Origin of the sequence: Burkholderia sp. GbtcB21, assembly GCF_019091065.1 — a bacterium.
Lineage (GTDB): Bacteria > Pseudomonadota > Gammaproteobacteria > Burkholderiales > Burkholderiaceae > Burkholderia > Burkholderia pyrrocinia_C.
Map to the genome: position 1 here is coordinate 228,699 of NZ_JAGXKA010000005.1, position 56,768 is coordinate 285,466.

Genomic DNA, 56,768 nt, shown 5'->3' on the forward strand with positions numbered 1-56,768 from the left:
TGCCCTGGCCGTTCGCGCCGAGCAGGCCGATGCGCTGCCCGTTCTGGATCGACAGCGCCACGCGTTCGACGATCGGGATGTCCGCGCCGTTGTCGGCATGGTAGCCGCAGCGGACGTCTTCCATCACCATCATCGGGTTCGGCGCGGCGTCGGGCGTGCGGAATTCGAACGTGAACGGCGACGCGATGTGCGCGGGCGCGATCAGCTCCATCTTCTCGAGCGCCTTCATCCGGCTTTGCGCCTGCTTGGCCTTGGTGGCCTTGGCCTTGAAGCGGTCGACGAAGCTCTGCAGGTGCTCGATCGTCTTCTGCTGCTTTTCGTATGCGCTTTGCTGCAGCGCCAGTTGCTGCGCGCGCAGCACTTCGAATTGCGAGTAGTTGCCGCCGTAGCGCTTCACCTGGCGGTTTTCCAGGTGCAGCGTGACGTTGCAGATCGAATCGAGGAATTCGCGGTCGTGCGAGATCACGACGAGCGTGCCGGGGTAGCGGTGCAGCCAGTCTTCGAGCCAGACGATCGCGTCGAGGTCGAGGTGGTTGGTCGGTTCGTCGAGCAGCAGCAGGTCGGAGCGGCACATCAGCGCCTGCGCGAGGTTCAGGCGCATGCGCCAGCCGCCGGAGAAACTGGCGACGGGCTCGCGTGTCTGGGCGAGCGTGAAGCCGAGGCCGAGCAGCAGCGCTTCGGCGCGGGCGGGCGCGGTGTAGCCGTCGGCATCGGCGAAGGCAGCATGCGCGTCGGCTTCGGCGGCGCCGTCATGCGCGGCGGAGGCGGCGGCGATGCGTGCCTCGATCTCGCGCAGCGCGGCGTCGCCGTCGAGCGTGTAGTCGAGCGCCGAGCGGTCGACCGCGGGCGTTTCCTGCGACACATGGGCGATCCGCCACGACGGCGGCATCGAGAAATCGCCGGCGTCCGAGTGCAGCTCGCCGCGCAGGACCGCGAACAGCGTCGACTTGCCGGCGCCGTTCGCGCCGATCAGGCCGGCTTTCTCGCCGGGATTGAGCACGAACGAGGTCGACTCGAACAGCGGCTTGGTGCCTCGCGCAAGGCTGAACTGATTGAAACGGATCACGGCGGAAATGACTGGCCAAAACCGCTATTCTAGACTGCGCGCCGCTCTTGCCGGGCATCGGCCGCTCGGCGGATGCCGCAACGGCGCGATTTCGCCTAGACTCCAGGTCGATCCGGTTTCGTAAAAGGAGTGCCCGATGTCCACCCTGTATTCGTTCAGCGCAGAGACGCTCGCCGGCGCGCCGGTTTCGCTCGACGCGTATCGCGGCAAGGTGCTGCTGATCGTCAACACCGCGAGCGAGTGCGGTTTCACGCCGCAATACGCGGGCCTGCAGAAACTGTACGACCAGTACGCGGCGCGCGGCTTCTTCGTGCTCGGCTTCCCGTGCAACCAGTTCGGCAAGCAGGAGCCCGGCGATGCCGCGCAGATCGGCGCGTTCTGCGAGCGCAATTACGGCGTCACGTTCCCGATGTTCGCGAAGATCGACGTGAAGGGCGACCATGCGCATCCGCTGTACCGCTACCTGACCGACGAGGCACCCGGCATTCTCGGCCTCAAGGCGATCAAGTGGAATTTCACGAAATTCCTGATCGACCGCGAAGGGCGCATCGTCAAGCGCTACGCGCCGTCGACCAAGCCCGACGAAATCGCCGCGGATATCGACAAGCTGCTGTGACGGCGTGGGGCGACGTGCGCCGTGCCGGTGCGGATCGCGCCGGCGCTGCCGTCCTTCCTGCGGCTACAGGATCGGCGCGAACAGCCGCGCGACGTGCATCGCGATCCGCCGCCATGCGGGCGACTGGCGGTATTCGTTCGCATCGACGCCGTACGCCTGCGCGAAGTCGGCATCTAGCATCGTCTCGACCTCGTCGGCGAATGCGCGGTCGACGGTCAGCACCATGATCTCGAAGTTGAGTCGGAACGAGCGGTTGTCGAGATTCGCGCTGCCGATCGCCGCCGCGATGCGGTCGATCAGCACCACCTTCTGGTGCAGGAAGCCGGGCCGGTAGCGGAACACCTTGACGCCCGCGTCGATCAGGTCGCGCGCGTACAGCTTCGACGCCTCGAACACCACGTAGTGATCGCGCCGGCTCGGGATCAGGATGCGCACGTCGACGCCGCGCATCACCGCGAGCTTCAGCGCTGAGAGCACGGCTTCGTCGGGGACGAGGTACGGCGAGGTGATCCAGATCCGCTCGCGCGCGGCATTGATCGCCTCGACGAAGAACAGCGAGCCGGTTTCCTGCTTGTCGGCCGGCCCCATCGGCACCACGAGGCAATGCATGCCGTCGCCGGGCTGTGCGGGCGGCGGCAGCGCGAGCGGCGGCAGCTTCTGCGTCGCCCAGTGCCAGTCTTCGGCGAACACGTACTGGATGCTTGCGACCACGGGGCCGCGGATCTCGATGTGCGTATCGCGCCACGGCGACAGGCGCGGCTTCGCGCCGAGATATTCGACGCCGACGTTGTGGCCGCCGACGAACGCGCGATTGCCGTCGACCACGACGATCTTGCGATGGTTGCGGAAGTTGAGCTGGAAGCGGTTGACGAACTTGCGATTGGTCGCGAACGGATGGACCTCGACGCCGCCACGGCGCAAGGTGTCGACGTAGCTGTGCGGCAGGTCGAAGCTGCCGATGCTGTCGTACAGCAGGCAGCAGCGCACGCCGGCCGCCGCACGCGCCAGCAGCGAGTCGCGCAGCATCTGGCCGAGCGCATCGTCGCGCACGATGAAGAACTGGACGACCACGTAGTCGCGCGCGCCGTCGATCGCCGACAGGATCGCCGAGAACGTCGCGTCGCCGTTCACGAGCGTGCGCACCGAATTGCCGCCGAGGAACGGCATGCCGCCGAGCCGCGTGAGCGCGAGCACGGCGGCCGGCCCGAGCGCGGCGGCGGCCGGCCCGTCGGTTGCGTCGGTCACATCGGTGCTGAGCCACGGCGAGCGCGGTGTGTGCGTGCGCAACAGTTCCAGCTCGTGGCGCCGTGCGTCGACGTAGCCGGAGAACTTGCTGCGGCCGAGGAACAGGTATGGAACGAGCGTCAGGTACGGCATCGCGGCGAGCGACACGGCCCAAGCGATCGCGCCTTGCGACGTGCGCGTGTTCATGATCGCGTGGCACGCCGCGACGATCCCGAGCACGTGGATGGTCAGGATCAGGGTGCCGAGATGTAGCCAGTCGAGGGTCATGGGCGCGTGACGGACTCCTGAGGTCGTGCGGCGCGGCGGCCGCTTACGCGCATCTTACCCAACCGTGCGGCGCAGTGGTGCGCCGCACGGTCGGGGAGCCGGGCGGCTCAGCCCTTGCGCGGCAGGTCCGACGCCTGGATCAGGAATACGGTGTCGTCGCCCGCGCTGGTGGGCAGCCACGTGAGTTCGAGGCCGCCGAACGCGGCTTCGACGTGCTCGCGCTCGTTGCCGATCTCGACGACGAGCACGCCGTCGTCGTGCAGCCAGCGGTGTGCTTCGGCGACGATGCGTCGCACGATGTCCATTCCATCGTCGCCGCCCGCGAGCGCCATCTCCGGCTCGTGCCGGTATTCGGGCGGCAGCGCGGCCATCGACGCCGCGTTCACGTACGGCGGGTTCGTCAGGATCACGTCGTAGCGTGCGCCGGGGTCGGTGCGGAACGCGGGCAGCGGCGCGTAGAGGTCGCCGCGGTGCAGCGCGATGCGGTCTTCGAGGCCGTAGTCGCGCACGTTGATCTCCGCGACTTCGAGTGCCTTGTCGGACAGGTCGACCGCATCGATCTCGGCGTTCGGGAACGCGCTCGCCGCGAGGATCGCAAGGCAGCCGGAGCCCGTGCACAGTTCGAGCACCGCGCCGACCTGCTCGGGATCGGCGACGTATGGCTGCAGCCCGTCGTCGAGCAGCTCGCCGATGAACGAGCGCGGCACGATCACGCGTTCGTCGACGTAGAAGCGGTGGCCATGCATCCAGGCTTCATGCGTGAGATACGCGGCCGGCACGCGGTCAGTCGCGCGCCGTTCGATCACGGCGAGCACGGCCGCGATTTCATCGGGCAGCAGCCGCGCGTCAAGGAACGGCTCGAGCGTGTCGAGCGGCAGGTCGAGCGTATGCAGCACGAGGTAGGCCGCTTCGTCGTACGCATTGTCGGAGCCGTGGCCGAAGGCGAGCTTCGCCTTCGAGAAGCGCGTGACCGCGTAGCGCAGCAGGTCGCGGACAGTGGCAAAAGGTGTCGTCATGCGAGGCTCCATCAGGCGATCAGTTGTTCGAGCACGCGGCGGTACACGTTCTTCAGCGGGTCGACGAAGCGCACTTCGATGTGCTCGTCGATCTTGTGGATGCTGCCGTTCGGCGGGCCGAACTCGATCACCTGCGGGCAGATGCGCGCGATGAAGCGGCCGTCCGACGTGCCGCCCGTGGTCGACAGCTCGGTCGTGATGCCGGTCTCGGTGCGGATCGCGTTTTCCAGCGCATTCGACAGCTCGCCGCGCGGCGTCAGGAACGGCAGGCCGCTTACCGACCACTTCAGCGTGTATTCGAGGCCGTGCTTGTCGAGGATCGCGTGCACGCGTGCCTGCAGGCCCTCGACGGTGCTCGCGGTCGAGAACCGGAAGTTGAACAGCAGGTCGGCGTGGCCGGGGATCACGTTGGTCGCGCCGGTGCCCGCATGCAGGTTCGACACCTGCCAGGTGGTCGGCGGGAAATATTCGTTGCCTTCGTCCCACTGCTCGGCGGCGAGCTCGGCGAGCGCCGGCGCGAGCAGGTGGATCGGGTTCTTCGCGAGGTGCGGATACGCGATATGGCCCTGCACGCCCTTGACGACCAGCTCGCCCGACATCGACCCGCGGCGGCCGTTCTTGACGACGTCGCCGAGCTCGGCGGTCGACGTCGGCTCGCCGACGATGCAGTAGTCGAGACGTTCGCCGCGCGCCTGCAGCAGCTCGACGACCTTCACGGTGCCGTCGGTGGCGGGGCCTTCCTCGTCGCTCGTGATCAGGAACGCGATCGCGCCGCGGTGGCCGGGATGGGCCGCGACGAATTCCTCGGACGCGACGACGAACGCGGCGAGCGACGTCTTCATGTCGGCCGCGCCGCGGCCGTACAGCTTGCCGTCGCGATGGGCGGGGATGAACGGCGGCGAGGTCCACTGCTCGAGCGGGCCGGTCGGCACGACGTCGGTGTGGCCCGCGAACGCGAGCAGCTTGCCGTCGCGGCCGTCGGTGCCGCGCTTGACGGCCCACAGGTTGGTCACGCCGTGCGACGCGATGGTCTCGCATTCGAAGCCGAGCGCGGCGAGGCGCTCGGTCATGATCTGCTGGCAATGCTGATCGTCGGGCGTCACGGACGCGCGGGCGATCAACTGTTCGGTAAGGGCTAGGGTGGCGGACATGGTTCGGACCACTTTCGATAAAAAATGCCGGCACGGTGGCCGGCAGCGACATGACGTCGGGCTAGGGCGCAGCGCGGGCGGCCCTATGCGGCAAACAGCGCCGCGTATTGATCGGCCGCGAAGCCGAGCGATTTCACGCGGCCGTTGACGACGAGCACGGGGCGCTTGATGACCGACGGCTTGTGGATCATCAGCGCAACCGCGCCGGTCTTCGTTTCGGCGGCCGCCTTCATCGCGTCGTCCAGGCCGCGCCACGTGGTGCCGCGCTTGTTCACGAGCGCGTCGAGCGACACGTCCTTCAGCCAGTCTTCAACCAGCGGCGCGCTGACGCCGAGCTTCTTGAAATCGTGGAACTCGAATTCGACGCCGTGATCGTCGAGCCACACGCGGGCCTTCTTCACGGTGTCGCAGTTCGGAATGCCGTAGACGACCACGGTGTGCGGCTTTGCCATCAGTCGCCTCGCAGCAGCTCGTTCAGGCCGACCTTCGCGCGGGTCTTCGCGTCGACCTTCTTGACGATCACCGCGCAGTACAGGCTGTGCGAACCGTCCTTCGACGGCAGGTTGCCGGCGACCACGACAGAGCCGGCCGGGATGCGGCCGTAGCTGACTTCGCCCGTTTCGCGGTCGTAGATCTTCGTGCTCTGGCCGAGGTACACGCCCATCGAGATCACCGAGTTTTCCTCGACGATCACGCCTTCGACGACTTCCGAGCGCGCGCCGATGAAGCAGTTGTCTTCGATGATGACGGGGTTCGCCTGCAGCGGCTCGAGCACGCCGCCGATGCCGACGCCGCCCGACAGGTGCACGTTCTTGCCGATCTGCGCGCACGAACCGACCGTTGCCCACGTGTCGACCATCGTGCCTTCGTCGACGTACGCGCCGATGTTCGTGTACGACGGCATCAGCACGACGTTCTTCGCGATGAACGAGCCGCGGCGCGCGATGGCCGGCGGGACGACGCGGAAGCCGCCCGCGGCGAAGTCTTCGGCCGTGTAGTTCGCGAACTTCGACGGTACCTTGTCGTAGAACTGCGAGTAGCCGCCGGCCGCCATCGGTGCGTTGTCCTCCAGACGGAACGACAGCAGCACGGCCTTCTTCAGCCACTGATGCACGGTCCAGTTGCCGTCGATTTTCTCGGCGACGCGCAGCGCACCCTTGTCGAGTTGCTCGATCGCGTGCGCGACGGCCTCGCGGACGTCGGCGGGCGCGGCCTTCGGCGACAGCTCGGCGCGGTTTTCCCAGGCGGTATCGATGATTTGCTGAAGTTGTTGCGACATGTTCGTTTTCGCAGGAGATGGATGGAATTGATCGGGATGGACGATTACCGCGCGAGAGAACGGCAGAAATCGACGATGCGTTGCGCGCCCTCGACGCATTCGGGGGTGCCCGCGACGAGCGCGATCCGGATGAAATCGCGGCCCGGATTCGACCCGTGCGCATCGCGCGCCAGGTACGAGCCGGGCAGAACCGTAACATTATAGTCGGCGTACAGGCGGCGGGCGAACTCGGTGTCCGACAGCCCGGTGCGCGATACGTCGGCCCACAGGTAGAACGCGGCGTCGGGCAGTTTCACGTCGATCACGTCGGCGAGCATCGGCGTGACCGTATTGAACTTCTGCAGGTACAGCGCGCGGTTCTCGCGCACGTGCGCCTCGTCGTTCCACGCGGCGATGCTGGCGTGCTGCCAGACCGGCGACAGCGCCGCGCCGTGGTACGTGCGGTACAGCAGGAATTTCTTCAGCAGCGCCGCGTCGCCGGCGACGAAGCCCGAGCGCATGCCCGGCACGTTCGAGCGCTTCGACAGGCTCGACAGCATCACGAGCCGCTCGAAGCCGCGGCCGAGGCGGTGCGCGGCCTCGAGACCGCCGAGCGGCGGCGCCGCTTCGTCGAAATAGATTTCCGAATAGCATTCGTCGGACGCGATCACGAAACCGTGGCGGTCGGACAGCGCGAACAGCTCGCGCCAGTCGTCGAGCGTCAGCACGGCGCCCGTCGGGTTGCCCGGCGAGCACACGTACAGCAGCTGCGTGCGCGCCCAGACGTCGTCGGGCACGGCCGCGTAGTCGCACGCGAAGTTGCGGGCCGGGTCGCTGTTCGCGAAATAGGGTTCGGCACCGGCCAGCAGCGCCGCGCCTTCGTAAATTTGATAGAAGGGATTCGGACAGAGTACGATCGCCTTCTCGCCGTGCCCGGACGGGCGCGCGTCGATCACGGTCTGCGCGAGCGAGAACAGCGCCTCGCGCGACCCCGACACGGGCAGCACCTGCGTGGCCGGATCGATCGCCGGCAGCCCGTAGCGGCGCTCGAGCCAGTGCGCGATCGACGTGCGCAGCGCGTCCGAGCCGGCCGTGGCCGGGTACGACGCGAGGCCGTCGAGCGCGGCCACCACGGCGTCGCGGATCAGCGCCGGGGTCGGGTGCTTGGGCTCGCCGATGCCGAAGCTGATCGGTTTGAGGGCGCCGGAGGGCGTCACGTCCTTGAACAGGGCGCGCAGCTTTTCGAAGGGATAGGGCTGGAGCGAGTCGAGTCGAGGGTTCACGGGCGAAGCGGCCATCGCGGCCGGTTGGAGCGAAAGAAGCGGCGGGCGTGCCGCGCGGCTGCGAACGGGCGCCGACGGCGCGCGGGTCGCAACGGACGATTATAGCGTGACGGAATGCGGTCACGGCCCGCCGGAACGGCGGCCGGGCCGGTCGAATAAAGGGTATCGAACCAAATGAATAACGCGGTACGCGGCAGCCTGCCGACGCTGGCCATCCTGATCGGCGCGTCGGTATGGGGCCTGATCTGGTATCCGTTGCGGATCCTCGCATCGCTCGGCGTGACGGGCACGCTGGCGAGCGCGCTGACGAGCGTCGTCGCGTTCCTGTTCGTGATCGTCACGCGGCACCGTACGATCGCGACACTGCGCTGGCACTGGGTGCTGCCGGGCATCGCGGTCACGGCCGGCGTGACGAACCTCGGTTTCGTGTGGGGCACGATCCACGGCGAGGTGCTCCGCGTGATGCTGCTGTTCTACCTGACCCCCGCATGGACCGCGATTTACGCGCACTTCCTGCTGCGCGAGCGGCTGACCTGGGCAGGAGCGGGGCTGGCGGCGCTGTCGATCGGCGGCGCGATGCTGATGCTGTGGTCGCCGAAGCTCGGCTTGCCGCTGCCGGCCAACCCGGCCGAATGGGCCGGTCTCGCGGCCGGGCTGAGTTTCGCGATGAGCAACGTGCTCGTGATCAAGGCGAGCCGCGAGCTGCCCGGGATGCGCGCGGAGATGCGCACCGCGACGCTGTTCGGCGGCGCGGCGGTATTCGGCGCGATCGCGTCGCTGTTCGAAGGGTTGCCGGCCGTGCCGGCGGGCGGCCAGCTCGGCGTCGCCGCGCTGATCGTCGCCGCGATCGGCGTGACGATGGCGGCGAACAACCTGCTCGTGCAATACGGCCTCGCGCGCGTGCCGGCGAACCGTGCGTCGATCATCATGCTGTTCGAGATCGTGATCACCGCGCTGTCGGCGTGGGTGTTCGCGAACGAGCTGCCGAGCGCGCGCGAGTGGGCGGGCGGCGTGTGCATCGTGCTGGCGACGCTGCTGTCGAGCAGGGTCCATCGTGCCGCGCCGGCACCGGGCAAACCCGGCGACGGTCGGGACGGCGCACGCGCGATGGTATGATGGAAGCCGTTTGCGGGGCCCAACGCTGTATGCGCGCGGCCCCGCTTTTGAATTCCGGGGCGCGTCGCGCGCATGGGCCGTCCGGCCCCGCGCAGCACGGCCCCGTCCGTTTCACACCTTCTTCACATCCGATACCGCCGTGCGTCTGAGCTCGATCAAACTCGCTGGCTTCAAATCCTTCGTCGATCCCACGCATTTCCAGGTTCCGGGCCAGCTTGTCGGCGTGGTGGGCCCGAACGGGTGCGGCAAGTCCAACATCATCGACGCCGTGCGCTGGGTGCTCGGCGAGTCGCGCGCCTCCGAGCTGCGCGGCGAATCGATGCAGGACGTGATCTTCAACGGCTCGACCGCCCGCAAGCCCGGCAGCCGGGCAAGCGTCGAGCTGATCTTCGACAACTCCGACGGCCGCGCGGCCGGGCAGTGGGGCCAGTACGGCGAAATCGCCGTGAAGCGCGTGCTGACGCGCGACGGCACGTCGAGCTACTACATCAACAACCTGCCGGCCCGCCGCCGCGACATCCAGGACATCTTCCTCGGCACCGGCCTCGGGCCGCGCGCGTACGCGATCATCGGGCAGGGCATGATCGCGCGGATCATCGAGGCGAAGCCGGAAGAGCTGCGCGTGTTCCTCGAGGAAGCCGCGGGCGTGTCGAAGTACAAGGAACGCCGCCGCGAAACCGAGAACCGCCTGCACGACACGCGCGAGAACCTGACGCGCGTCGAGGACATCGTCCGCGAACTCGGCGCGAACCTCGAGAAGCTCGAGGCGCAGGCGGTCGTTGCGACCAAGTACAAGGAACTCGTCGCCGACGGCGAGGAGAAGCAGCGCCTGTTGTGGCTGCTGCGCAAGAACGAGGCCGCCGGCGAGCAGCAGAAGCAGCAGCGTGCGATCGAACAGGCGCAGATCGACCTCGAGGCGCAGACGGCGAAGCTGCGCGAGGTCGAGTCGCAGCTCGAGACGCTGCGCGTCGCGCATTACTCGGCGAGCGACGCGATGCAGGGCGCGCAGGGCGCGCTTTACGAAGCGAATGCCGAGGTGAGCCGCCTCGAAGCCGAGATCAAGTTCATCGTCGAATCGCGCAATCGCGTGCAGGCGCAGATCGCCGCGCTGAACGCGCAGCGCGAGCAATGGCGCGCGCAGGCCGAGAAGTCGCAGGACGAGCTCGAGGAAGCCGAAGAAGCGCGTGCGATGGCCGACGAGAAGGCCGCGCTCGCCGAGGACAACGCAGCCGCGAAGCACGACGCGCTGCCGGCGCTCGAGGCGAAGTGGCGCGACGCGCAGGCGCAGCTCAACGACGAGCGCGCGCGGATCGCGCAGACCGAACAGTCGCTGAAGCTCGAAGCCGCGCACCAGCGCAACGCCGACCAGCAGCTCCAGCAGCTTCAGCAGCGTCATGAGCGCCTGAAGAGCGAAGCGGGCGGGCTCGATGCGCCGGACGAGGCGCAGCTCGAAGAGCTGCGCATGCAGCTCGCCGAGCAGGAGGAAATCCTCGCCGAAGCGCAGGCGCGTCTCGCCGACGCGCAGGAAACGGTGCCGCGCCTCGACGGCGAACGCCGTGCCGCGCAGGAGCGCGTGCAGGCCGAAGGCGCGCAGATCCACCAGCTCGAGGCACGCCTCGCCGCGCTGAAGCAGCTTCAGGAAAACGTGCAGACCGAAGGCAAGGTGCAGCCGTGGCTCGACAAGCACGAGCTCGGCGCGCTGCCGCGCCTGTGGAAGAAGCTGCACGTCGAGGCTGGCTGGGAAGCGGCGCTCGAAGCCGTGCTGCGCGAGCGCCTCGCCGCGCTCGAAGTGTCGAATCTCGACTGGGTGAAGGCGTTCGCGACCGATGCGCCGCCTGCGAAGCTCGCGTTCTACGCGCCGCCCGCGGCCGGTGAGCCGCCCGCGGCGGTGGCCGGGCTGCGTCCGGTGCTGTCGCTCGTGCGCATCGACGACGCGGGCATTCGCGCGGTGCTGAACGACTGGCTCGGCAACGTCTATGTCGCCGACGATGTCGCGCAGGCGCTGGCGACGCGCACGCAGCTGCCGGCAGGCGGTGCATTCGTCGTCAAGGCCGGCCATATCGTCACGCGCGTCGGCGTGCAGTTGTATGCGGCCGATTCGGAGCAGGCCGGGATGCTGGCCCGCCAGCAGGAAATCGAGAACCTGACGCGCCAGGTGCGTGCGCAGGCACTGCTCGCCGACGAGGCGCGCACGGCCGCCGTGCGCGCGGAAGCCGCGCATACGCAGGCCACGCAGGCGCTCGGCGACGTGCGCGCGCAGGCCGAGCGTGCGACGCAGCGTGTGCATGCGCTGCAGATGGACGTACTGAAGCTCGCGCAGGCACACGAGCGCTATACGCAGCGCAGCACGCAGATCCGCGAGGAACTCGAGGAAATCGGTGCGCAGATCGAAGAACAGCGCGCGCTGCGCGCGGAGTCGGAAGCGAATTTCGAACGCTTCGACGGCGAACTCGCGGAGCTGCAGGCACGCTTCGAAGATAACCAGCTCGCGTTCGAATCGCTCGACGAGTCGCTGACGCAGGCGCGTCAGGAAGCGCGTGACCTGGAGCGCGGCGCGAACGACGCGCGCTTCGCCGCACGTAACGCGGTGACCCGGATCGACGAGCTCAAGCGCAGCATCCAGGTTGCGCACGAGCAGAGCGAGCGCGTCGCCGCATCGCTGGAAGACGCGCGCGCCGAGCTCGAGACGATCAACGAGCAGACCGCGCACACGGGCCTGCAGGACGCACTCGAGATTCGTGCGGTGAAGGAGGAAGCGCTGCAGGCCGCGCGGATCGAGCTCGACGACCTGACCGCGAAGCTGCGCGCGTCGGACGAGCAGCGCCTCGTCGCCGAGCGTTCGCTGCAGCCGCTGCGCGACCGCATCACCGAGCTGCAGCTGAAGGAGCAGGCCGCGCGCCTGTCCGTCGAGCAGTTCGCCGAGCAGCTCGCGACGGCCGAGGTCGACGAGGCCGCGCTGAGCGAGAAGCTGACGCCGGATCTGAAACCGTCGTACCTGCAGGGCGAGGTCACCCGGCTCAACAATGCGATCAACGCGCTCGGCCCGGTGAACATGGCCGCGCTCGACGAGCTGAAGGCCGCGAGCGAGCGCAAGGTGTTCCTCGACGCGCAGTCGGCCGACCTGATCGACGCGATCACGACGCTCGAGGACGCGATCCACAAGATCGACCAGGAAACCCGCACGCTGCTGCAGGGTACCTTCGACGAGGTCAACCGCCACTTCAGCGACCTGTTCCCGCGCCTGTTCGGCGGCGGCCAGGCGAAGCTGATCATGACGGGCGACGAGATCCTCGATGCCGGCGTGCAGGTGATGGCGCAGCCGCCCGGCAAGAAGAACGCGACGATTCACCTGCTGTCGGGCGGCGAGAAAGCGCTGACCGCGACCGCGCTGGTGTTCGCGATGTTCCAGTTGAACCCGGCGCCGTTCTGTCTGCTCGACGAGGTCGACGCGCCGCTCGACGACGCGAACACCGAACGTTTCGCGAATCTCGTGCGCGCGATGTCCGACAAGACGCAGTTCCTGTTCATCTCGCACAACAAGATCGCGATGGAGATGGCGCAGCAGCTGATCGGCGTGACGATGCAGGAGCAGGGCGTGTCGCGGATCGTGGCGGTGGACATGGAAACCGCAGCGGGTTTTGCCCAGAATTGACGTTTGACGAAACCGGATCGCGTTCGCGCGGCGCATGGGCGCCCGTTCGCGATCCCGACGAAAAAGAATTGCTGATGGAGCGTGCATGGACGAGTTGACACTCGGTTTGATCGGCGCGGGCGCCGTCGTGGTGGGCGGCGTCGTGGTCTACAACGCATGGCAGGGCGCGAAGGTGCGGCGCAGGATGCCGCGCCCGATGCCGGAGGAAGCGGCCGAGGCGATGAACCGCCCCGAGCGCGACGAAGAGTTGCCGTTCATCGAGCCGGTGCGTCAGCCGGTGCGCCGCGAGCCTGCGGCACCGGTCGCGGCGGCCGCCGCGCCGGCCGAAGCCGCGCGCGTCGAGCCGACGTTCGGAGGCGCGGCGCCTGCGGACATGCCGGCCGATCTGCAGGCCGAGGCGACCGGCGCCGACCTGCCGTCCGAGTCGGCCGAACCGGCCGCCGGTGAAGCAGCGGTGCCTGCCGTCGTGCAGGAAGGGGCCGCCGAGCCGGCCGAGTCGTCCGAACCCGTGCTGCCGGCCGCGACGACGATCTCGTCGGCGCCGCCCGCGATCGTCGACCGCCGGATCGACTGCATCGTGCCGATCCGCCTCGCCGGGCCGCTGCCGGGCGACAAGATCCTGCCGGCCGCGCAGCGGCTGCGCCGTGCGGGCAGCAAGCCCGTGCACATCGAAGGCAAGCCGGAAGGCGGCCAGTGGGAGCTGCTGCAGAACGGCGTGCGCTACGAAGAGTTGCGCGCGGCCGCGCAGCTCGCGAACCGCAGCGGCGCGCTGAACGAGCTCGAATTCTCCGAATTCGTGACGGGCGTCCAGCAGTTCGCCGACACGATCGACGGCGCACCGGAATTCCCGGACATGATGGAGACGGTGGCGATGGCGCGCGAACTCGACGCGTTTGCCGCGCAGTGCGACGCGCAACTGTCGATCAACGTGATGTCGGACGGCGCGCCGTGGTCGGCGAACTACGTGCAGGCGGTCGCATCGCAGGACGGGCTGCTGCTGTCGCGCGACGGCACGCGTTTCGTGAAGCTCGACGCGAAGCAGAACCCCGTGTTCATGCTGCAGTTCGGCGATACGAACTTCCTGCGCGACGACCTCACGTACAAGGGCGGCAACATGATCACGCTGGTGCTCGACGTGCCGGTCGCCGAAGAGGACATCCTGCCGTTCCGGCTGATGTGCGATTACGCGAAATCGCTGTCCGAGCGGATCGGCGCGCGGGTCGTCGACGATTCGCGCCGGCCGCTGCCGGAGTCGACGCTGCTCGCGATCGAGCAGCAGTTGATGAAGCTGTACGCGAAGCTCGAGGAAGCCGGCATCCCGGCCGGTTCGCCGGTCACGCGCCGACTCTTCAGCCAGTAACGCGATGGCGCGGACGGCGGGCCTCGGCACCGTCGTTCGCCGTTGCGGCGCACGCCTTTTCGTGTGCGCTGCAGCACGCTGATCCGGCGCGCATTGCACGCCCCGCCGCGGCGTCAAACTGAGATAATCGGGCATCCGATTTTCTCAGAACGAATCTGCCGCCAGCATGGCCCGAACCCAAGCCGAACCGCCAGCCAGCCAGCCCGACGCGCGCGCCGCGTGGCTGCGCGACCAACTCGAGCGGGCGAACTACGCCTATTACGTACTCGACCAGCCGGATCTGCCCGACGCCGAATACGACCGGCTGTTTAGTGAATTGCGCCAAATTGAGGCCGACCATCCCGAGTTAGTTACTCCTGATTCTCCGACGAGACGAGTCGGTGGGGAAGTAGCTCGCGGAGCCACATTTGTGCGGCACGAAGTCCCGATGTTGTCACTCAACAACGGATTTTCCGATGATGACGTGTTCGCATTTGATAAGCGAATATCCACCACGCTAGCAAAAGCATCAGTGGACTTGGCTGGCACCCCAGTTGATCCGGTCGAATATGCTTGTGAACTAAAATTTGATGGGTTGGCCATTTCTCTTAGATATGAGAATGGCTATTTCATGCAAGCTGCAACTCGTGGTGACGGCGAGTTGGGTGAAGACGTTACGGACAACATCCGGACGGTTCGCTCAATTCCGCTAAAACTCAAATGTGAATCCCCTCCAGCAGTCCTCGATATTCGTGGCGAAGTTCTGATGTTGAAGAAGGATTTTGACCGTTTGAATTCTCGTCAACGTGAGGAAGGTTTGAGGGAATTTGCTAATCCGAGAAATGCCGCCGCTGGAAGCTTGCGCCAACTGGATACCAGAGTTACTGCGAAACGCACACTGTCGTTCTTCGCATACGGAATCGGCGTGCTCGACGGGATGCCGATGCCCGACACGCACAGCGCGCTGCTCGACTGGTACGAAACGCTCGGCCTGCCGGTGAACCGCGAGCGCGCGGTCGTGCACGGCGCCGACGGATTGCTCGGCTTCTTCCGCAAGGTCGGCGAGAAGCGCGAGTCGCTGCCGTACGACATCGACGGCGTCGTCTACAAGGTCAACCGGCGCGACGAGCAGGAGCGCCTCGGCTTCGTGTCGCGCGCGCCGCGCTTCGCGCTCGCGCACAAGTTTCCCGCACAGGAAGCGCTGACGAAGCTCGTCGCGATCGACGTGCAGGTCGGCCGCACGGGCGCGATCACGCCGGTCGCGCGCCTCGAGCCGGTGTTCGTCGGCGGTGCGACCGTGACCAACGCGACGCTGCACAACGAGGACGAGGTGCGCCGCAAGGACATCCGGATCGGCGATACCGTGATCGTGCGACGCGCGGGCGACGTGATCCCCGAAGTGGTCGGCGCGCTGCTCGACCGGCGTCCGGACGATGCGGCCGAATTCGTGATGCCGACCGAATGCCCGGTGTGCGGCTCGAAGATCGAGCGCCTGCCGGACGAAGCGATCGCGCGCTGCACGGGCGGCCTGTTCTGCCCGGCGCAGCGCAAGCAGGCGCTGTGGCACTTCGCGCAGCGCCGCGCGCTCGACATCGACGGGCTCGGCGAGAAGATCATCGACCAGCTCGTCGAGCTGAATCTCGTGCGCACGCCGGCCGACCTGTTCAATCTCGGTTTCGCGACGCTCGCCGAGCTCGACCGGTTCGCCGAGAAGTCCGCACAGAATCTGCTCGACTCGCTCGAGAAGGCGAAGCACACGACGCTCGCGCGCTTCATCTACGGGCTCGGCATCCGCCATGTCGGCGAATCGACCGCGAAGGATCTCGCGAAGCATTTCGGCTCGCTGACGCCGATCATGGATGCATCGATCGACGAACTGCTCGAAGTCAACGACGTCGGGCCGATCGTCGCCGAGTCGCTCCACCAGTTCTTCGCGGAAGAGCACAACCGGACCGTGATCGAGCAGTTGCGCGCGCCGGGCAAGGTGACGTGGCCCGAAGGGCCGCCCGCGCCGAAGGCGCCGCAGGGCGTGCTGGCCGGCAAGACCGTCGTGCTGACGGGCACGCTGCCGACCCTCACGCGCGATGCGGCGAAGGAGATGCTCGAAGCGGCGGGCGCGAAAGTTGCGGGCTCGGTATCGAAGAAGACGGATTACGTGGTCGCGGGCGCCGAAGCCGGCAGCAAGCTCGCGAAGGCCGAGGAACTCGGCATTCCCGTGCTGGACGAAGACGGACTGCACCAACTCCTGGAGGGCAATACGCCATGATTCGCGAGATCCTGAAGATGGGCGATCCGCGCCTGCTCGAAATCGCCAAACCGGTCGAGCGGTTCGATACACCCGAGCTGCACGAGATCGTCGCGGACATGTTCGAGACGATGCACCATGCGAACGGCGCCGGGCTGGCTGCGCCGCAGATCGGCATCGGGCTGCAGATCATCATCTTCGGCTTCGGCAACAACAACCGCTACCCGGATGCGCCGCCGGTGCCCGAGACCGTGCTGATCAACCCGAAGATCGAATACATGCCGCCGGACATGGAAGAGGGCTGGGAAGGCTGCCTGTCGGTGCCGGGCATGCGCGGCGTCGTCAGCCGCTACGCGAAGGTGCGCTACAGCGGCTTCGACCAGTTCGGCGCGAAGATCGACCGCGCCGCCGACGGCTTTCACGCGCGCGTGGTCCAGCACGAATACGACCACCTGATCGGCAAGCTGTATCCGATGCGGATCACCGACTTCACGCGCTTCGGCTTCACCGAGGTGCTGTTCCCGGGGCTCGATCCGGCGGAAGACGACTGAGCGGCACGCGTCCCGTTTCGCGTCGTCCGCCGGAAACAAAAAAGCCCGCGCAAGCGGGCTTTTGCATTGCGTGGCGCACGTCGCGTGCCCGCGGTCAGAACGTCTCGTCGGCCGACAGATAGCGCCATTGCCCCTGCGGCAGCGCGCCGAGCATCACGCGGCCCATCCGCACGCGCTTGAGGCCGACTACGTCGAGACCGACCAGTTCGCACATGCGGCGAATCTGGCGCTTCTTGCCTTCGCGCAGCACGAAACGCAGTTGCTCGCCGTTCTGCCAGCTCACCATCGCGGGCTTCAATGCGACGCCGTCGAGCTCGAGGCCGTGGCGCAGCTTCGCGAGCGATTCCGCGGGGAAGTGCTGGTCGATGTCGATGAGCCGTTCGCCGAAGCGCACGCGCACCAGGTACTCCTTGTCGATGTCCGACTGCTCGCCGATCAGTTGCTTCGCGATCCGGCCGTTCTGCGTCAGCACGAGAAGGCCAGTGGAATCGATGTCGAGCCGGCCGGCCGGCGCGAGTGCGTGCAGGTGCTGCGGCGAGAAGCGCAGCGGCGAATGGTCGCCGCTCCAGTGGTTCCCGCGCGTGATCAGCACGGCCGCGGGCTCGTAGCCGTCTTCCGCCTGACCCGATACATAGCCGACCGGCTTGTGCAGCAGGATCGTCACCTGCGCGGCCTGCGCGGCGCTTGCGCGCTCGTCGATCTCGATTTTCTGGTCGGCGCGCACCTTGGTGCCGAGCGTGTCGATGCGTTCGCCGTCGACGAGCACCCAGCCCTTTTCGATCCATTCGTCGGCTTCGCGGCGCGAGCACATGCCGAGCTCGGACATCCGCTTCGACAGGCGCATCAGGCCCGTTTCGTCACCGTAATCGGTGTCGGCAGCCTGGCGCTTGACGGGTTGCGCGGTCTTCAGGCCCGCGCCGGACGTGCGGCGCTCGCCGTCGCGTGCGGGGCGAGCCGGGCGGTCGCCGAAGCTGCGCTTCGCGCCTTCGCCGGCTGCCTTGTCGCGATAGGGCGTGCGCTTGGCGTCGTCGGCGCCTGCGCGGCGCGGACGTGCATCGTCGTCGCTGCGGCGGGCCGGGCGATCGGAGGACGTACGGCGGTCGCCGAAGCTGCGCTTTGCGCCTTCGCCGGTTGCCTTGTCGCGATAGGGCGTGCGCTTGGCGTCGTCGGCGCCTGCGCGGCGCGGCCGTGCATCGTCGTCGCTGCGACGGGGCGGGCGGTCGGACGACGTACGGCGGTCGCCGAAGCTGCGCTTCGCGCCTTCGCCGGTCGCCTTGTCGCGATAAGGTGCACGCGCGCCACCTTCGGCACCTGCGCGGCGCGGCCGCGCATCGTCGTCGCTGCGACGGGGCGGGCGGTCGGACGACGTACGGCGGTCATCGAAGCTGCGCTTCGCGCCTTCGCCGGCCGCCTTGTCGCGATAGGGTGCACGCGCGCCACCTTCGGCACCTGCGCGGCGCGGCCGTGCATCGTCGTCGCTGCGACGGGCCGGGCGGTCCGAAGGCGGACGGCGGTCGCCGAAGCTGCGCTTCGCGCCTTCGCCAGCCGCCTTGTCGCGATAGGGCGTGCGCTTGGCGTCGTCAGCGCCTGCGCGGCGCGGCCGTGCATCATCGTCGCTGCGGCGGGGCGGGCGATCGGACGACGAGCGACGGTCGTCGAAACTGCGCTTCGCGCCTGCGCCGGTTGCGTTGTCACGATAGGGCGCGCGCGCGCCGCCTTCGGCACCCGCGCGGCGAGGCCGCGCATCGGCGTCGCTGCGCCGGGGCGGGCGCGAGTCGGGCTTGCCGTCAGCGCTGCGATAGCCGCGTTCGGCGCCGCCGTCGCGCGGCGCACGCTTGGCCGTTGCGCGATCCGCGCCCGGGCGCTCGGCGCCCGCGGCACCGCGCGGCTTGAACGTGCGTTCGCCGGCGGCTGCCGGGCCCGACGCCTTCTTCGGGCGGGCCGGCTTGTCTGCCGCGGGCGGCGCAGCGGGACGCACCGCCTTGCGGGCGACGAGGCTGCCGGAGCGGACAGGTGCGCGGGTCGGCGACGCCGGCCGCGGATTCTTGACGGTCAATTTGGTGCGCATAAACGCTGGGATTCATTCAGACTGCGATCGCACGCAGCAATTCGGTTTCGAGCTGGATCTGCAGGCGGTTGTCGGACAAGCCGGCGCCCGCGAGCAGGAAGATGTCCTCGACGCGTTCGCCGAGCGTATTGATCCGCGCCGCATGGACGCCGATCCGATGCTCGGCGAGTACGCGCGCGATCGAATAGAGAAGGCCCGGCCGGTCGTTGGCGGACACGGACAGGATGTAGTACTGACCGCGCTCGTCGGCCCGCAGGTCGACGCGCGGCGTGATCGGAAAGGTTCGGGACAGCCTCGACAGGCGGCCCTTGGACGGTTCCGGCAGCGGTGCGGTTTCGGTGAGCCGCGCCGCGAGCTGCTGTTCGACGAGATTCGCGATGTCGCGGTACCGCACGTCGCGTTCGGTCTGCGTGACGATGAAGTTGTCGAGCGCGTAGCCGTGCCGCGTCGTGCTGACGCGTGCGTCGAGCACCGACAGCCCGTTGCGGTCGAAATACGCGCAGATGCCCGCGAACAGGTCGGGGCGGTCCTTCACGTATACGAGCACCTGCAGCGCGTCGCCGATCGGCGACGGCCGCGCGCGGACGATCGCGGTTTCGGCGTTCACGTGCCGGTACAGCACACGCGTCTGCCATGCGATGTCGGCCGCATCGTGACGCAGGAAGAAGCCGACGTCGAGCTGATCCCACAGCGCGCGGTGCGCGTCGTCGGGCACGGTCTCGAGGCGCAGCAGCGCGAGCGCCTGTTCCTGCCGCGACTTCAGCTCCGAGTGTGCATCGGGGTTCGCGCCGCCGAGCACCGCGAGCGTGACGCGGTACAGATCCTCGAGCAGCTTGCCCTTCCACGTGTTCCACACCTTCGGGCTCGTGCCGCGGATATCGGCGACGGTCAGCAGGTAGAGCGCGGTGAGGCGCCGTTCGTTGCCGACGAGTTCGGCGAAGCGCTTGATGACTTCGGGGTCGCTCGTGTCCTGCTTCTGCGCGACCTGGCTCATCGTCAGGTGATGCTGGACGAGCCACACGATCAGCGCTGCGTCGTCGCCGGCGATCCCGTGTTCGCGGCAGAAGCGCCGCGCATCGGCCATCCCGAGCGTCGAGTGGTCGCCGCCGCGGCCCTTCGCGATGTCGTGGAACAGCGCCGCGACATACAGCACCCACGGACGGTCGAAGTTGCCGATCAGCTGGCTGCAGAACGGGTATTCGTGCGCATGCTCGGCGACCGCGAAGCGGCGGATGTTGCGCAACACCATCAGGATGTGCTGGTCGACCGTGTACACGTGGTACAGGTCGTGCTGCATCTGGCCGACGATGCGGCGGAAGTTCAGCAGATAGCGGCCGAGCACGCTCGTCTGGTTCATCAGCCGGAACGCGTGCGTGATTCCTTCGGGCTGCTGCAGGATCCGCATGAACGTGTCGCGGTTCTGCGGATCGCGGCGCCACGCGTTGTTCATGATTTCGCGCGAGTTGTACAGCGCGCGCAGCGTGCGCGCGGACAGGCCCTTCACGCCGCGGGTCGTTTCGTACAGCAGGAATGCTTCGAGGATCGCATCGGGATGGCGTTCGAACACGCCGTCGTCGACGATCTCGAGCATCCCCTGCTTCTCGACGAAGCGGTCGGGCGACAGCACGCGCGTGATGCCGCTCGTCGCGGGGAAGAGCTGCGCCTCGATGTTCTGGATCAGGATCGTCGCGAGCTGCGTGACGGCTTTCGCGGCCCAGTAATAGCGGCGCATCAGTTGCTCGCTCGCGCGCTTGGCCTGCGTCGGCTGGTAGCCGAAGCTCTCCGCGGCCTGCGTCTGCAGGTCGAACACGAGCATGTCCTGGCGGCGGCCGGCGATCACGTGCAGCCGTGCGCGCAGCGTCTTCAGGAAACCCTCGTTGCGGCGCAGCTCGCGCGCTTCGCGATCGGTGATGAGGCCGCGCGTGTCGAGCTCGCGCCAGCTGCTGCCGAAACCCGCCGCGCGCGCGATCCACAGGATCGTCTGCAGGTCGCGCAGCCCGCCGGGGCTTTCCTTCACGTTCGGTTCGAGGCTGTACGGCGTGTCCTGGAACTTCGCGTGGCGCTGGCGCATCTCGAGCACCTTCGCGGTGAAGAACGCGCGGGCGTCGAGCGCCTCGTGGTAGCGCACCGTGAAGCGCTCGAACAGCGCGGTGCTGCCGACGATGCGGCGCGCTTCCAGCAGCGAGGTTTGCACCGTGACGTCCTGCGATGCCTCCTCGATGCATTGCGCGACCGTGCGCACGCTGCTGCCGATCTCGAGGCCGAGATCCCATGCCATCCCGATGAAACGCTCGATGCGCGGGTCGAGCGCCGGGTCGTGCGCATCGGGCAGCAGCACGAGGATGTCGACGTCGGAATAAGGGGCGAGCTCGCCGCGCCCGTAGCCGCCGACGGCGACGAGCGCGAGCGTCGCCGGCAGCCCGCAATCGTCCCACACGCGCTTCAGTGCGTCGTCGGTGAGTTTCGACTGCGCGTGCATCAGCGACGCGACGTTCGTCGCGCGACGAAAGCGCTCGAGCATGTCGGCCTTGGCGGCCTTGAATTCGGCGCGCCGCGACAGCGCGTCGGGCGAGGGGGCGGCGTGAGCGCTCATGGGCGGCCGTTCAGGTGGGGGCGGGGCGGGCTGGCGCGACGGCGCTCAGACTGCGGCGGCCGGTTGCGCGAACACGGGGCGCGCCGGCGTGCCGGCCGACACGGTCAGCACTTCGTAGCCGGTTTCGGTGACGAGCACCGTGTGCTCCCACTGCGCGGACAGGCTGCGGTCGCGCGTCTTGACCGTCCACTGGTCGGGCATCGTGCGGATGTCGCGCTTGCCGGCGTTGATCATCGGCTCGATCGTGAAGATCATCCCGGGCTTCAGCTCGATGCCCGTGCCCGGACGGCCGTAGTGGACGACCTGCGGATCTTCGTGGAACACCGTGCCGATGCCGTGGCCGCAGTATTCGCGCACGACGCTGTAGCCCTGCGCTTCCGCATGTTTCTGGATCGCGTGGCCGATGTCGCCGAGGTGCGCGCCGGGCTTGACCTGGTCGATGCCGAGCCACATGCACTCGTAGGTGGTCTGCACGAGGCGCTTCGCGAGGATCGAGCCCTCGCCGACGATGAACATCCGGCTCGTGTCGCCGAAGTAGCCGTTCTTGATCACGGTGATGTCGATGTTCAGCGCGTCGCCGTTCTTGATCACCTTCTCGCCGGGAATGCCGTGGCAGATCACGTCGTTGACCGAAATGCAGGTGGCCTTCGGGTACGGCGGATAGCCGGGCGGCTGGTAGTTCAGCGGCGCGGGGATCGTGCCCTGTTCGTTGAGCATGAACTCGTGGCAGAGGCGATCGAGTTCGGCGGTCGTGATGCCCGCGACGACGTGCGGCGTGATGAAGTCGAGCACTTCGCTCGCGAGACGGCAGGCGACGCGCATCTCGGCGATATCGTGTTCGTTTTTGAGCGTAATAGTCATCGAGGTATGCCTGGAATGCGGTGAATTGATGGATTATCGCACCTTATGGCGGGCGTCGCAGCCCCTGCCGGCCGTGCCGATGCGGGTTTTCGCGGATTGTCCGGCCGGCTGCCGCACGGCAAGCGAAAGTGGTGAGCGACTTGAGAGCCGACAACTCGGCGTGCTATACTCTTTGGCTAAGTCGATATCCAAATGCCGAGTTTGCCCCATGTTGGGGCGGCATCGCGGTGACAGGCTTACGGCACGGGCGTTTTGCACGTGCCGAATCGCAAGCCGGCGCAACCAGGGTGCCGGCCGCGCGGAATTCTCTGCCTTCGGGGCGGGTTCGCGCGGCGGTACGGCGGCCGGCTTAAGACCCAACCCTCGTGGAGAATTCACATGGCAGTTACGATGCGCCAAATGCTGGAAGCGGGTGTCCACTTCGGTCACCAGACGCGCTTCTGGAACCCGAAGATGGCACCGTTCATTTTCGGTCACCGCAACAAGATTCACATCATCAACCTCGAAAAGACGCTGCCGATGTTCACGGACGCACAGAAGTACGTGCGCCAGCTGGCAGCGAACCGCGGCACGATCCTGTTCGTCGGCACGAAGCGCCAGTCGCGCGACACGATCGCCCAGGAAGCGCAGCGCGCGGGCATGCCGTACGTCAATGCACGCTGGCTCGGCGGCATGATGACCAACTTCAAGACGCTGAAGGTGTCGATCAAGCGCCTGAAGGACATGGAAGCGGCCGTCGAATCGGGCGAAACCGAGAAGATGAGCAAGAAGGAAGCGCTGCTGTTCGAACGTGAAATCGCCAAGCTGCAGAAGTCGATCGGCGGCGTGAAGGACATGGGCGGCATTCCGGACGCAATCTTCGTCGTCGACGTCGGCTACCACAAGATTGCCGTCACCGAAGCGAACAAGCTGGGCGTGCCGGTCATCGCCGTGGTCGATACGAACCACTCGCCGGAAGGCGTGGACTACGTGATCCCGGGCAACGACGACTCGAGCAAGGCAGTCGCGCTGTACGCGGAAGGCGTGGCCGACGCGATCCTGGAAGGCCGTGCGAACGCGGTCAACGAAGTGGTCCAGGCAGCGCGCGGCGACGACGAGTACGTCGAGGAAAACGCGTAACTGGCCCCGAGCCGGCGCAAAAAGGGGGCTCTCAACAGGCCCCCTTTTTTTAAGCTTGTGCGCCGGACCTGATCGCGCCGAATCGGCGCGGGTCCGGAAACGAATCTCGGCCGTTCGCGTCCAAGCGGGCGGCGTTGTGAATACAGACTCAAGGAGCGAATGATGGCGGCAATTACCGCAAGCATGGTGGCAGAACTGCGCGCGAAGACCGACGCACCGATGATGGAGTGCAAGAAGGCGCTGACGGAAGCCGACGGCGATCTGGCCAAGGCTGAAGAGCTGCTGCGCGTCAAGCTCGGCAACAAGGCGAGCAAGGCGGCATCGCGCGTGACGGCCGAAGGCGTCGTCGCATCGTTCGTCGGCGGCAACGCAGGCGCGCTGGTCGAACTGAACTGCGAAACCGACTTCGTCGCGAAGAACGACGACTTCCTCGCATTCTCGAAGACGGTCGCCGAACTCGTCGCGACGCAGAACCCGGCCGACGTGGCCGCGCTGTCGGCGCTGCCGCTCGAAGGCTCGACGGTCGACGCAGTGCGCCTGGCACTGATCGGCAAGATCGGCGAGAACGTGTCGATCCGCCGTTTCGTCCGCTTCGAAACCGCGAACAAGATCGCAACGTACCTGCACGGCGCGCGCATCGGCGTGATCGTCGAGTACACGGGTGCGGAAGAGCAGGTCGGCAAGGACGTCGCGATGCACATCGCGGCAATGAAGCCGGTCGCGCTGTCGTCGGCCGACGTGCCGGCCGAGCTGATCGAGACGGAACGCCGCGTGGCGGAGCAGAAGGCCGCGGAATCGGGCAAGCCGGCCGAGATCGTCGCGAAGATGGTCGACGGTAGCGTCCAGAAGTACCTGAAGGAAGTGTCGCTGCTGAACCAGACGTTCGTGAAGAACGACAAGCAGACGATCGAGCAGATGCTGAAGGCAGCGGATTCCGCAGTGCAGAAGTTCGCGCTGTTCGTCGTCGGCGAAGGCATCGAGAAGCGCCAGGACGACTTCGCCGCCGAAGTGGCCGCGCAAGTCGCAGCAGCAAAGCAGCAGTAAGCAGTCAGGCAGTACCCGCGGCGGGCGTCCGCTCCGCCGCGGCCGGCGGCGCCGCCGGCCGGCCGGGAACCCCGGTCCGACCGTCGGCGCTTGCCCGAATCAGTATTTCGCCCCTACAGTTCGTGGTTGTCATCCTCTCGTCGCTCGGAAGCCCCTATGTCCAATGCCTATAAACGCGTCCTCCTCAAACTCTCCGGCGAAGCGCTGATGGGCGACGATGCCTTCGGCATCAATCGCGCGACGATCGAACGGATGGTGGCCGATATCGCCGAAGTCGTGCGTCTCGGTACGCAGCTGGCGGTCGTGATCGGTGGCGGTAATATTTTCCGCGGTGTCGCGGGCGGCGCGGCCGGCATGGACCGCGCGACTGCCGACTACATGGGGATGCTCGCGACGATGATGAACGCGCTGGCGCTGCAGGACGCGATGCGCCACGCCGGCATCGAGGCGCGCGTGCAATCCGCGCTGCGGATGGACCAGGTCGTCGAGCCGTACATCCGGCCCCGCGCGATCCGCCAGCTCGAGGAAGGCCGCGTCGTGATCTTCGCGGCCGGCACCGGCAACCCGTTCTTCACGACGGACACCGCCGCGGCACTGCGCGGCTCGGAAGTGGGCGCCGAGGTCGTACTGAAGGCGACCAAGGTCGATGGCGTATATTCTGCCGATCCGAAGAAGGATCCGTCGGCCACGCGCTACACGACGATCAGCTTCGACGAGGCGATCAGCCGCAACCTGCAGGTGATGGACGCGACGGCGTTTGCGCTGTGCCGCGACCAGAAGCTGCCGATTCGCGTGTTTTCGATCAACAAGCCGGGCGCGCTCAAGCGCATCGTGCTGGGCGAGGACGAAGGTACGCTCGTCCACGTGTAAACTCCCGCGGATGCGGGTCATTGGCCGTGGCGCGCAGGATGCGCCGGGCAGGACCCGCGTTCTTTGAAGGTTTGAAGGTTCGGAGGTTGAAATGAGTGTCGCTGATACCAAGAAGGGCGTCGAGCAGAAGATGCAGCGCTCGATCGAAGCGTTCAAGAACGATCTGGCAAAGATCCGTACGGGCCGTGCACACACCGGTCTGCTCGATCACGTGCAGGTCGACTACTACGGGTCGATGGTGCCGATCTCGCAGGTCGCGAACCTGACGCTGGTCGACGCGCGCACGATCGGCGTGCAGCCGTGGGAAAAAAACATGGTCGCGAAGGTCGAGAAGGCCATTCGTGAAGCCGATCTGGGCCTGAACCCGGCAACGGCCGGCGACCTGATCCGCGTGCCGATGCCCGCGCTGACGGAAGAGCGCCGCCGCGAGCTGACGAAGGTCGTCAAGAGCGAAGGCGAAACGGCCAAGGTCGCGATCCGCAACCTGCGCCGCGACGCGAACGAAGCGCTCAAGAAGCTCGTGAAGGACAAGGAAATCTCGGAAGACGACGAGCGCCGCGCGAGCGACGACGTGCAGAAGCTGACCGACAAGCACGTTGCCGAAATCGACAAGCTCGTGCAGACCAAGGAAGCCGAGATCATGACGGTCTGACGACCGTCCTCGCGCGCCGCCTTCTTCCCGCATTACTGTCTCAACGGCCATGACCTATACCAGCTCTACCGTTCGCGTGCCTGACGTCGGCGTCGTGCCGCGTCACATCGCGATCATCATGGACGGCAACGGCCGTTGGGCAACCGAACGCCGCTTGCCGCGCGTCGCGGGGCATACCCGCGGCGTCGATGCCGTGCGGGCGGTGGTCGAAGGCTGCGCGCGCGCCGGCGTCGAATACCTGACGCTGTTCGCGTTCAGTTCGGAAAACTGGCGCCGGCCGAACGACGAAGTGTCGTTCCTGATGCGGCTCTTCATCACCGCGCTCGAGCGCGAGGTGGGCAAGCTGCATGCGAACGGGATCCGCCTGCGTGTCGTCGGCGATCTCGACCGCTTCGAGCCGCGCATCCGCGAACTGATTCGCCGCGCCGAGACCAAGACGGCGCGCAACACCCGTCTTACGCTCACCATCGCTGCCAACTACGGCGGCCGGTGGGACATCCTGCAGGCGACGAAGAAGCTCGTCGAGCAGGCCGTGCGCGAGGGTCGCGAGGTCGAAGTGACCGAGGACGCATTCGCGCCGCACCTGGCGATGGCCTATGCGCCGGAGCCCGATCTCTTCATCCGCACCGGCGGCGAGCAGCGCGTCAGCAACTTCCTGCTGTGGCAGCTCGCGTACGCCGAATTCTATTTCACCGACAAATACTGGCCGGATTTCGACGGCGCGGCACTGGCCGACGCGATGGCGTCGTATACCGAGCGTGAGCGCCGTTTCGGGCGCACGAGCGCGCAGCTCGAACCGCAATCGCAGAACGCCGACTCCCTTTCATGCTGAAAACCCGTGTGATCACGGCGATCGCGATGCTGGCAGTGCTGCTGCCGGTGACGCTGTTCGCGCCTCTCGCCGCGTTCGGCGCGCTGATCGGCGTCGTGCTCGTGTTCGCCGCATGGGAATGGGCGCGCCTGCTGAAGCTCGGCGGCGCCGCCCCGGTCGTCTATGCGGTCGTCGCGGCGCTCGCGCTGGCGGCCACCACGCCGCTCGGCATCGATGCGACTGCGTCCCGTCCCCTTTTCATGGCGGCCGGCGTGTTCTGGCTGCTGGTCGGCCCGTTCGCGCTGCGGCGCAAGCCCGAACTTGCGGGCGGCGTCTGGCGGCCGTTCCTGCTGGCGGCCGGGTTGATCGTGTTCGCGGCCTGCTGGCATGCGCTCGTCGCGGCGCGCGCGCAGGGCGTGCCGTTCGTGCTGTCGCTGCTTCTGGTCGTCTGGCTGGCCGATATCGGCGCATACTTCGCGGGCAAGGCTTTCGGAAAGCGTAAACTGGCCATTACGATCAGTCCCGGCAAGAGCTGGGAAGGCGCGATCGGCGGCTGGCTTGCGGTGATGGTCGTCGCCGGTGTCGCGACGGCCGCGCATGCTTTCGAGCCGACCCTGTTTTCCGCATTCGCCGTGCGCTACGGAATGCCCGGTGCGTGGGCCGCGCTGACGCTGCTGGTCGCGTACAGCGTGATCGGCGACCTGTTCGAGTCGTTGCTGAAGCGGCAGGCCGGTGTGAAGGATTCGAGCGGACTGCTGCCTGGCCATGGCGGCGTGCTCGACCGTGTCGACGCGCTGCTGCCGGTGCTGCCGCTCGCGATGCTGCTGCTTGGTTAAACCATTATCTCTGTTATGCAAAAACGTCTGACATTGCTCGGTTCCACGGGCTCGATCGGAGACAGCACGCTCGACGTGGTCGCGCGCCATCCCGAGCGCTTCTCGGTCTACGCGCTGACCGCGCACCGCAACGGCGACAAGCTCGTCGAGCAGTGCCTGCGCTTCGCGCCTGAAGTGGCGGTGGTCGGCGATGCCGCGACGGCCGCACACGTCGAAGCGAAACTGCGCGCGGCGGGCAGCAAGACGACCGTGCTGCACGGGCCGCAGGCGCTCGTCGACGTGTCGAGGAGCGACGGCTGCGACACGGTGGTCGCGGCGATCGTCGGCGCGGCAGGCCTCGTGCCGAGCCTCGCGGCCGCGCGTGCCGGCAAGCGGATCCTGCTCGCGAACAAGGAAGCGCTCGTGATGTCGGGCGCGATCTTCATGGACGCCGTGCGCGACCATGGCGCGATCCTGCTGCCGGTCGACAGCGAACACAACGCGATCTTCCAGTGCATGCCGCGCGATGCGGGCGAGCACGGCGGGATCTCGAAGATCATCCTGACCGCGTCGGGCGGCCCGTTCCGCACGCGCGAGCCGGCCACGCTCGTCGACGTGACGCCGGACGAGGCGTGCAAGCACCCGAACTGGGTGATGGGCCGCAAGATCTCGGTCGATTCCGCGACGATGATGAACAAGGGTCTCGAGGTGATCGAGGCGCACTGGATCTTCGGGCTGCCGGGCGACCGGATCGACGTGCTGATCCATCCGCAGAGCGTGATCCATTCGCTCGTGTCGTACCGCGACGGCTCGGTGCTCGCGCAGCTCGGCAACCCCGACATGCGCACGCCGATCGCGCATGCGCTCGCGTTTCCCGATCGCGTCGATGCGGGCGTCGACCAGCTCGACCTCGCGCAGATCGCGCAGCTGTCGTTCGAGAAGCCCGATTACGCGCGCTTCCCGTGCCTCGCGCTCGCGCTGAAGGCGCTTGAGGAAGGCGGCATCGCGAGCGCCGCATTGAACGCGGCGAACGAAGTTGCGGTCGAAGCGTTTCTCGAGCGCCGGATCGGCTTCATGGCGATCGCGGCGACGGTCGATGCAGTGCTCAACGCGCTGCCGAACCGCGCGCCCGACGGGCTCGACGACGTCCTGGCGGCGGATGCCGAGGCACGCCGCCTCGCCGCCGCGATCATTGCAAAAGCGCCTGCGCCCCGCGTGGAGCGTACTGTCTGAATGGAGTGCTCATGAACGTGCTGGTCGAACTGATCGCGTTTGCGGTGGCGATCGGGGTGCTGGTCGTCGTGCATGAGTACGGACATTATCGCGTCGCGCGCTGGTGCGGCGTGAAGGTGCTGCGTTTCTCGATCGGCTTCGGCCAGCCCGTCGCGCGCTGGGTCAGCCGCAGGACGGGCACCGAGTGGACGCTGTCCGCGCTGCCGCTCGGCGGCTACGTGAAGATGCTCGACGAGCGCGATCCGGGCCCCGGCATCAAGCCCGAGGAGCTCGGCCAGGCGTTCAACCGCCAGTCGGTCTACAAGCGCATCGCGATCGTCGCGGCCGGGCCGATTGCAAACTTCCTGTTGGCAATCGTGCTGTTTTCCGTCGTATTTGCGTCCGGCGTGACCGAGCCGGCCGCGATCGTCGCGCCGCCGGCCGCCGGCACGGTGGCGGCCCGCGCGGGCTTCGACGGCAGCGAGACGATCGTGTCGATCCGTAACGCGCGCGTAGGCGATGCGCAGGGCGGCGAGTCGGAACCGGTGCGGTCGTGGTCGGACCTGCGCTGGAAGCTGCTGGCGGCCGCGTTCGATCATCGCGAGATCGTGCTCGGCGCGCGCGACGGCGGCGCGACGTTCGATTTCCGCGTCGACCTCCGCAATGTTCCCGAAAGTCAGCTCGATGACGATTTCATGACGCACCTGGGCTTCGAGGCCGGCGGCGGCACGTTGTCGGTCGCGTCGGTGCAGCCCGGCAGCGCGGCGGAGCAGGCGGGCCTGAAGGCCGGCGACAAGCTGGTCGCGCTCGACGGCAAGCCGATCGGCGGCGCGTCGCGCTTCATCGATTCCGTCAAGCACCATGCGGGCAAGGCGCTCGACCTGCGGATCGAGCGCGACGGCGCCGCGCAGACGGTATCGATCGTGCCGCAGATGCAGCGCGACGACGAATCGGGGCAGCAGGTCGGCCGGATCGGCGCGGCGCTGTCGATGCACGCGCCGTCCGTCGACGTGCGCTACGGGCCGATCGAGAGCCTGCGGCTCGGCGTGCGCCGCACGTGGGACATCTCCGTGTATTCGCTGCGGATGTTCGGGCGGATGATCACGGGCGACGCGTCGCTGAAGAACCTGTCCGGCCCCGTGACGATCGCCGACTACGCGGGCAAGAGCGCACGGCTCGGTCCGTCGGCGTTCCTGTCGTTCCTCGCCCTTGTCAGCATTAGCCTTGGCGTCCTGAACTTGTTGCCGATTCCCGTTTTGGACGGGGGGCATCTGTTATATTATGCGGTTGAAGCCGCGACCGGGAAAGCCGTCTCGGAGCGCTGGCAACTGATTCTGCAAAGAGCCGGGTTGATCTGCATCGTCGCGTTGTCGGCGATCGCGCTGTTCAACGATCTGGCTCGGCTAATCCATTTCTGAAGCGTCAGGCGGCCGCCGCTGGGCAGTCGCCCGATTTGATGCAGCTTAAATATTGGGGATGCATGTTGTTCAAACCTCATCGCTTTGTACCTAAGACAGTTGCAGCGGCCGCGCTCGCCGCGCACGGCCTCGCGGCGCATGCAGCGGCACCGTTCGTGGTGCAAGACATCAAGATCGAGGGGCTGCAGCGCGTCGAAGCGGGTTCGGTGTTCGCCTATCTGCCGATCAAGCAGGGCGATACCTTCACGGACGACAAGGCATCCGAAGCAATCCGCGCGCTGTACGCGACGGGCTTCTTCAACGACGTGCGCATCGCCACGCAGGGCAACGTCGTGATCGTGCAGGTGCAGGAGCGTCCGGCGATCGCGTCGATCGACTTCACCGGCACGAAGGAATTCGACAAGGACAACCTGACGAAGGCGCTGCGCGCCGTCGGTCTCGCCGACGGCCGCTACTATGACAAGGCGCTCGTCGACAAGGCGGAGCAGGAGCTCAAGCGCCAGTACCTGACGCGCGGCTTCTACGCGGCCGAAGTCAAGACGACGGTCACGCCGGTCGACGCGAACCGCGTGTCGATCCTGTTCGCGGTGGCCGAAGGCCCGAGCGCGAAGATCCGCCAGATCAACTTCATCGGCAACAAGGCGTTCAAGACGAGCACGCTGCGCGACGAGATGCAGCTGTCGACGCCGAACTGGTTCTCCTGGTACACGAAGAACGACCTGTACTCGAAGGAAAAGCTGACCGGCGACCTCGAGGCCGTGCGCTCGTACTACCTGAACCGCGGCTACCTCGAGTTCAACATCGAGTCGACCCAGGTGTCGATCTCGCCCGACAAGAAGGACATGTACCTGACGGTCACGCTGCACGAAGGCGAGCCGTACACGGTGTCGGGCATCAAGCTGTCGGGCAACCTGCTCGATCGCGAGGCCGAACTCAACAAGCTGATCAAGATCAAGCCGGGCGATCGCTTCTCGGCCGAAAAGCTGCAGCAGACCACCAAGTCGATCGTCGACAAGCTCGGTGAATACGGCTACGCATTCGCGGCCGTCAACGCGCAGCCGGACATCGACCAGGCGAACCACAAGGTGAACCTGAACCTCGTGGTCGATCCGAGCCGCCGCGTGTACGTGCGCCGCATCAACGTCGTCGGCAACACGCGCACGCGCGACGAAGTGGTGCGCCGCGAAATGCGCCAGCTCGAAAGCTCGTGGTTCGATTCGAACCGCCTCGCGCTGTCGAAGGACCGCGTGAACCGTCTCGGCTACTTCACCAACGTCGACGTGACGACGGTGCCGGTCGAAGGCACGAACGACCAGGTCGACGTGAACGTGAAGGTCGACGAAAAGCCGACCGGCGCGATCACGCTGGGCGCCGGCTTCTCGTCGACGGACAAGGTCGTGCTGTCGGCCGGCGTGTCGCAGGACAACGTGTTCGGTTCGGGTACCAGCCTGTCGGTGAACGTCAACACCGCGAAGAGCTACCGCACGCTGACCGTCACGCAGGTCGACCCGTACTTCACGGTCGACGGCATCAAGCGGATCACGGACGTCTACTACCGTACGTACCAGCCGCTCTACTATTCGACGAGCTCGAGCTTCCGGATCATCAGCGCGGGCGGCAACCTGAAGTTCGGCATCCCGTTCTCGGAAGTCGACACCGTCTACTTCGGCGCGGGCTTCGAGCAGAACCGCCTCGACGTCGATTCGAACACGCCGCAGAGCTACCAGGATTACGTGAACGAGTTCGGCCGCGTGTCGAACACGGTGCCGCTGACCGTCGCGTGGTCGCGCGACGCGCGCGACAGCGCGCTGATCCCGAGCCGCGGCTACTTCACGCAGGCGAACGTCGAATACGGCGTGCCGGTCGGCAAGATCCAGTACTACAAGGCCGACCTGCAGGCGCAGTACTACTATTCGTTCTCGCGCGGCTTCATCCTGGGCCTGAACCTGCAGGGCGGCTACGGTAACGGTATCGGCAACCCGTACCCGATCTTCAAGAACTACTACGCGGGCGGTATCGGCTCCGTGCGTGGCTACGAGCCGAGCTCGCTGGGCCCGCGCGACACGAAGACGAACGACCCGATCGGCGGTTCGAAGATGCTCGTCGGCAACATCGAACTGACGTTCCCGCTGCCGGGCACCGGCTACGACCGCACGCTGCGCGTGTTCACGTTCCTCGACGGCGGTAACGTGTGGGGCAACGCGCCGGGCGGCACGAGTACGGGCGCGAACGGCCTGCGTTACGGCTATGGTGTGGGTCTCGCGTGGATCTCGCCGATCGGCCCGCTGAAGCTGAGCCTCGGCTTCCCGCTGCAGAAGCACGAAGGCGACCAGTACCAGAAATTCCAGTTCCAGATCGGGACGGCGTTCTGACCGAACGCATGACAACAGCAACGAGAGGGTAATTTTGCTAACCGGTAAGTTTTCGAAACGAGTGATGTGCGCGTTGACCGTTGCGCTGGCCCTGGGCGCGGCGACGGTTCACGCACAGGACGTCGCCCGCATCGCGGCGGTCAATTCGGATCGGATCCTGCGCGAGTCGGCGCCCGCGAAGGCGGCGCAGACGAAGCTCGAAGCCGAGTTCGCGAAGCGCGACAAGGATCTGCAGGATCTGGCGGCGCGTCTGAAGTCGATGTCCGATTCGCTCGACAAGGGCGGCACGTCGCTGTCGGCGGCCGATCGCGCGCAGAAGCAGCGCGATCTCGCTCAGCTCGATACCGATTTCCAGCGCAAGCAGCGCGAGTTCCGCGAGGACCTGAACCAGCGTCGCAACGAGGAGCTGGCGGCCGTGCTGGAGCGGGCGAACAAGGTCATCAAGCAGATCGCCGAGCAGCAGAACTACGACCTGATCGTGCAGGAAGCCGTGTACGTCAGCCCGCGCATCGACATCACCGACAAGGTGCTCAAGGCGCTCGCGTCCGGCTCGGCGAACTGAACGGAGCAGACGACGAATGGCATTGACGCTTGAGGAACTCGTAAAGCGGTTCGGCGGCGAGATCGCCGGCGACGCACAGTGCAAGGTGGGCGGGCTCGCACCGCTCGACCAGGCAGGCCCTCAGCAACTCGCGTTCCTCGCGAATCCGAAGTACCTGTCGCAGGTCGAGTCGACCCGCGCAGGCGCGGTGCTGATCGCACCGAAGGATCTGGAAAAGCTGGGCGCGGCCGCTAGCGGTCGCAATTTCATCGTGACGCCGAATCCGTACGCGTACTTCGCACGCGTCGCGCAGATGTTCATCGACCTGGCCGCGCCGCCGCGCGCCGCCGGCGTGCATCCGAGCGCGACGATCGATCCGGCGGCGAAGGTCGCCGCGAGCGCGGTGATCGGCCCGCACGTGACGGTCGAGGCCGGCGCGGTGATCGAGGACGGCGTCCAGCTCGACGCGAACGTATTCGTCGGCCGCGGCACGACGATCGGCGCAGGCTCGCATCTTTATCCCAACGCATCGGTGTATCACGGCTGCAAGGTCGGCCCGCGCGCGATCGTCCATTCGGGCGCGGTGATCGGCTCCGACGGCTTCGGCTTCGCGCCGGATTTCGTCGGCGACGGCGACGCCCGCACCGGCAGCTGGGTCAAGATCCCGCAGGTCGGCGGCGTATCGATCGGCCCGGACGTCGAGATCGGCGCGAACACGACGATCGATCGCGGCGCGATGGCGGACACCGTCATCGAGGAATGCGTGAAGATCGACAACCAGGTGCAGATCGCCCACAACTGCCGGATCGGCGCCTACACGGTGATCGCCGGCAAGGCGGGCATCGCGGGCAGCACGACGATCGGCCGCCACTGCATGATCGGCGGCGCGGCCGGGATCGCCGGCCACGTGACGCTCGGCGATTACGTCATCATCACCGCGAATTCGGGCGTATCGAAGTCGCTGCCGAAGGCCGGCATCTATACCAGCGCGTTCCCGGCCGTCGACCACGGCGAATGGAACAAGAGCGCCGCGCTCGTGCGCAACCTCGACAAGCTGCGCGACCGAATCAAGGCGCTCGAAGCCGCGCTCGCCGCCCAGGGCGGCACGGACGCCTGAGCGCGCCATGCGAGACCACCAACCGGGCACGGCCAGCGCAACCGGCCCGGTTTGTCAGACTGGGCCGCATGGCGGCCCGCTTCAGCCTTTGCATCACCACCGCGCAGCCTCTGCGTGAGACGAACCATCATGAGCACTGAAAAAATCAATCTCGACATCCACAAGATCCTCACGCTGCTGCCGCATCGCTACCCGATTCTGCTCGTCGATCGCGTGCTCGAACTCGAGCCGCACAAAGGGATCAAAGCGCTGAAGAACGTGTCGATCAACGAGCCGTTCTTCCAGGGGCACTTCCCGAAGCGGCCGGTGATGCCGGGCGTGCTGATCCTCGAGGCGCTCGCGCAGGCCGCGGCGCTGCTGACCTTCGCGGAAGAGCAGCCGAAGGATCCGGAGAACACGCTGTATTACTTCGTCGGGATCGACGGCGCGCGCTTCAAGCGCGTGGTCGAACCGGGCGACCAACTGATTCTGAACGTGACGTTCGAACGCTACATCCGCGGCATCTGGAAGTTCAAGGCGGTGGCGGAAGTGGACGGCAAGGTGGCGGCGGAAGCCGAACTGATGTGCACGGTCAAGACGGCCGACGCGGCGCCCTGAGCGACGCGGCACGCATGGGCAACGCAACGCGACACATCACATCGAGAGGCAACGGCGCATGACCAGGATTCATCCCACCGCGATTGTCGAAGCGGGCGCGCAGATCGACGAATCGGTCGAGATCGGCCCGTACGCGATCGTCGGCCCGAACGTCACGATCGGCGCGCGCACGACGATCGGCTCGCACAGCGTGATCGAAGGCCACACGACGCTCGGCGAGGACAATCGCATCGGCCATTACGCATCGGTCGGCGGCCGTCCGCAGGACATGAAGTACAAGGACGAGCCGACGAAGCTCGTGATCGGCAACCGCAACACGATCCGCGAATTCACGACGATCCACACGGGCACCGTGCAGGACGTCGGCGTGACGACGCTCGGCGACGACAACTGGATCATGGCCTATGTGCACATCGGCCATGACTGCAGCGTCGGCAGCCACGTGATCCTGTCGAGCAACGCGCAGATGGCCGGCCACGTCGAGATCGGCGACTGGGCGATCGTCGGCGGGATGTCGGGCGTTCACCAGTTCGTGCGCATCGGTGCGCACTCGATGCTGGGCGGCGCGTCGGCGCTCGTGCAGGACATTCCGCCGTTCGTGATCGCGGCAGGCAACAAGGCCGAGCCGCACGGGATCAACATCGAAGGGCTGCGCCGGCGCGGTTTCTCGCCCGACGCGATTTCGGCGCTGCGCAGCGCGTACCGCCTGCTGTACAAGAACGGCCTGTCGCTCGAGGAAGCGAAGGTGCAGTTGCGCGAGCTGGCGGAGGCGGGCGGCGACGGCGATGCGCCGGTGAAGGCGCTCGTCGAGTTCATCGACGCGTCGCAACGCGGCATCATCCGCTAAGCGATGCCGTTTCCGACCAATCAGCTTCGGCTCGCGATGGTGGCAGGCGAGCCATCGGGCGACCTGCTCGCGGCGTCGCTGCTCGGCGGGCTGCGCGAGCGGCTGCCCGAATCGGCCCAGTACTACGGGATCGGCGGGCCGCGGATGATCGCGCAGGGCTTCGATTCGCACTGGCAGATGGACAAGCTGACCGTGCGCGGTTATGTCGAGGCGCTGGGCCAGATTCCCGAGATCCTGCGGATTCGCGGCGAGCTGAAGCGCCAGCTGCTCGCGGAGCGGCCGGCCGCGTTCATCGGCATCGACGCGCCGGATTTCAACTTCAGTGTCGAACAGGCCGTGCGCGACGCGGGCATCCCGTCGATCCACTTCGTGTGCCCGTCGATCTGGGCATGGCGCGGCGGCCGGATCAAAAAGATCGCCAAGTCCGTCGATCACATGCTGTGCCTGTTCCCGTTCGAGCCGGCGATTCTCGACAAGGCCGGCGTCGCGTCGACCTACGTCGGCCATCCGCTGGCCGACGAGATTCCGCTCGAGCCCGACACGCACGGTGCGCGCATCGCGCTCGGCCTGCCCGCGGACGGTCCCGTGATCGCGGTGCTGCCGGGCAGCCGGCGCTCGGAGATCGCGCTGATCGGCCCGACGTTTTTCGCGGCGATGGCGCTGATGCAGCAGCGCGAGCCCGGCGTGCGGTTCGTGATGCCGGCGGCGACGCCCGCGCTGCGCGAGCTGCTGCAGCCGCTCGTCGACGCGCATCCGCAGCTCGCGCTGACGATCACCGATGGCCGCTCGCAGGTCGCGATGACGGCCGCCGACGCGATCCTCGTGAAGAGCGGCACCGTCACGCTGGAAGCCGCGCTGCTGAAGAAGCCGATGGTGATCTCGTACAAGGTGCCCTGGCTGACCGGGCAGATCATGCGCCGGCAGGGCTACCTGCCGTATGTCGGCTTGCCGAACATCCTGGCGGGGCGCTTCGTCGTGCCCGAGCTGCTGCAGCATTTCGCGACGCCCGAGGCGCTCGCCGATGCGACGCTCACGCAGCTGCGCGACGACGCGAACCGCCGCACGCTGACCGACGTGTTTACCGAAATGCATCTTTCGCTGCGGCAGAACACGGCTGCGAAGGCGGCCGAAGCGGTCGTGCGCGTGCTCGAACAACGCAAGGGGCGCGCATGACGGCAGTACGTGCACCGCGTCGCCGCGCGTCGAGCGACGTGCAGGGCGGCTTCGACTTCAGCCGGCCCGACGAGATCGTCTGCGGTGTCGACGAAGCCGGCCGCGGCCCGCTCGCGGGGCCGGTGGTGGCCGCCGCGGTGATTCTCGATCCGGCGCAGCCGATCGACGGGCTCGACGATTCGAAGGCGCTGTCCGCGAAGAAGCGCGACGTGCTGTACGACCTGATCGTCGCGCGTTCGCGCGCGTATTGCGTTGCGTCGGCAAGCGTCGACGAAATCGATACGCTGAACATCCTGCATGCGACGATGCTTGCGATGAAGCGGGCCGTCGAGGGCCTGTCGGTCCTGCCGACGCTTGCGCAGATCGACGGCAACCGCTGCCCGACGCTGACGGTGCGTGCCGAGGCGATCGTCAGCGGCGATGCGCTCGTACCGAGCATCTCGGCCGCATCGATCCTCGCGAAGGTCACGCGCGACCGCATGCTCGTCGACCTGCACGAACGCTTCCCGGTATACGGTTTCAACGTGCATGCGGGTTACGGCACCGCGAAACACCTTGCCGCGCTGCGCGAGCACGGCCCGTGCGAAGCGCATCGGCGCTCGTTCGCGCCGGTCCGCGCGGCACTCGACCTGATTCGATGAAAAGCATTACTTCCCGCGACAACCCGCTGTACAAGCGCCTGAAGGCGCTCGCGGGTTCGACGCACCATCAGCGCCGCAGCGGCCAGGCGCTGCTCGAAGGATTCCATCTCGCGAGCGCGTACCTCGATACGGGTGCGACGCCCGAGCTGTGCGTGGCGACCGAAGGCGCGCTCGGCCACGCCGAGGCGCAGGCGATCGTCGCGCGCGTCGACGCGCAGCGTGTCGTCACGCTGCCCGATGCGCTGTTCGGGCAGTTGTCGAACGTCGTCAACGGCGTCGGGTTCCTGCTGCTCGTCGACCGGCCGGCGCAACCGCTGCCGGAGCGCGTGACGCACACGTCGGTCGTGCTCGACGGCGTGCAGGACGCCGGCAACGTCGGCTCGATCCTGCGCAGCGCCGCGGCGGCCGGTGTGCGTCACGTGTTCTGTGCGCCGGGCACGGCCTACGCGTGGTCGTCGAAGGTGCTGCGCTCGGGCATGGGTGCGCATTTCCTGCTGTCGATCCATGAGGATGTTGACGCCGCGGCGCTCGCCGAACGCCTCGACGTGCCGGTCGCGCTGACCGATTCGCATGGCGCGCAGGCGCTCTACGACTGCGACCTGTCGGGGCCTGTCGCATGGGTGTTCGGCAACGAGGGCGCCGGCGTATCGGCGTTCTGGCGCGATGCGGCCACGCATCGCGTGACGATTCCGCAGCCGGGCGGGATGGAGTCGCTGAATGTCGCGGCAGCAGCGGCGGTCTGCCTGTTCGAGCAGGTGCGACAGCAGCGGCCTGCGTGACGCCCCACGCCAGCATTCGCCGCACCACGAAAAAGGCCGCGTTCGACGCGGCCTTTTTGTTTTTCCGGCGGCGGCCGAGCGGCCGCGTGTGCGCCGGCGCTCAGTACGACTGCCGGTCGAGGCGGATTTCCTGCAGGATCGTCGTCGCGATTTCCTCGATCGACTTGTGCGTCGACGACAGCCACTTGATCCCTTCGCGACGCATCATCGCTTCTGCCTCGTTGATCTCGAAGCGGCAGTTCTCGGGCGCAGCGTACTTGCTGCCCGGCCGCCGCTCGTTGCGGATCTCGGACAGGCGCTGCGGGTCGATCGACAGCCCGAACAGCTTTTCACGGTGCGCGGAGAGCGCCGACGGCAGCTTGCCGCGTTCGAAGTCTTCCGGAATCAGCGGATAGTTCGCGGCCTTCACGCCGTACTGCATCGCGAGATACAGGCTCGTCGGCGTCTTGCCGCTGCGCGACACGCCGACGAGGATCACGTCGGCCTCCGACAGGTTGCGGTTCGACTGGCCGTCGTCGTGCGCGAGCGAGAAGTTGATCGCCTCGATCCGCGTCTTGTATTCCTCGGTGTCCGCGTTCTGGTGGCCGCGGCCCATCGCGTGGCTCGACTTGAGCTCCAGTTCCTGCTCGAGCGGCTCGACGAAGCGCTGGAACATGTCGAGCACGAGCGCGTTCGAGCGCTTGACGATGTCGTTCGACTCGCTGTCGACGAGCGTCGTGAACACGATCGCGCGGCGGCCGTCGTGCACGGCGGCCTCGTTGATCTTCTCGACGGTCGCATAGGCCTTGTCGAGCGAGTCGACGAACGGCACGCGCACGAGACGGAATTTCTGGTCGAACTGGGAGAGGATCGAATGCGCGAAGGTTTCGGCAGTAATCCCGGTGCCGTCGGAGACGATGAAAACGGTAGGCAGCATGAATCTGGGCGTCGAACGTGAAGGGCGGTTGCACGGGGCGGCTGGAGGTTCGCCTCCAGACACAGTGACAAGGTCGCGCCACATCCGGCAGCCGGCACGGTAGAATAGCGGCAACCTGTTGGATAAGCAATTGCGGGGGCAGGGCGCGAACGGCGCTCGTGGCCCGGCCGCGCGATTCCAAAATTCCCGGCAAGTTTGGCGATTGGTCTGAAAATATCGCCGTTCTGCCGGGATTTTTGCAAATCGGGTCGGAAGGTTTTTCCGCCGCTGCGATTGTTTATCTAACAGGTTGCGCAAGACGCGCCGCGCCTTTTTGCAAGCGCCCGCGTCCAAGCCCACTTGCGCGATCGAGCATTTTTTTCACACTTAGGGGCTTGTATGACTAACGCAGCAAACGTCGCAAAGGACCAGGCGTATGTAATTCCGTTCGAGCAGTTGCGGATGACCGATGTGGAGATCGTCGGCGGCAAGAATGCGTCGCTCGGCGAGATGATCAGCCAGCTTTCCGAAGCTGGCGTTCGCGTGCCCACCGGTTTCGCCACGACCGCGCTCGCTTTCCGCGATTTCCTCACGCACAACGACCTTACCGACCGCATCGCCAAGCGTCTCGAGTCGCTCGACATCGACGACGTGAAGGCGCTCGCCGAAGCCGGTGCCGAAATCCGCAAGTGGATCGTCGACGCGCCGATGCAGGCGCGCCTCGAGCAGGAAATCCGCGCGCAGTTCGAAGTCCTGAAGAACGGCTCGCCGGGCGAGCTGTCGTTCGCCGTGCGCTCGTCCGCGACCGCGGAAGACCTGCCCGACGCATCGTTCGCCGGCCAGCAGGAGTCGTACCTGAACGTCGTCGGCATCGAAGACGTGCTCGACCGCATGAAGCACGTGTTCGCGTCGCTGTATAACGACCGCGCGATCTCGTACCGCGTGCACAAGGGCTTCACGCACGCCGAGGTCGCTCTGTCGGCCGGCGTGCAGCGCATGGTCCGCTCGGACGTCGGCGCCGCCGGCGTGATGTTCACGATCGACACCGAATCGGGCTTCAAGGACGCCGTGTTCATCACGTCGAGCTACGGCCTGGGCGAAACCGTCGTGCAGGGCGCGGTGAACCCGGACGAGTTCTATGTGTTCAAGACGACGCTCGCACAGGACAAATACCCGATCATCCGCCGCTCGATCGGCTCGAAGCTGATCAAGATGGAATTCACGCAGCCGGGCGAGCCGGGCCGCGTGAAGACGGTCGACGTGTCGCACGAGCAGCGCAACCGCTACTCGATCACCGACGAGGACGTGATCGAGCTGGCGAAGTACGCGGTCATCATCGAGAAGCACTACCAGCGTCCGATGGACATCGAGTGGGGCAAGGACGGCCGCGACGGCAAGATCTTCATCCTGCAGGCGCGTCCGGAAACGGTGAAGAGCCAGGCGAGCGGCAAGGCCGAGCAGCGCTTCAAGCTGAAGGGCCAGTCGCAGGTTCTCGCGACGGGCCGCGCGATCGGCCAGAAGATCGGCGCGGGCCGCGTGCGCGTGATCCAGGATCCGTCGGAAATGGAACGCGTGCAGCCGGGCGACGTGCTGGTTGCCGACATGACCGACCCGAACTGGGAGCCGGTGATGAAGCGTGCAGCCGCGATCGTCACGAACCGTGGCGGCCGGACCTGTCACGCGGCGATCATCGCGCGTGAGCTCGGCGTGCCGGCGGTCGTCGGCTGCGGCGACGCAACCGACGTGCTGAAGGACGGCGCGCTCGTCACCGTGTCGTGCGCGGAAGGCGACGAAGGCAAGATCTACGACGGCCTGCTCGAGACGGAAGTCACGGAAGTGCAGCGCGGCGAACTGCCGGAAATCCCGGTCAAGATCATGATGAACGTCGGCAATCCGCAGCTCGCGTTCGACTTCTCGCAGCTGCCGAACGGCGGCGTGGGCCTCGCGCGTCTCGAGTTCATCATCAACAACAACATCGGCGTTCACCCGAAGGCGATTCTCGAGTACCCGAACATCGACCAGGACCTGAAGAAGGCCGTCGAGAGCGTCGCGCGCGGCCACGCGTCGCCGCGTCAGTTCTACGTCGACAAGCTGACGGAAGGTGTCGCGACGATCGCCGCGGCGTTCTATCCGAAGCCCGTGATCGTGCGCTTGTCCGACTTCAAGTCGAACGAGTACAAGAAGCTGATCGGCGGTTCGCGTTACGAGCCGGACGAGGAAAACCCGATGCTGGGCTTCCGCGGCGCGTCGCGCTACATCGCGGAAGACTTCGCGCCGGCGTTCGAGATGGAGTGCCGTGCACTGAAGCGCGTGCGCGACGAGATGGGCCTGACCAACGTCGAGATCATGGTGCCGTTCGTGCGTACCGTGAAGCAGGCGGAGCGTGTCGTCGGCCTGCTCGAGAAGTTCGGCCTGAAGCGCGGTGAAAACGGCCTGCGCCTCGTGATGATGTGCGAAGTCCCGACCAACGCGATCCTCGCCGAAGACTTCCTGCAGCACTTCGACGGTTTCTCGATCGGCTCGAACGACCTCACGCAGCTCACGCTCGGCCTCGACCGCGACTCGGGCATGGAACTGCTGGCAGTCGACTTCGACGAACGCGATCCGGCCGTCAAGTTCCTGCTGAAGCGTGCGATCGACACCTGCCGCAAGATGGGCAAGTACGTCGGCATCTGCGGCCAGGGCCCGTCCGATCACCCGGACTTCGCGCAATGGCTGGCCGACGAAGGCATCGTGTCGATCTCGCTGAACCCGGACACGATCATCGATACGTGGCAGGCGCTCGCCAACCGGAAGTAACGGCCGGTAACGCACCTTCGGCGAAAGCGCGGGTCCGCTGCGCTTTCGTTGAAGGCAAAATGCAAGGTTCATGCTATAAACACCCCGGTAGGCGCCGGGGTGTTTTTGTTTGTCGGTACGCGCCGGGCCGCCCCAAGCGTGCCAAGTGAGCGTGGGGGATGTTTTCTGGAGACCACAATGATGTCGGGGCATCTGTTCTGGTGGGTCGCGGTGGGTGTGCTGGTCGTGGCCGAGTTGCTGACGGGCACGTTCTATCTGCTGATGATCGCGCTCGGCTTTCTCGCGGGCGGCTTGCTGCAACTGGCGGGTTTCGCGCCGCACGTGCAGTTCGGCGCGGCGGCCGTGGTCGCGATCGTCGCAATGATCGTGCTGCGCCGTTCGGGGCTCGGCCGCAAGCAGAAGCGCGACACGTCGACGAATCCCGACGTCAATCTCGATATCGGCGCGACCGTCACGGTCGACGCGTGGCGTGACGGCCGTGCGCGCGTGCAGTATCGCGGCGCCGACTGGGACGTCGAGCTGGCGAACGGCGAGCGCGACGATGCGCACGTGTATCAGGTAAGCGCCGTGCGCGGCAACTGTCTCGTGGTCGTGGCGAAACCCGCGGGCTGATTGTCCGCCGATACAACAAGGAGGGAATATTTCATGGATTCGCTGATCATCTGGGTTGTCCTGCTCGTCATCGCGATCGTGATCGTGTCGAAGACGGTGAAGATCGTGCCGCAGCAGCATGCGTGGGTGCTCGAGCGCTTCGGGCGCTATCACGCGACGCTGTCGCCGGGGCTGAACATCGTGCTGCCGTTCGTCGATCGCATCGCGTACCGGCACGTGCTGAAGGAAATTCCGCTCGACGTGCCGAGCCAGATCTGCATCACGCGCGACAACACGCAGCTTCAGGTCGACGGCGTGCTGTATTTCCAGGTGATGGACCCGATGAAGGCGTCGTACGGGTCGAGCAACTTTGTGCTCGCGATCACGCAGTTGTCGCAAACGATGCTACGCTCGGTGATCGGCAAGCTGGAGCTCGACAAGACCTTCGAGGAGCGCGACTTCATCAACCACAGCATCGTGTCGGCGCTCGACGAGGCCGCGGCGAACTGGGGCGTGAAAGTGCTGCGCTACGAGATCAAGGACCTGACGCCGCCGAAGGAGATCCTGCACGCGATGCAGGCGCAGATCACCGCCGAGCGCGAGAAGCGCGCGCTGATCGCCGCGTCCGAAGGCCGCAAGCAGGAACAGATCAACCTCGCGTCGGGTGCGCGCGAGGCGGCGATCCAGAAGTCCGAAGGCGAGCGGCAGGCCGCGATCAATCAGGCGCAGGGCGAGGCCGCCGCGATTCTTGCCGTGGCCGAGGCAAACGCGCAGGCGATCCAGAAGATCGCGAACGCGATGCAGTCGCAGGGCGGGATGGACGCGGTGAACCTGAAGGTCGCCGAGCAGTATGTCGGCGCGTTCTCGAATCTCGCGAAGCAGGGCAATACGCTGATCGTGCCGTCGAATCTGTCGGATCTCGGCAGTGCGATCGCGTCGGCGATGTCGATCGTCAAGAACGCGTCGCCGGCCGCGGGCGGGAAGGGCTGAGCCGGAATTGTCCGATGCGCAGGCGGTTGCCGCGTGCGGCAACACGGCCCGCTTCGAGCGGGCCGTGTCGTTTGCGATACGCGTCGCGCGTGTCAGGCGCCGGCGCGCATGATGCGTGCCTTCTCGCGTTCCCAGTCGCGCTTCTTCTCGGTTTCGCGCTTGTCGTGCAGCTTCTTGCCCTTCGCGAGCGCGATGTCGCACTTCACGCGGCCGCCCTTGTAGTGGAAGTTCAGCGGCACGAGCGTGTAGCCGCGCTGCTCGACCTTGCCGATCAGTTTCTTGATTTCCTCACGGTGCAGCAGCAGCTTGCGCGTGCGAACCGGGTCGGGCTTGATGTGCGTCGAAGCCTCGGGCAGCGGGCTGATATGGGTGCCGATCAGGAAGATCTCCGCGTTCTTCACCACGACGTAGCCTTCCTTGATCTGGCCGCGCCCGGCGCGCAGCGCCTTGACTTCCCAGCCCTCCAGCACGAGCCCCGCCTCGTAGCGTTCCTCGATGTGATAATCGAAGTGCGCCTTCCTGTTGTCGATGATGCTCATGAATGGATTGGGCCAACTCGTTTAAAATCACGATTTTAGCAAAGCGGGGCGAGAATCGCCCGGCTTGCTTTCCCACCTTCAGCGATGCCGCGCGATTTATGGCAGATGTCCAGAAAACCGTATTGATCCGTCATTCGGCGGAACAGATGTTCGACCTCGTCACCGACGTGGCCGATTACCCCAATTTCCTGCCCTGGTGCGGCGGCGTCGAGATTCGCCGTCAGGACGACAGCGGGATGGAAGCGCGCATCGATATCAACTTCAAGGGCATCAAGCAGCATTTCGCGACGCGCAACACGCAGCAGCGTCCGACGCGGATCGACATGGAGTTCACGGACGGCCCGTTCAAGAAGTTCACGGGCTCGTGGCGCTTCACCGCGCTGCGCGCCGATGCGTGCAAGATCGAATTCGCGCTGCACTACGAGTTTTCGAGCATCCTGCTCGAGAAAATCATCGGGCCGGTGTTCAGCCACATCGCGAACACGTTCGTCGATTCGTTCGTGAAGCGCGCGGACCAGCGCTACGGGAAGGGGTGACGCGATGCTGTCGATCGAAGTCTGCTATGCACTGCCGGACCGCCAGACGCTGATTCGGGTGTCGCTGCCCGAAGGCGCGACCGTTCGCTCGGCGATCGACGCGAGCGGCGTGCTCGCGCTGCACCCGGAGATCGACCTCGCGCAAGCGAAGACGGGTGTGTACGGCAAGCTCGCACCGCTCGACGCGCCGCTCGCCGACCACGACCGCGTCGAGATCTACCGCCCGCTGATCGTCGATCCGAAACTGGCGCGCCAGCGGCGCGTCGACAAGTCCCGCCGCGCCGGCTCCATCGAGGGCCGCAAGTGGATGCACAAGGACGCGCGCTGACGCGCGCGGTTCCGCTTCTTTCGCTCCTTCCGCTCCGATTCGTCCGATCAAACGCCGCGGCGCTCAGTGGGCCGCGGCGTTCGCGTTGACCGACGCGCTGCCCGGCGTGTCGCCGCCGGCGGGCGTATCGCCGTGCTGTCGCACCGAGCCGTACACGCCAGCGAGCAGCAGCACGAGCGCGGCGATCTCGAGCGCGTGCGGCATCCGCTGGTCGTACACGAACGCGTAGAGCATCGCGAACACGGTTTCGAACACGATCAACTGGCCCGACAGCGTGAGCGGCAACCGCTTCGACGCCGCATTCCACAGCCCGTTGCCGAGCCACGACGCGCCGATCGCGAGTACGAGGTTCAGCAGCCAGAACAGTTGCCAGCGCGACGCCGGGACGGCCGCCTGCACCGTGCCGGCCGGCAGCGCGAGGATCGCGATCCAGCAGAGTGCGCCGATCAGGCCCGTCACGACACCCCACAGCACCGACCATTCGTTGCCGCCGAAATGATGATGGCGCTGCAGGTAGCGCGTGTTCGCGACCGCGTACCAGGTCCAGCTCCCGAGCGCGCCGGCCGCGCAGGCGATGCCCGCGAGCTTCTGGCCGAGCGTCGTCGCATGCGCGGCCTCGGACGTGAACAGGTCGACGTTGATGCAGACGATACCCGCGATCACCAGTGCGAGCGGGACGGCAAGCCGCCGCAGCGGCACGGCGCCGTGGTCGCCGAGGCCCGCGAGCGTGACGGTGACGGGCAGCACGCCGACGATCAGCGAACTGGGCGCGATGCCGATCAGGTGCACGGCGCCGGACAGCAGCATGTAGTACGCGACGTTGCCGACGACGGCGAGCTTCATGAGCGCGACGAGATCCTCGCGGGTCAGCCGCGCGAGCAGCGAGCGAGCGGCCGGCAGCGCGGCCGCGAGCGACACGAGGCCATACATCGCATAGCGGCCGACGCTCAGCAGCAGCGGCGAGAAGTCGGTCAGCAGCCGCGGAACGAGAAACACCATGCCCCACAGGGCACCTGCCAGGACACCATAGACCACACCGCGCCGCATCGACCGCTCCGAACACATGACTGACGAGCGCGCATCTTAGCGACGCCGGTTCGGCGGCGTCTTGTTCATTCCTGCACTCGGGGTGTGGCGGGGCTTCAGCGTGCCGTGCGACGGAGCGGCCGCGATCCGTTCCTGGTTATCGAGGGTTCGCGGCCGCGGTACGGTGCGAATCAGCCGTCGGCCGGGTCGGGCGTCGCACCGGTGCCGTCGCCCGACGCCCGCACGTGCGCTGGGCGCCGCACGGCGCGCAGCTTGCCGCTGTTGCCGCCGCCGCAGTAGAAAAGATCGTGGCCGTCGGATTCGAGCCCCGACACGCCGACGCCGGACGGCATGTCGACTTGCTCGAGCACCTGGCCCGTACGCGGATCGACGTGCCGCAAATCGCTCTGGTCGGCTTCCCAGGTGCCGTGCCACAGCTCGCCGTCGACCCACGTCACGCCGGTGACGAAGCGGTTCGATTCGATCGTGCGCAGCACGGCGCCCGATTCGGGATCGATCTGATGAATCTTGCGTTCGCGGTACTGGCCGACCCACAGCGTGCCTTCGGCCCACGCGAGCCCCGAGTCGGCGCCGCCGCCGGGTGCCGGAATCGTCGCGAGCACGCGGCCCGATTCCGGATCGATCTTCTCGATGCGGTCCTCGACGATCTGGAACAGGTGGCGGCCGTCGAACGCCGTGCCCGCGTGCGCGGCGACATCGAGCGAGCGGACGGTCGTGCCGCGCTCCGGATCGAGCGCATTCAGCTTGTCGCCGGACGCGTACCACACGTGCCGCCCGTCGAACGTGACGCCGTGCACGCCGTCGACGCCCGGAAACGGGCCGTACTCGCGAATGATGTCTGCATTGGAGCGTTTCATGTTCGTCACCTCGTCGTTCGGTGAGGCCATCCTAATCTCCCGGCAGCGCGGCAGGGAGTAACAAGGTCGTCGCGAATCCGGGCAGCGGCGGCGTCATCCAGCGGCGCGCGCGGCCGCGGCCGAGCGCCTGCACCTTGGCTGCTTCGGCGAGCACGTCGAGCGCGCGCTGCACGGTGCGCTGGCTCGCACCGAGCGCGAGCGCCAGCGCGGAGCTCGACCACGCCTCGCCGTCGGCGAGGAGCGCGAGCACGGCCGCGTGGCGATCGTCGACCGGGCGCGCGAGTACGACGGTCTCGCGCACGCCGAGCGGTTCGAGCGCGAAGCCGCGCGGCGTCGCGGTGACGTTCGCGAGCGGCCGCAGCACTGCTCGGAGCCGGCCGATCTCGACGCGCAGGCGCGCGCGATGCGATTCGTCCGCATGTTTCGCGCGGAACGCGGCGGCCACGAGCGCGTTTCTCGACACGTCGGCCGGCCACGCCTCGCCGAGCGCGCGGGCGAGCACGAACAGCACCGGGCGGCGCGCGAGCGACACGGTCGTGCGCGCGTCGCGCACCGTGTGGCGGCACGCGTCGACGACGAGCGTATTCGACGCGAACAGCGTCTCGACTTCGTCGAGCTGTACGAGCCGCGACGTGCCGCGCGCGATGAGTCGCGCGGCCGGCGCATCGAGCACGCGCGCGGCGGTGTCGACTTCGGCCGTCAGCGCGGCGATGCCGGCGTCGCGGGCGGCTGCGTGTGCACGGGCGAGCGCCGCGCGGGCCGCATGCGTGCGAATGCGGCGCATCGCGATGCCGGCCGCGATCAGTTCATGGGCGGCGCGCGACGCGGCCGGCAGCGGCGCGGGATCGAGATGCGCGAGCATTCGTTCGGCATCGTCGATGTGACCGATCAGCAGCAGCCGGCGCACGCCGAGATAGCGCGCATGCGCGGCATTCGCGCGGTCGCCGTGCGCGTCGAGCGTCGCGCACGCGGCATCGAGCGCGCGCGTCGGCCAGCGGAGGTCGCGCGACGCGAGCGCGATCTCGGCTTCGGCGACGACGCAGCGCGCACGCGCCACGGCTTCCTTCGCGCCGAACGCGCGCGCGGCGCCGCGCACGAGTGCCCGCGCGCGTTCGAAATCGCCGAGCTGCGCCATCGCGATGCCGCGCAGCGCGAGCGCCGGCGCGTCGTCGCGCAGCGCGACGCGGTTCAGCGCACCGAGCGCGTCACCGGCCGCGAGCGCGCGCGCGGCCGCGGTGATCAACGAATCCATTCGAATCCCGACACACTTGTCACTCCCTCCGGCCCGATGCCGAGCACTAATCTAGCACCACGCACACGGCGCCGTACGCCGTGCCCGGATACCCATCGGAAGGAGGAACCCGCAATGACGACCCATCTCACCGGAACGCGCGACGAATGGCTGGCCGAGCGCAGGGCGCTGCTCGAAGCAGAAAAGGCGCTGACGCGGCAAAGCGACGAACTCGCGCGGCGGCGCCAGGCACTGCCTTGGGTGCGCGTCGACAAGACCTACCGGTTCGACACGGAAGACGGGCAGGCGACGCTCGACGACCTGTTTCGCGGCCGTTCGCAACTGCTCGTCTATCACTTCATGTTCGGCCCCGACTACAAGGCCGGTTGCCCGTCGTGCTCGGCGCTTGCGGACGGTTTCGACGGTTTTGCCGTACACCTGGCGAACCACGACGTAACGCTCGCGGCCGTGTCGCGCGCGCCGCTCGCGAAGCTGCTCGCGTACCGGCAGCGGATGGGGTGGACCTTCCCGTGGGCGTCGTCGGTCGGCAGCGATTTCAACTTCGACTTCAACGTGTCGTTCACCGAAACGCAGCAGCGCACGGGCGACGTCGAATACAACTACGCGCGGGCGGGGCACGCGATGGACATGGATCCGCCACCGGCGCCCGTCGTGCAGTTCGCGGCGACGTGCGGCACCGACGCGGTCACGTATTCGCTGGACCGGCCGGGGATGAGCGCGTTCGTGCGCGAGGACGGTGCCGTCTATCACACGTACTCGACCTATGCGCGCGGGCTCGACGGGCTGTGGGGGATGTACCAGTGGCTCGATCGCGCGCCGCGCGGGCGCAACGAGGCAGGCCCGTGGTGGCGCCGCCACGATGAATACGCGCGCGGTTGAGCGCGGGCCGGCGACGGGCGGGAGGAGCGTGCGATGACACGGCCGGCAATCGGCGACAGGGGCCGCGATCGCGCATTCGGCACGGCGCTCGTCGCGGTGTTCGCCGCCGCGGCGATGGTCACACTGGCGCAGCACGCGTCGATGGACGCGATGGGCGACGAGCCGATGCCCGGCGGCTGGACGCTGTCGTCGGCGTGGCTGCGGCCATGCGGATGGGGCGCCGGCCGCGCGTTCGCGGCGTTCGCCGGCATGTGGGGTGCGATGACGGTGACGATGATGCTGCCCGTGCTGGCGCCGACGCTCTGGCGGTACCGGCAGAGCGTCGGCCCGCTGGGCGCTGCGCGCTCGACCGGGCTGGTCGTCGTCGCGGGCGCCGGCTATTTCGCGGTATGGATGGCGCTCGGCGCGGTGACGTTTGCGCTCGGCGGGACGCTGACGGCCGCCGCCGCACGGCTGCCGGCGCTCGCCCGTGCGATGCCGTTCACGGCCGGCGCGGTCGTGCTCGGCGCGGGCGTGTTGCAGTTCTCGGCGTGGAAGGCGCGCCGGCTGGCGTGCTGCCGGCACGCGGCGGCGGGCCCGCACCGGTCGCGGGCGGCCGCCGGCGCGGCCTGGCGGCACGGCGTGCGAACCGCGATGCGTTGCGGCGCCTGTTGCGGGAACCTGATGGCGATCGCGCTGGCGGCCGGCATGATGGATCTGCGCGTGACGACCGCCGTGACGGTCGCGATCGCCGCCGAGCGGCTGGCGCCGGCCGGCGAGCGTGTTGCGCGGCTGGTCGGCGGTATCGCGATCGGGGGCGGCCTCGCGATGATCGCGCGCGCGGCCGGGCTGGTATAAGGCCGGGGAGGCGAGCCGATCCGGCGCGTTGCCGGGCCGCGGGCGACCGGTGCCGCGGCTGGCGTGTGGCTCGGCCGCGACAGCCGCAGCTGCCGCGGCGCAGCCCGTTGCGCGAATGGCTCGATGCGGCGGTGAAACGAAAGGCGATCGAAAACGAACCGAACGGCGATCCGAACGATTCGGCCCCCGAACGCACGAAAACGGCTAAGCCGTTGTTCGTGTTGTGAAAATTCGCAGCGCTTCGCGTATAATTCGCTTTTGCGCCCATAGGATTTGCCATGCGTCTGATCCAAAAAGCACTCACTTTCGATGACGTGCTCCTCGTACCCGCCTTCTCCGACGTTCTCCCGCGCGACACCAGCCTCAAGACCAAGCTGACCCGCAACATCTCCCTGAACATGCCGCTCGTGTCCGCCGCCATGGACACGGTCACCGAAGGTCGTCTCGCGATCGCGATGGCGCAGCAGGGTGGCGTCGGTATCGTCCACAAGAACCTCACGCCGGCCGAACAGGCCCGCGAGGTCGCGAAGGTCAAGCGTTTCGAGTCGGGTGTCGTCCGTGACCCGATCACGGTGCCGCCGCAAATGAAGGTGCGCGATGTAATCGCGCTGTCGCGCCAGCATGGCATCTCGGGTTTCCCGGTCGTCGAAGGCCCGCAGCTCGTCGGCATCGTCACGAACCGCGACCTGCGTTTCGAAACGCGCCTCGACGAGCCGGTCAAGTCGATCATGACGCCGCGCGAGCGCCTCGTCACGGTCAAGGAAGGCACGCCGCTCGCCGAAGCGAAGGCGCTGATGCACAGCCACCGCCTCGAGCGCGTGCTGGTCGTCAACGACGCGTTCGAACTGCGCGGCCTGATGACCGTCAAGGACATCACGAAGCAGACCGAGCACCCGGACGCGTGCAAGGACGAACACGGCAAGCTGCGCGCAGGCGCGGCGGTCGGCGTCGGTCCGGACAACGAAGAACGCGTCGAGCTGCTGGTGCAGGCCGGCGTCGACGTGATCGTCGTCGATACCGCGCACGGTCACAGCAAGGGCGTGCTCGAGCGCGTCCGCTGGGTCAAGCAGAATTTCCCGCACGTCGAGGTGATCGGCGGCAACATCGCGACGGCCGCCGCCGCGAAGGCGCTCGTCGAATACGGCGCGGACGCGGTCAAGGTCGGTATCGGCCCCGGCTCGATCTGCACGACGCGGATCGTCGCGGGCGTCGGCGTGCCGCAGATCAGCGCGATCGCGAACGTCGCGGAAGCGCTGAAGGGCACCGGCGTGCCGTGCATCGCCGACGGCGGCGTGCGCTTCTCGGGCGACGTGTCGAAGGCCCTCGCGGCCGGCGCGAACGCGGTGATGATGGGCAGCATGCTGGCGGGCACCGAAGAGTCGCCGGGCGACGTGTTCCTGTACCAGGGCCGCCAGTACAAGGCGTACCGCGGCATGGGTTCGGTCGGTGCGATGAAGGACGGCGCGGCAGACCGCTACTTCCAGGACAACTCGGCGAACATCGACAAGCTCGTGCCGGAAGGCATCGAAGGCCGCGTCGCGTACAAGGGTTCGGTCAACGCGATCCTGTTCCAGCTGGTCGGCGGCGTGCGCGCCAGCATGGGCTACTGCGGCTGCCGGACGATCGACGAGCTGCACGACAAGGCCGAATTCGTCCAGATCACCGCTGCGGGCATGCGCGAGTCGCACGTGCACGACGTGCAGATCACGAAGGAAGCGCCGAACTACCACGTGGACTGACCGCCGATGAAACCGCTGCTGCGAGCCGTGCTGATCATCGATGCCGTGCTGCTGCTGGCGTTCGGCGTGTTGTTCGTGCTGACGCCCTGGCAGTCGCTCTTCAACGCGCTGCAGCTTGCGAACATCCAGCCGGCGATGCTCGGCCAGGCGTTCGGCATCGCGTTGCTCGGGCTCGCGTGGCTCGCGTTTCATGCGGCGTTCAACGGCGATCTCACGGCGCCCGTCGCGCGGTCGGTCGGCCACGTGTACTGGCTGACCGGCGCGCTGACGATCGTCTGGTCGATCGGCACCGGCAGCGGTCCCGCGCTCGCGGCCGCCGGCCGGGTGCTGTCGGCCGTGGCCGGGGTCGCGCTGATCGTGCTCGGCCTCGGCGGCGTGCGGCTCGCATCGGCCGTGCGCCGGCGCGAGAAGGCGCAGGCGCTCGACGCGCGCGCTCCGGCGCAGCGTCCGGCCGAGCCGGCGATGGCGCCGGCGTCGTCGCCCGCACCGCAGCGCGTCGAACCTGCCGTCAGCCGTCCTGCGGCGCCTGCTTCACCTTCGTCGGCTGCATCCAGCCAATCATCGTCGGGCGGTGTCGCACTCGACGAGCGCCCGCCGATGCAGGATTGACCGGCCATGCGTCGCGCGTGCCGCCTGCCGCCCGACGCCGCTGTCCATGCTATTGACGCAGCGCTTGATGCGCTGCTTTTCTTATTCTCTTCATCCCGTCCGCAGCCATGCACGACAAAATCCTGATTCTCGACTTCGGTTCGCAAGTCACCCAACTGATTGCGCGACGCGTGCGTGAAGCGCACGTCTACTGCGAAATTCATCCGAACGATGTGTCCGACGACTTCGTCCGCGAGTTCGCGCCGAAGGCGGTGATCCTGTCGGGCAGCCACGCGAGCACGTACGAAGACCACCAGCTGCGCGCGCCGCAGGCCGTGTGGGATCTCGGCGTGCCGGTGCTCGGCATTTGCTACGGCATGCAGACGATGGCCGTGCAGCTCGGCGGCAAGGTCGAGTGGAGCGACCATCGCGAATTCGGCTATGCGGAAATGCGCGCGCACGGCCATACGCGCCTGCTCGACGGCATCGAGGATTTCACGACGGCCGAAGGCCACGGGATGCTGAAGGTCTGGATGAGCCACGGCGACAAGGTCGCCGAGCTGCCGCCGGGCTTCGCGCTGATGGCGTCGACGCCGAGCTGCCCGATCGCCGGCATGGCCGACGAGGCGCGCGGCTATTACGCGGTGCAGTTCCACCCGGAAGTCACGCATACGGTGAAGGGCCGCCAGATCATCGAGCGCTTCGTGCTGCAGATCGCCGGCGCGAAGCCCGACTGGATCATGCGCAACCATATCGAGGAAGCCGTCGCGAAGATTCGCGAGCAGGTCGGTGACGAGGAAGTGATTCTCGGCCTGTCGGGCGGCGTCGATTCGAGCGTCGCGGCTGCGCTGATTCACCGCGCGATCGGCGACCAGCTCACCTGCGTGTTCGTCGACCACGGCCTGCTGCGCCTGAACGAAGGCAAGATGGTGCTCGACATGTTCGAGGGCCGTCTGCACGCGAAGGTCGTGCACGTCGACGCGTCCGATCAGTTCCTCGGCCACCTGGCCGGCGTGACCGATCCGGAAGCGAAGCGCAAGATCATCGGCCGCGAGTTCGTCGAGGTGTTCCAGGCCGAGGCGAAGAAGCTGTCGAAGGCGAAGTGGCTCGCGCAGGGCACGATCTATCCGGACGTGGTCGAATCGGGCGGTACGAAGACGAAGAAGGCGACGACGATCAAGAGCCACCACAACGTCGGCGGCCTGCCGGAAACGCTTGGCCTGAAGTTGCTCGAGCCGCTGCGCGACCTGTTCAAGGACGAAGTGCGCGAACTGGGCGTCGCGCTCGGCCTGCCGCCGGAGATGGTGTACCGCCATCCGTTCCCGGGCCCGGGCCTCGGCGTGCGGATTCTCGGCGAAGTGAAGCGCGAATACGCTGAACTGCTGCGGCGTGCGGACGCGATCTTCATCGAAGAGCTGCGCAACACGACGGCGACCGCGCAGGATGCGGCTGCCGGCCTGTGCGGCGAGGCCGATGTCGGCAAGAGCTGGTACGACCTGACGAGCCAGGCGTTCGCGGTGTTCCTGCCGGTGAAGTCGGTCGGCGTGATGGGCGATGGTCGCACGTACGACTACGTGACGTCGCTGCGCGCGGTGCAGACGACCGACTTCATGACCGCACACTGGGCGCACCTGCCGTACGCGCTGCTCGGCCGCGCGTCGAACCGGATCATCAACGAGGTGCGCGGGATCAACCGGGTGGTGTACGACATCTCGGGGAAGCCGCCGGCGACGATCGAGTGGGAGTGATTCGGCGTCCGGCATGTACCGGACGACCTGATAGCAGAACACATCAAAGCCCGCTTCACAGCGGGCTTTTTTGTTTTTTGGCTCGGCCGGCGCCACAGCCCGATTCGTGCATCGCGCGGATTTCGTGTTTCGTCGACAAGAACGGCCGAGAACACGCGTGCGCCATGAGGCGTCATGGCTGCCTTGATTTCCGCTCGCGTTTGACCAGCGGCTTCGCTCATCGACTGCGCCATGCCGTACTCAATCGGTATCTGCAACAAGTTGCAGCGCATAAGGCGCGGATTTGAAACAGCGTCCACGTGCTCGCGTAGCGAGACCACTTGACAGAGAGGTCGGCAAGCGACGTGCCGCGACCCCTCCCAATTTGCCGCGACTGTAATCGAGTGTAATTGATTGCGCTGCGCCCGCGGCCTATTTTCTTCCCGGCAGGTGCGCTTCGCGGATGACTGGCTCAAGCCACCGCGGAGGTTGTGATGAACGTTATCGATGCGTGACTCGTACAAGCCAGATTCGGGCTATACGACCCTGGTTTTCGGTTTTTCAACTCATAGCAGGAGAAATTGTCATGTCGAACGAAAAATTCAGCGAAATGCAGAAGCTTGCGGAGAAGGCGGACGGTTGGAAACGCGTAGACGTTGAGTCAATCCAGCTGGGCTATTTTGACAAGCAGAATACCCTTCCTTTCATGCTCAATAACGAGGGGGCGAATTCGTTTGCAGTGGATGCAACGAACACGGCGTTGCTGATCCAGATTGGAGGCGCGCTCACCGCGCTTGGACAGAAGAAGAAGGTCGTGGCCTATCTGGGAAACCTCAACCACGGTGGTACCCTCGAAATGCTTCTTGTTGACCTCAAGTAGTACAAAAAACAAGTCGCGACTCGGTTAGTCAGCGTCGTGGGCGGCCATAAAATGGCCGTCCTGCCGTTTCCTTGTATTCGGTGTTGACTGGAAGACCGTTGCGACGGGAAAACGGCTTGGCAGGTTGCCAACCCGCCTTTCGTTATCCGATTGCGCAAGTCAGAACCATCGCGCCCCGGATCCTCACACGCGCGCGCCCGCGAGCGAACGCAAGTACATTGGCACCTTCGCCTTCGCCGTTGCCTGGACACGTGTCATGAGCGCGTGATCGATACGATCCAGCCCGTAGGTCCGGGCAATGTCCTGCTGCAGCCTGCACCACAGATGGCTGGCCATTTCTGCATCGACCATCGCCCGGTGCGCGCGTCCTGATTTCGGCAACCGCAGCATGTCCGCGAGGCTCGACAGGCGATGACTCAGCGCGTCCGGGTAGATGCGTCGCGCCACGAGCATCGTGCAGGCAAAGGCATGCTCGGTCGTCATGCCGAGCAGCCCGAGCTCCGCCTGCCAGAACCGTTTGTCGAAACCGGCGTTGTGAGCCACGACCGCATGTTTGCCGACGAACGCAGCCGCTTCCTTCATGACTTTCGATGCCGGCGGAGCCGATGCGATCATTTCGTTCGTAATGCCGGTCAGCGCGACGACATCCGACGGTATGTGCCTGCCTGCATTCATCAGACTCTGGAAACGGTCGACGACTTGTCCGTCCCGGAGGAGGATGACGGCGATTTCGGTCGCACGATCACCCAGGTTCGGCGAAAGTCCGGTTGTTTCGAAGTCCAGTACCGCAACGGTTTGCATGGTCGAATCCTGTTGCTTCACGCGGTGTCGTTCAGAGAGGCCGAGAGGTTAGCATCTCCCGGCCCACGACAGACTCGTCCAGCCCGAGAAACGATCATCCGTGCGACGCATGCCGACCCGATCGATGCCTCGGGCCGCGCGCGAATGCGTCTTGATCCGTCGTTGACCAGGCAGGACACACGACGCCGCATCAGAGGGCTGGCTACCGGCAGACCCGCGCATCATGCCCCAAGCCCGTTTCCGCCTTCGACGATCCGGATCGGGCCCGTGGCGTGTCCCGCACCCTGCCCGAGACTGAACTCGATCAGCGCTTCGTAAATCTCCCGTTGCCCGGCTGGCAGCACGGGCAGCAGCGTCTCGCGCCGCTTGTCCGCATCGAACATCGATTCCACCAGCCATCCCGTCAGATAGAGCGACGCAAGGCATCCGCCCGCGGTCGCGACGTTGCCGTGGCACACCAGCGGCTGGTCCATCGCTTGCAGCTCGAGTGCCTGCAAATCCGCGCGCGCGTCGGGGTGCGTCGTGGCGCGGCGCTGGGGCAGCAGCCCGAGCCGTTCGAGAATGAAGGCGCCGGCGCAGATCGACCCGACAAGCTGGCGTTCGGGATCGAAATCGAACGACGGCAGAAAATCGGGATCGGCGAGCGCGGCCGGTACGCCTTCCTTGCCGCTCGAAAACAGGACGGCGTCGGCGCAATTGGCGTCGGCGAGCGGGCCGTGCGTCGGGATGGCCAGACCCTGGGCGGAATGCAGCACCGGCTGCGCACCCAGGATCCGGACGCGCCAGTCCTTGCTGTTGCGACCGAGAATGTCCCACATCAGGAACAGGTCGATATCGGTGAACCGGTCGAATGCGACGAGCGCGATGTCTTTCAAGGCGGACTCCATGCGTAGTGGCGCGCTGCCGGAAGCGGCGGCGGCCGTGATAGAGTTCGCAGCCTATCTGTCCATGCCGCACCATACACAGCCTGTATGGCGATGACGATGAGCACACTGACGCGAAACGACTGGATTGCCGCAGGCTTCGACGCCCTCGACGGGGAAGGGTATGCGGGCATTTCTGCCGAGAGCCTCGCACGACGGCTGAACGTGACGCGCGGATCGTTCTATCACCACTTTCGCCATCGCGAAGACTTCGTCAGGACGTTG

Annotated in this window: 51 protein-coding genes (2 of these 51 cut by a window edge); 34 read left to right on the forward strand and 17 right to left on the reverse strand. The window is 66.8% G+C overall.

Annotated features, from left to right (window positions below; genetic code table 11):
- Window positions 1-1,066: the 5' portion of an ATP-binding cassette domain-containing protein gene (locus tag KVT39_RS14325; RefSeq protein ID WP_131947362.1), read on the reverse strand. The gene continues 866 nt to the left of window position 1, outside the view; 1,066 of the gene's 1,932 nt are visible here — the first part of the coding sequence; the start codon lies at window positions 1,064-1,066; its stop codon lies off the left edge, out of view.
- Between the two features lie 136 nt (window positions 1,067-1,202).
- Between KVT39_RS14325 and KVT39_RS14330 the strand changes: the two genes are divergently transcribed.
- A complete protein-coding gene (locus KVT39_RS14330; RefSeq protein ID WP_011549528.1) occupies window positions 1,203-1,682 on the forward strand; it encodes a glutathione peroxidase in 480 nt (159 codons plus the stop codon).
- A gap of 63 nt (window positions 1,683-1,745) precedes the next feature.
- Here the strand turns inward: KVT39_RS14330 and cls are convergent, their stop codons facing one another.
- The 6 genes from cls to dapC all read right to left on the reverse strand — a co-directional run bounded on the left by cls (window position 1,746) and on the right by dapC (window position 7,917).
- Complete coding sequence (gene cls / locus KVT39_RS14335) at window positions 1,746-3,194, reverse strand: cardiolipin synthase (protein ID WP_217589397.1); 1,449 nt, start codon at window positions 3,192-3,194, stop codon at window positions 1,746-1,748.
- Between the two features lie 107 nt (window positions 3,195-3,301).
- Window positions 3,302-4,210, reverse strand: a complete 909-nt coding sequence (gene prmB / locus KVT39_RS14340; RefSeq protein WP_111016713.1) for a 50S ribosomal protein L3 N(5)-glutamine methyltransferase — start codon at window positions 4,208-4,210, stop codon at window positions 3,302-3,304.
- An 11-nt stretch (window positions 4,211-4,221) separates the two neighbouring features.
- Window positions 4,222-5,361, reverse strand: a complete 1,140-nt coding sequence (dapE, locus tag KVT39_RS14345) for a succinyl-diaminopimelate desuccinylase (protein ID WP_105390455.1) — start codon at window positions 5,359-5,361, stop codon at window positions 4,222-4,224.
- 83 nt (window positions 5,362-5,444) lie between these two features.
- Complete coding sequence (locus tag KVT39_RS14350; protein WP_034184733.1) at window positions 5,445-5,813, reverse strand: ArsC family reductase; 369 nt, start codon at window positions 5,811-5,813, stop codon at window positions 5,445-5,447.
- Window positions 5,813-6,640, reverse strand: coding sequence for a 2,3,4,5-tetrahydropyridine-2,6-dicarboxylate N-succinyltransferase (dapD, locus tag KVT39_RS14355; protein ID WP_034184734.1), 828 nt, complete (start codon window positions 6,638-6,640; stop codon window positions 5,813-5,815). Before dapD ends, KVT39_RS14350 begins: the two co-directional genes overlap by 1 nt.
- A gap of 44 nt (window positions 6,641-6,684) precedes the next feature.
- Complete coding sequence (gene dapC, locus KVT39_RS14360) at window positions 6,685-7,917, reverse strand: succinyldiaminopimelate transaminase (RefSeq protein WP_217589398.1); 1,233 nt, start codon at window positions 7,915-7,917, stop codon at window positions 6,685-6,687.
- A 159-nt stretch (window positions 7,918-8,076) separates the two neighbouring features.
- Between dapC and KVT39_RS14365 the strand changes: the two genes are divergently transcribed.
- The 5 genes from KVT39_RS14365 (at window position 8,077) to def (ending at window position 16,805) form a co-directional block, all read left to right on the forward strand.
- Window positions 8,077-9,018, forward strand: a complete 942-nt coding sequence (locus KVT39_RS14365) for a DMT family transporter (RefSeq protein ID WP_034184736.1) — start codon at window positions 8,077-8,079, stop codon at window positions 9,016-9,018.
- A 139-nt stretch (window positions 9,019-9,157) separates the two neighbouring features.
- Entirely contained in the window at window positions 9,158-12,670 is a 3,513-nt protein-coding gene (gene smc / locus KVT39_RS14370) for a chromosome segregation protein SMC (RefSeq protein WP_217589400.1), read from the forward strand.
- Between the two features lie 85 nt (window positions 12,671-12,755).
- Complete coding sequence (locus KVT39_RS14375) at window positions 12,756-14,030, forward strand: cell division protein ZipA C-terminal FtsZ-binding domain-containing protein (RefSeq protein WP_175749921.1); 1,275 nt, start codon at window positions 12,756-12,758, stop codon at window positions 14,028-14,030.
- Between the two features lie 166 nt (window positions 14,031-14,196).
- Complete coding sequence (gene ligA, locus KVT39_RS14380) at window positions 14,197-16,275, forward strand: NAD-dependent DNA ligase LigA (protein WP_217589402.1); 2,079 nt, start codon at window positions 14,197-14,199, stop codon at window positions 16,273-16,275.
- Entirely contained in the window at window positions 16,272-16,805 is a 534-nt protein-coding gene (gene def, locus KVT39_RS14385; RefSeq protein ID WP_217589404.1) for a peptide deformylase, read from the forward strand. The genes ligA and def overlap by 4 nt, the downstream gene beginning before the upstream one ends.
- A 94-nt stretch (window positions 16,806-16,899) precedes the next feature.
- Here def and KVT39_RS14390 read toward each other — a convergent pair whose 3' ends face one another.
- The 3 genes from KVT39_RS14390 to map are packed head-to-tail and all read right to left on the reverse strand — an operon-like array spanning window position 16,900 to window position 22,327.
- Entirely contained in the window at window positions 16,900-18,873 is a 1,974-nt protein-coding gene (locus tag KVT39_RS14390; RefSeq protein ID WP_217589406.1) for a pseudouridine synthase, read from the reverse strand.
- Window positions 18,874-18,889: 16 nt separating this feature from the next.
- A complete protein-coding gene (locus KVT39_RS14395; protein ID WP_034184741.1) occupies window positions 18,890-21,466 on the reverse strand; it encodes a [protein-PII] uridylyltransferase in 2,577 nt (858 codons plus the stop codon).
- Window positions 21,467-21,511: 45 nt separating this feature from the next.
- On the reverse strand, window positions 21,512-22,327 hold the full coding sequence (gene map, locus KVT39_RS14400; RefSeq protein WP_034184742.1) for a type I methionyl aminopeptidase: 816 nt from the start codon (window positions 22,325-22,327) through the stop codon (window positions 21,512-21,514).
- Between the two features lie 378 nt (window positions 22,328-22,705).
- Here map and rpsB point away from each other — a divergent pair, with 378 nt between their 5' ends.
- The 16 genes from rpsB to KVT39_RS14480 all read left to right on the forward strand — a co-directional run bounded on the left by rpsB (window position 22,706) and on the right by KVT39_RS14480 (window position 38,335).
- Window positions 22,706-23,446, forward strand: a complete 741-nt coding sequence (gene rpsB / locus KVT39_RS14405; RefSeq protein WP_011352461.1) for a 30S ribosomal protein S2 — start codon at window positions 22,706-22,708, stop codon at window positions 23,444-23,446.
- A gap of 162 nt (window positions 23,447-23,608) precedes the next feature.
- Window positions 23,609-24,490 (forward strand): translation elongation factor Ts, encoded by an 882-nt coding sequence (gene tsf / locus KVT39_RS14410; RefSeq protein WP_034184758.1) that lies wholly within the window; start codon window positions 23,609-23,611, stop codon window positions 24,488-24,490.
- A gap of 156 nt (window positions 24,491-24,646) precedes the next feature.
- A complete protein-coding gene (gene pyrH, locus KVT39_RS14415) occupies window positions 24,647-25,360 on the forward strand; it encodes a UMP kinase (protein ID WP_006402648.1) in 714 nt (237 codons plus the stop codon).
- Between the two features lie 91 nt (window positions 25,361-25,451).
- Window positions 25,452-26,012, forward strand: a complete 561-nt coding sequence (frr, locus tag KVT39_RS14420) for a ribosome recycling factor (protein ID WP_021159105.1) — start codon at window positions 25,452-25,454, stop codon at window positions 26,010-26,012.
- 49 nt (window positions 26,013-26,061) lie between these two features.
- On the forward strand, window positions 26,062-26,844 hold the full coding sequence (uppS, locus tag KVT39_RS14425) for a polyprenyl diphosphate synthase (RefSeq protein ID WP_006478494.1): 783 nt from the start codon (window positions 26,062-26,064) through the stop codon (window positions 26,842-26,844).
- Complete coding sequence (locus KVT39_RS14430; RefSeq protein ID WP_034184743.1) at window positions 26,838-27,659, forward strand: phosphatidate cytidylyltransferase; 822 nt, start codon at window positions 26,838-26,840, stop codon at window positions 27,657-27,659. The genes uppS and KVT39_RS14430 overlap by 7 nt, the downstream gene beginning before the upstream one ends.
- 15 nt (window positions 27,660-27,674) lie before the next feature.
- Window positions 27,675-28,871, forward strand: coding sequence for a 1-deoxy-D-xylulose-5-phosphate reductoisomerase (locus KVT39_RS14435; protein ID WP_034184744.1), 1,197 nt, complete (start codon window positions 27,675-27,677; stop codon window positions 28,869-28,871).
- A gap of 11 nt (window positions 28,872-28,882) precedes the next feature.
- Window positions 28,883-30,268: an RIP metalloprotease RseP gene (gene rseP, locus KVT39_RS14440; protein WP_217589408.1), complete on the forward strand. Its 1,386-nt coding sequence runs from the start codon at window positions 28,883-28,885 to the stop codon at window positions 30,266-30,268.
- Window positions 30,269-30,330: 62 nt separating this feature from the next.
- Complete coding sequence (gene bamA, locus KVT39_RS14445) at window positions 30,331-32,640, forward strand: outer membrane protein assembly factor BamA (RefSeq protein WP_105390464.1); 2,310 nt, start codon at window positions 30,331-30,333, stop codon at window positions 32,638-32,640.
- A 64-nt stretch (window positions 32,641-32,704) separates the two neighbouring features.
- Entirely contained in the window at window positions 32,705-33,202 is a 498-nt protein-coding gene (locus KVT39_RS14450) for an OmpH family outer membrane protein (protein ID WP_034184747.1), read from the forward strand.
- A gap of 16 nt (window positions 33,203-33,218) precedes the next feature.
- Window positions 33,219-34,298, forward strand: coding sequence for a UDP-3-O-(3-hydroxymyristoyl)glucosamine N-acyltransferase (lpxD, locus tag KVT39_RS14455; RefSeq protein WP_175749925.1), 1,080 nt, complete (start codon window positions 33,219-33,221; stop codon window positions 34,296-34,298).
- A 129-nt stretch (window positions 34,299-34,427) separates the two neighbouring features.
- A complete protein-coding gene (gene fabZ / locus KVT39_RS14460) occupies window positions 34,428-34,895 on the forward strand; it encodes a 3-hydroxyacyl-ACP dehydratase FabZ (protein WP_006495559.1) in 468 nt (155 codons plus the stop codon).
- Window positions 34,896-34,953: 58 nt separating this feature from the next.
- Window positions 34,954-35,742: an acyl-ACP--UDP-N-acetylglucosamine O-acyltransferase gene (gene lpxA, locus KVT39_RS14465; RefSeq protein ID WP_217589410.1), complete on the forward strand. Its 789-nt coding sequence runs from the start codon at window positions 34,954-34,956 to the stop codon at window positions 35,740-35,742.
- A 3-nt stretch (window positions 35,743-35,745) separates the two neighbouring features.
- Window positions 35,746-36,915 (forward strand): lipid-A-disaccharide synthase, encoded by a 1,170-nt coding sequence (lpxB, locus tag KVT39_RS14470; protein WP_034184750.1) that lies wholly within the window; start codon window positions 35,746-35,748, stop codon window positions 36,913-36,915.
- Entirely contained in the window at window positions 36,912-37,556 is a 645-nt protein-coding gene (gene rnhB, locus KVT39_RS14475; protein WP_034184751.1) for a ribonuclease HII, read from the forward strand. Before lpxB ends, rnhB begins: the two co-directional genes overlap by 4 nt.
- The gene (locus KVT39_RS14480; protein WP_105390466.1) at window positions 37,553-38,335 is read left to right on the forward strand and encodes an RNA methyltransferase; all 783 of its coding nucleotides are present in this window, start codon (window positions 37,553-37,555) and stop codon (window positions 38,333-38,335) included. Before rnhB ends, KVT39_RS14480 begins: the two co-directional genes overlap by 4 nt.
- Before the next feature lie 100 nt (window positions 38,336-38,435).
- On the opposite strand, the gene KVT39_RS14485 is transcribed toward KVT39_RS14480, so the two are convergent.
- Entirely contained in the window at window positions 38,436-39,251 is an 816-nt protein-coding gene (locus tag KVT39_RS14485; RefSeq protein WP_034181125.1) for a pyruvate, water dikinase regulatory protein, read from the reverse strand.
- A 378-nt stretch (window positions 39,252-39,629) separates the two neighbouring features.
- Between KVT39_RS14485 and ppsA the strand changes: the two genes are divergently transcribed.
- The 3 genes from ppsA to KVT39_RS14500 all read left to right on the forward strand — a co-directional run bounded on the left by ppsA (window position 39,630) and on the right by KVT39_RS14500 (window position 43,610).
- Complete coding sequence (gene ppsA / locus KVT39_RS14490; RefSeq protein WP_034181126.1) at window positions 39,630-42,029, forward strand: phosphoenolpyruvate synthase; 2,400 nt, start codon at window positions 39,630-39,632, stop codon at window positions 42,027-42,029.
- A gap of 177 nt (window positions 42,030-42,206) precedes the next feature.
- Window positions 42,207-42,641: an NfeD family protein gene (locus KVT39_RS14495; protein WP_034181127.1), complete on the forward strand. Its 435-nt coding sequence runs from the start codon at window positions 42,207-42,209 to the stop codon at window positions 42,639-42,641.
- Between the two features lie 33 nt (window positions 42,642-42,674).
- On the forward strand, window positions 42,675-43,610 hold the full coding sequence (locus KVT39_RS14500; RefSeq protein ID WP_034181128.1) for an SPFH domain-containing protein: 936 nt from the start codon (window positions 42,675-42,677) through the stop codon (window positions 43,608-43,610).
- 92 nt (window positions 43,611-43,702) lie between these two features.
- On the opposite strand, the gene smpB is transcribed toward KVT39_RS14500, so the two are convergent.
- Window positions 43,703-44,149, reverse strand: a complete 447-nt coding sequence (gene smpB, locus KVT39_RS14505; protein WP_034181129.1) for an SsrA-binding protein SmpB — start codon at window positions 44,147-44,149, stop codon at window positions 43,703-43,705.
- A 98-nt stretch (window positions 44,150-44,247) separates the two neighbouring features.
- On the opposite strand from smpB, the gene KVT39_RS14510 reads away from it, so the two are divergent.
- Both KVT39_RS14510 and KVT39_RS14515 read left to right on the forward strand, forming a co-directional pair.
- Window positions 44,248-44,685, forward strand: coding sequence for a type II toxin-antitoxin system RatA family toxin (locus tag KVT39_RS14510; RefSeq protein WP_034181130.1), 438 nt, complete (start codon window positions 44,248-44,250; stop codon window positions 44,683-44,685).
- A gap of 4 nt (window positions 44,686-44,689) precedes the next feature.
- On the forward strand, window positions 44,690-45,013 hold the full coding sequence (locus tag KVT39_RS14515; RefSeq protein WP_034181131.1) for an RnfH family protein: 324 nt from the start codon (window positions 44,690-44,692) through the stop codon (window positions 45,011-45,013).
- A 63-nt stretch (window positions 45,014-45,076) separates the two neighbouring features.
- On the opposite strand, the gene KVT39_RS14520 is transcribed toward KVT39_RS14515, so the two are convergent.
- From KVT39_RS14520 to KVT39_RS14530, 3 genes are all read right to left on the reverse strand, one after another.
- A complete protein-coding gene (locus KVT39_RS14520) occupies window positions 45,077-46,060 on the reverse strand; it encodes a DMT family transporter (RefSeq protein WP_217589412.1) in 984 nt (327 codons plus the stop codon).
- A gap of 170 nt (window positions 46,061-46,230) precedes the next feature.
- Window positions 46,231-46,917: a glutaminyl-peptide cyclotransferase gene (locus KVT39_RS14525; RefSeq protein WP_217589414.1), complete on the reverse strand. Its 687-nt coding sequence runs from the start codon at window positions 46,915-46,917 to the stop codon at window positions 46,231-46,233.
- 31 nt (window positions 46,918-46,948) lie between these two features.
- Complete coding sequence (locus KVT39_RS14530) at window positions 46,949-48,169, reverse strand: helix-turn-helix domain-containing protein (RefSeq protein ID WP_217589416.1); 1,221 nt, start codon at window positions 48,167-48,169, stop codon at window positions 46,949-46,951.
- 114 nt (window positions 48,170-48,283) lie between these two features.
- Here KVT39_RS14530 and KVT39_RS14535 point away from each other — a divergent pair, with 114 nt between their 5' ends.
- From KVT39_RS14535 to KVT39_RS14560, 6 genes are all read left to right on the forward strand, one after another.
- Window positions 48,284-49,048, forward strand: a complete 765-nt coding sequence (locus tag KVT39_RS14535) for a DUF899 domain-containing protein (RefSeq protein WP_217589418.1) — start codon at window positions 48,284-48,286, stop codon at window positions 49,046-49,048.
- A gap of 33 nt (window positions 49,049-49,081) precedes the next feature.
- Complete coding sequence (locus KVT39_RS14540; RefSeq protein ID WP_175749931.1) at window positions 49,082-49,885, forward strand: DUF2182 domain-containing protein; 804 nt, start codon at window positions 49,082-49,084, stop codon at window positions 49,883-49,885.
- Window positions 49,886-50,163: 278 nt separating this feature from the next.
- A complete protein-coding gene (guaB, locus tag KVT39_RS14545; RefSeq protein ID WP_034181136.1) occupies window positions 50,164-51,624 on the forward strand; it encodes an IMP dehydrogenase in 1,461 nt (486 codons plus the stop codon).
- Between the two features lie 6 nt (window positions 51,625-51,630).
- Window positions 51,631-52,233 (forward strand): hypothetical protein, encoded by a 603-nt coding sequence (locus KVT39_RS14550; protein ID WP_217589419.1) that lies wholly within the window; start codon window positions 51,631-51,633, stop codon window positions 52,231-52,233.
- 107 nt (window positions 52,234-52,340) lie between these two features.
- Entirely contained in the window at window positions 52,341-53,960 is a 1,620-nt protein-coding gene (gene guaA / locus KVT39_RS14555; RefSeq protein ID WP_175749932.1) for a glutamine-hydrolyzing GMP synthase, read from the forward strand.
- A 565-nt stretch (window positions 53,961-54,525) separates the two neighbouring features.
- The gene (locus KVT39_RS14560; RefSeq protein WP_034181139.1) at window positions 54,526-54,819 is read left to right on the forward strand and encodes a hypothetical protein; all 294 of its coding nucleotides are present in this window, start codon (window positions 54,526-54,528) and stop codon (window positions 54,817-54,819) included.
- Between the two features lie 183 nt (window positions 54,820-55,002).
- Here KVT39_RS14560 and KVT39_RS14565 read toward each other — a convergent pair whose 3' ends face one another.
- Complete coding sequence (locus KVT39_RS14565; RefSeq protein WP_034181140.1) at window positions 55,003-55,620, reverse strand: PolC-type DNA polymerase III; 618 nt, start codon at window positions 55,618-55,620, stop codon at window positions 55,003-55,005.
- Window positions 55,621-55,841: 221 nt separating this feature from the next.
- Window positions 55,842-56,507 carry a DJ-1/PfpI family protein gene (locus tag KVT39_RS14570; protein ID WP_034181141.1) on the reverse strand — a complete coding sequence of 222 codons (666 nt, stop codon included), beginning with the start codon at window positions 56,505-56,507 and terminating at the stop codon, window positions 55,842-55,844.
- A gap of 96 nt (window positions 56,508-56,603) precedes the next feature.
- Between KVT39_RS14570 and KVT39_RS14575 the strand changes: the two genes are divergently transcribed.
- On the forward strand, window positions 56,604-56,768 hold the 5' portion of the coding sequence (locus tag KVT39_RS14575; protein WP_034181391.1) for a TetR/AcrR family transcriptional regulator. Its footprint extends 390 nt past the window's final position; only the first 165 of its 555 coding nucleotides appear in the window; the start codon lies at window positions 56,604-56,606; its stop codon lies beyond the right edge, outside the window.

Excerpts from the sequence above, each read along its gene's own strand:
- KVT39_RS14550 (WP_217589419.1), top strand. The coding sequence starts at position 51,631 with ATGAAACCGCTGCTGCGAGCCGTGCTGATCATCGATGCCGTGCTGCTG.
- KVT39_RS14535 (WP_217589418.1), top strand. The coding sequence starts at position 48,284 with ATGACGACCCATCTCACCGGAACGCGCGACGAATGGCTGGCCGAGCGC.
- def (WP_217589404.1), top strand. The coding sequence starts at position 16,272 with ATGATTCGCGAGATCCTGAAGATGGGCGATCCGCGCCTGCTCGAAATC.
- KVT39_RS14435 (WP_034184744.1), top strand. The coding sequence starts at position 27,675 with ATGCAAAAACGTCTGACATTGCTCGGTTCCACGGGCTCGATCGGAGAC.
- pyrH (WP_006402648.1), top strand. The coding sequence starts at position 24,647 with ATGTCCAATGCCTATAAACGCGTCCTCCTCAAACTCTCCGGCGAAGCG.
- smpB (WP_034181129.1), bottom strand. The coding sequence starts at position 44,149 with ATGAGCATCATCGACAACAGGAAGGCGCACTTCGATTATCACATCGAG.
- KVT39_RS14500 (WP_034181128.1), top strand. The coding sequence starts at position 42,675 with ATGGATTCGCTGATCATCTGGGTTGTCCTGCTCGTCATCGCGATCGTG.
- KVT39_RS14520 (WP_217589412.1), bottom strand. The coding sequence starts at position 46,060 with ATGCGGCGCGGTGTGGTCTATGGTGTCCTGGCAGGTGCCCTGTGGGGC.
- KVT39_RS14485 (WP_034181125.1), bottom strand. The coding sequence starts at position 39,251 with ATGCTGCCTACCGTTTTCATCGTCTCCGACGGCACCGGGATTACTGCC.
- map (WP_034184742.1), bottom strand. The coding sequence starts at position 22,327 with ATGACTATTACGCTCAAAAACGAACACGATATCGCCGAGATGCGCGTC.
- frr (WP_021159105.1), top strand. The coding sequence starts at position 25,452 with ATGAGTGTCGCTGATACCAAGAAGGGCGTCGAGCAGAAGATGCAGCGC.
- bamA (WP_105390464.1), top strand. The coding sequence starts at position 30,331 with ATGTTGTTCAAACCTCATCGCTTTGTACCTAAGACAGTTGCAGCGGCC.
- KVT39_RS14560 (WP_034181139.1), top strand. The coding sequence starts at position 54,526 with ATGTCGAACGAAAAATTCAGCGAAATGCAGAAGCTTGCGGAGAAGGCG.
- dapE (WP_105390455.1), bottom strand. The coding sequence starts at position 5,361 with ATGTCCGCCACCCTAGCCCTTACCGAACAGTTGATCGCCCGCGCGTCC.
- KVT39_RS14510 (WP_034181130.1), top strand. The coding sequence starts at position 44,248 with ATGGCAGATGTCCAGAAAACCGTATTGATCCGTCATTCGGCGGAACAG.
- KVT39_RS14390 (WP_217589406.1), bottom strand. The coding sequence starts at position 18,873 with ATGCGCACCAAATTGACCGTCAAGAATCCGCGGCCGGCGTCGCCGACC.
- lpxB (WP_034184750.1), top strand. The coding sequence starts at position 35,746 with ATGCCGTTTCCGACCAATCAGCTTCGGCTCGCGATGGTGGCAGGCGAG.
- KVT39_RS14430 (WP_034184743.1), top strand. The coding sequence starts at position 26,838 with ATGCTGAAAACCCGTGTGATCACGGCGATCGCGATGCTGGCAGTGCTG.
- ppsA (WP_034181126.1), top strand. The coding sequence starts at position 39,630 with ATGACTAACGCAGCAAACGTCGCAAAGGACCAGGCGTATGTAATTCCG.
- fabZ (WP_006495559.1), top strand. The coding sequence starts at position 34,428 with ATGAGCACTGAAAAAATCAATCTCGACATCCACAAGATCCTCACGCTG.
- lpxD (WP_175749925.1), top strand. The coding sequence starts at position 33,219 with ATGGCATTGACGCTTGAGGAACTCGTAAAGCGGTTCGGCGGCGAGATC.
- uppS (WP_006478494.1), top strand. The coding sequence starts at position 26,062 with ATGACCTATACCAGCTCTACCGTTCGCGTGCCTGACGTCGGCGTCGTG.
- dapC (WP_217589398.1), bottom strand. The coding sequence starts at position 7,917 with ATGGCCGCTTCGCCCGTGAACCCTCGACTCGACTCGCTCCAGCCCTAT.
- KVT39_RS14570 (WP_034181141.1), bottom strand. The coding sequence starts at position 56,507 with ATGGAGTCCGCCTTGAAAGACATCGCGCTCGTCGCATTCGACCGGTTC.
- KVT39_RS14565 (WP_034181140.1), bottom strand. The coding sequence starts at position 55,620 with ATGCAAACCGTTGCGGTACTGGACTTCGAAACAACCGGACTTTCGCCG.
- rseP (WP_217589408.1), top strand. The coding sequence starts at position 28,883 with ATGAACGTGCTGGTCGAACTGATCGCGTTTGCGGTGGCGATCGGGGTG.
- KVT39_RS14395 (WP_034184741.1), bottom strand. The coding sequence starts at position 21,466 with ATGAGCGCTCACGCCGCCCCCTCGCCCGACGCGCTGTCGCGGCGCGCC.
- KVT39_RS14365 (WP_034184736.1), top strand. The coding sequence starts at position 8,077 with ATGAATAACGCGGTACGCGGCAGCCTGCCGACGCTGGCCATCCTGATC.
- KVT39_RS14350 (WP_034184733.1), bottom strand. The coding sequence starts at position 5,813 with ATGGCAAAGCCGCACACCGTGGTCGTCTACGGCATTCCGAACTGCGAC.
- dapD (WP_034184734.1), bottom strand. The coding sequence starts at position 6,640 with ATGTCGCAACAACTTCAGCAAATCATCGATACCGCCTGGGAAAACCGC.
- tsf (WP_034184758.1), top strand. The coding sequence starts at position 23,609 with ATGGCGGCAATTACCGCAAGCATGGTGGCAGAACTGCGCGCGAAGACC.
- lpxA (WP_217589410.1), top strand. The coding sequence starts at position 34,954 with ATGACCAGGATTCATCCCACCGCGATTGTCGAAGCGGGCGCGCAGATC.
- KVT39_RS14515 (WP_034181131.1), top strand. The coding sequence starts at position 44,690 with ATGCTGTCGATCGAAGTCTGCTATGCACTGCCGGACCGCCAGACGCTG.
- rnhB (WP_034184751.1), top strand. The coding sequence starts at position 36,912 with ATGACGGCAGTACGTGCACCGCGTCGCCGCGCGTCGAGCGACGTGCAG.
- KVT39_RS14495 (WP_034181127.1), top strand. The coding sequence starts at position 42,207 with ATGATGTCGGGGCATCTGTTCTGGTGGGTCGCGGTGGGTGTGCTGGTC.
- rpsB (WP_011352461.1), top strand. The coding sequence starts at position 22,706 with ATGGCAGTTACGATGCGCCAAATGCTGGAAGCGGGTGTCCACTTCGGT.
- guaA (WP_175749932.1), top strand. The coding sequence starts at position 52,341 with ATGCACGACAAAATCCTGATTCTCGACTTCGGTTCGCAAGTCACCCAA.
- prmB (WP_111016713.1), bottom strand. The coding sequence starts at position 4,210 with ATGACGACACCTTTTGCCACTGTCCGCGACCTGCTGCGCTACGCGGTC.
- guaB (WP_034181136.1), top strand. The coding sequence starts at position 50,164 with ATGCGTCTGATCCAAAAAGCACTCACTTTCGATGACGTGCTCCTCGTA.
- cls (WP_217589397.1), bottom strand. The coding sequence starts at position 3,194 with ATGACCCTCGACTGGCTACATCTCGGCACCCTGATCCTGACCATCCAC.
- KVT39_RS14450 (WP_034184747.1), top strand. The coding sequence starts at position 32,705 with ATGTGCGCGTTGACCGTTGCGCTGGCCCTGGGCGCGGCGACGGTTCAC.
- KVT39_RS14330 (WP_011549528.1), top strand. The coding sequence starts at position 1,203 with ATGTCCACCCTGTATTCGTTCAGCGCAGAGACGCTCGCCGGCGCGCCG.
- KVT39_RS14530 (WP_217589416.1), bottom strand. The coding sequence starts at position 48,169 with ATGGATTCGTTGATCACCGCGGCCGCGCGCGCGCTCGCGGCCGGTGAC.
- KVT39_RS14540 (WP_175749931.1), top strand. The coding sequence starts at position 49,082 with ATGACACGGCCGGCAATCGGCGACAGGGGCCGCGATCGCGCATTCGGC.
- KVT39_RS14480 (WP_105390466.1), top strand. The coding sequence starts at position 37,553 with ATGAAAAGCATTACTTCCCGCGACAACCCGCTGTACAAGCGCCTGAAG.
- KVT39_RS14525 (WP_217589414.1), bottom strand. The coding sequence starts at position 46,917 with ATGAAACGCTCCAATGCAGACATCATTCGCGAGTACGGCCCGTTTCCG.
- ligA (WP_217589402.1), top strand. The coding sequence starts at position 14,197 with ATGGCCCGAACCCAAGCCGAACCGCCAGCCAGCCAGCCCGACGCGCGC.
- KVT39_RS14375 (WP_175749921.1), top strand. The coding sequence starts at position 12,756 with ATGGACGAGTTGACACTCGGTTTGATCGGCGCGGGCGCCGTCGTGGTG.